This window comes from Insolitispirillum peregrinum (assembly GCF_900156605.1).
Taxonomy (GTDB): domain Bacteria; phylum Pseudomonadota; class Alphaproteobacteria; order Rhodospirillales; family Rhodospirillaceae; genus Insolitispirillum; species Insolitispirillum peregrinum.
Map to the genome: position 1 here is coordinate 634,386 of NZ_FTOA01000001.1, position 57,671 is coordinate 692,056.

General features: G+C 61.4%; 44 protein-coding genes (2 of these 44 cut by a window edge). 25 read left to right on the forward strand and 19 right to left on the reverse strand.

Annotation, left to right across the window (positions count from 1 at the left end):
• On the forward strand, positions 1-1,012 hold the 3' portion of the coding sequence (locus BW995_RS02650) for a helix-turn-helix domain-containing protein (RefSeq protein WP_076398597.1). 416 nt of this gene lie to the left of the window's left edge; 1,012 of the gene's 1,428 nt are visible here — the last part of the coding sequence; its start codon lies off the left edge, out of view; the stop codon is at positions 1,010-1,012.
• Between the two features lie 6 nt (positions 1,013-1,018).
• On the opposite strand, the gene BW995_RS02655 is transcribed toward BW995_RS02650, so the two are convergent.
• Complete coding sequence (locus BW995_RS02655; protein WP_076398599.1) at positions 1,019-1,816, reverse strand: hypothetical protein; 798 nt, start codon at positions 1,814-1,816, stop codon at positions 1,019-1,021.
• Positions 1,817-1,925: 109 nt separating this feature from the next.
• Positions 1,926-2,339: a cyclic nucleotide-binding domain-containing protein gene (locus BW995_RS02660; RefSeq protein ID WP_076398601.1), complete on the reverse strand. Its 414-nt coding sequence runs from the start codon at positions 2,337-2,339 to the stop codon at positions 1,926-1,928.
• Between the two features lie 292 nt (positions 2,340-2,631).
• On the opposite strand from BW995_RS02660, the gene BW995_RS02665 reads away from it, so the two are divergent.
• Positions 2,632-3,333 carry a Crp/Fnr family transcriptional regulator gene (locus BW995_RS02665; RefSeq protein WP_245821226.1) on the forward strand — a complete coding sequence of 234 codons (702 nt, stop codon included), beginning with the start codon at positions 2,632-2,634 and terminating at the stop codon, positions 3,331-3,333.
• Positions 3,334-3,538: 205 nt separating this feature from the next.
• On the opposite strand, the gene BW995_RS02670 is transcribed toward BW995_RS02665, so the two are convergent.
• The 3 genes from BW995_RS02670 to rplM all read right to left on the reverse strand — a co-directional run bounded on the left by BW995_RS02670 (position 3,539) and on the right by rplM (position 5,245).
• Positions 3,539-4,222, reverse strand: a complete 684-nt coding sequence (locus BW995_RS02670; protein ID WP_076398605.1) for a hypothetical protein — start codon at positions 4,220-4,222, stop codon at positions 3,539-3,541.
• A 96-nt stretch (positions 4,223-4,318) separates the two neighbouring features.
• Positions 4,319-4,777, reverse strand: a complete 459-nt coding sequence (gene rpsI / locus BW995_RS02675) for a 30S ribosomal protein S9 (RefSeq protein ID WP_076398606.1) — start codon at positions 4,775-4,777, stop codon at positions 4,319-4,321.
• Positions 4,778-4,780: 3 nt separating this feature from the next.
• The gene (gene rplM, locus BW995_RS02680) at positions 4,781-5,245 is read right to left on the reverse strand and encodes a 50S ribosomal protein L13 (RefSeq protein WP_076398608.1); all 465 of its coding nucleotides are present in this window, start codon (positions 5,243-5,245) and stop codon (positions 4,781-4,783) included.
• A 430-nt stretch (positions 5,246-5,675) separates the two neighbouring features.
• Here rplM and BW995_RS02685 point away from each other — a divergent pair, with 430 nt between their 5' ends.
• Positions 5,676-5,915 carry a hypothetical protein gene (locus BW995_RS02685; protein ID WP_076398609.1) on the forward strand — a complete coding sequence of 80 codons (240 nt, stop codon included), beginning with the start codon at positions 5,676-5,678 and terminating at the stop codon, positions 5,913-5,915.
• Between the two features lie 41 nt (positions 5,916-5,956).
• Positions 5,957-7,801, forward strand: coding sequence for a potassium/proton antiporter (locus BW995_RS02690; protein ID WP_076398610.1), 1,845 nt, complete (start codon positions 5,957-5,959; stop codon positions 7,799-7,801).
• A gap of 70 nt (positions 7,802-7,871) precedes the next feature.
• Here the strand turns inward: BW995_RS02690 and BW995_RS02695 are convergent, their stop codons facing one another.
• Positions 7,872-8,660 carry an enoyl-CoA hydratase gene (locus tag BW995_RS02695; RefSeq protein ID WP_076398612.1) on the reverse strand — a complete coding sequence of 263 codons (789 nt, stop codon included), beginning with the start codon at positions 8,658-8,660 and terminating at the stop codon, positions 7,872-7,874.
• A gap of 355 nt (positions 8,661-9,015) precedes the next feature.
• Here BW995_RS02695 and BW995_RS02700 point away from each other — a divergent pair, with 355 nt between their 5' ends.
• Positions 9,016-9,438, forward strand: a complete 423-nt coding sequence (locus BW995_RS02700) for a PaaI family thioesterase (protein ID WP_076398614.1) — start codon at positions 9,016-9,018, stop codon at positions 9,436-9,438.
• Positions 9,439-9,773: 335 nt separating this feature from the next.
• On the opposite strand, the gene BW995_RS02705 is transcribed toward BW995_RS02700, so the two are convergent.
• The 3 genes from BW995_RS02705 to glgA form a co-directional block, all read right to left on the reverse strand.
• Positions 9,774-9,968 carry a hypothetical protein gene (locus BW995_RS02705; RefSeq protein ID WP_076398616.1) on the reverse strand — a complete coding sequence of 65 codons (195 nt, stop codon included), beginning with the start codon at positions 9,966-9,968 and terminating at the stop codon, positions 9,774-9,776.
• Between the two features lie 248 nt (positions 9,969-10,216).
• Positions 10,217-12,694 (reverse strand): glycogen/starch/alpha-glucan phosphorylase, encoded by a 2,478-nt coding sequence (locus tag BW995_RS02710; protein WP_076398907.1) that lies wholly within the window; start codon positions 12,692-12,694, stop codon positions 10,217-10,219.
• 76 nt (positions 12,695-12,770) lie between these two features.
• Entirely contained in the window at positions 12,771-14,231 is a 1,461-nt protein-coding gene (gene glgA / locus BW995_RS02715; RefSeq protein WP_076398617.1) for a glycogen synthase GlgA, read from the reverse strand.
• 300 nt (positions 14,232-14,531) lie between these two features.
• On the opposite strand from glgA, the gene glgC reads away from it, so the two are divergent.
• Positions 14,532-15,800, forward strand: a complete 1,269-nt coding sequence (gene glgC / locus BW995_RS02720; protein WP_076398619.1) for a glucose-1-phosphate adenylyltransferase — start codon at positions 14,532-14,534, stop codon at positions 15,798-15,800.
• 84 nt (positions 15,801-15,884) lie between these two features.
• On the opposite strand, the gene cysG is transcribed toward glgC, so the two are convergent.
• The 4 genes from cysG to nirB are packed head-to-tail and all read right to left on the reverse strand — an operon-like array spanning position 15,885 to position 22,815.
• Entirely contained in the window at positions 15,885-17,357 is a 1,473-nt protein-coding gene (gene cysG / locus BW995_RS02725) for a siroheme synthase CysG (RefSeq protein ID WP_076398620.1), read from the reverse strand.
• Positions 17,332-20,001 (reverse strand): nitrate reductase, encoded by a 2,670-nt coding sequence (locus BW995_RS02730; protein ID WP_076398622.1) that lies wholly within the window; start codon positions 19,999-20,001, stop codon positions 17,332-17,334. Before BW995_RS02730 ends, cysG begins: the two co-directional genes overlap by 26 nt.
• Positions 19,994-20,341, reverse strand: coding sequence for a nitrite reductase small subunit NirD (gene nirD / locus BW995_RS02735; protein ID WP_076398623.1), 348 nt, complete (start codon positions 20,339-20,341; stop codon positions 19,994-19,996). The genes BW995_RS02730 and nirD overlap by 8 nt, the downstream gene beginning before the upstream one ends.
• A gap of 5 nt (positions 20,342-20,346) precedes the next feature.
• Positions 20,347-22,815, reverse strand: a complete 2,469-nt coding sequence (gene nirB, locus BW995_RS02740; RefSeq protein WP_076398625.1) for a nitrite reductase large subunit NirB — start codon at positions 22,813-22,815, stop codon at positions 20,347-20,349.
• A gap of 715 nt (positions 22,816-23,530) precedes the next feature.
• Here nirB and BW995_RS02745 point away from each other — a divergent pair.
• From BW995_RS02745 to BW995_RS02775, 7 genes are all read left to right on the forward strand, one after another.
• Complete coding sequence (locus BW995_RS02745) at positions 23,531-24,934, forward strand: CmpA/NrtA family ABC transporter substrate-binding protein (protein ID WP_076398626.1); 1,404 nt, start codon at positions 23,531-23,533, stop codon at positions 24,932-24,934.
• A 26-nt stretch (positions 24,935-24,960) separates the two neighbouring features.
• Positions 24,961-26,052, forward strand: coding sequence for an ABC transporter permease (locus tag BW995_RS02750; RefSeq protein ID WP_076398627.1), 1,092 nt, complete (start codon positions 24,961-24,963; stop codon positions 26,050-26,052).
• Between the two features lie 27 nt (positions 26,053-26,079).
• Positions 26,080-27,762 carry an ABC transporter ATP-binding protein gene (locus tag BW995_RS02755; protein ID WP_076398628.1) on the forward strand — a complete coding sequence of 561 codons (1,683 nt, stop codon included), beginning with the start codon at positions 26,080-26,082 and terminating at the stop codon, positions 27,760-27,762.
• Positions 27,763-27,879: 117 nt separating this feature from the next.
• Entirely contained in the window at positions 27,880-28,464 is a 585-nt protein-coding gene (locus BW995_RS02760) for an ANTAR domain-containing response regulator (RefSeq protein WP_076398630.1), read from the forward strand.
• Positions 28,465-28,480: 16 nt separating this feature from the next.
• Positions 28,481-29,704 (forward strand): CmpA/NrtA family ABC transporter substrate-binding protein, encoded by a 1,224-nt coding sequence (locus BW995_RS02765; RefSeq protein ID WP_076398632.1) that lies wholly within the window; start codon positions 28,481-28,483, stop codon positions 29,702-29,704.
• A gap of 232 nt (positions 29,705-29,936) precedes the next feature.
• The gene (locus tag BW995_RS02770; RefSeq protein WP_076398633.1) at positions 29,937-31,058 is read left to right on the forward strand and encodes a M14 family metallopeptidase; all 1,122 of its coding nucleotides are present in this window, start codon (positions 29,937-29,939) and stop codon (positions 31,056-31,058) included.
• A 14-nt stretch (positions 31,059-31,072) separates the two neighbouring features.
• Positions 31,073-31,318 (forward strand): hypothetical protein, encoded by a 246-nt coding sequence (locus tag BW995_RS02775; protein ID WP_139332723.1) that lies wholly within the window; start codon positions 31,073-31,075, stop codon positions 31,316-31,318.
• A gap of 74 nt (positions 31,319-31,392) precedes the next feature.
• Here the strand turns inward: BW995_RS02775 and BW995_RS02780 are convergent, their stop codons facing one another.
• Positions 31,393-32,418 carry a hypothetical protein gene (locus BW995_RS02780; RefSeq protein ID WP_076398636.1) on the reverse strand — a complete coding sequence of 342 codons (1,026 nt, stop codon included), beginning with the start codon at positions 32,416-32,418 and terminating at the stop codon, positions 31,393-31,395.
• 368 nt (positions 32,419-32,786) lie between these two features.
• Here BW995_RS02780 and nifB point away from each other — a divergent pair, with 368 nt between their 5' ends.
• The 7 genes from nifB (at position 32,787) to BW995_RS02815 (ending at position 42,094) form a co-directional block, all read left to right on the forward strand.
• Positions 32,787-34,325 (forward strand): nitrogenase cofactor biosynthesis protein NifB, encoded by a 1,539-nt coding sequence (gene nifB, locus BW995_RS02785; RefSeq protein WP_076398638.1) that lies wholly within the window; start codon positions 32,787-32,789, stop codon positions 34,323-34,325.
• Positions 34,326-34,397: 72 nt separating this feature from the next.
• On the forward strand, positions 34,398-34,586 hold the full coding sequence (locus BW995_RS02790; RefSeq protein ID WP_076398640.1) for a 4Fe-4S binding protein: 189 nt from the start codon (positions 34,398-34,400) through the stop codon (positions 34,584-34,586).
• A 110-nt stretch (positions 34,587-34,696) separates the two neighbouring features.
• On the forward strand, positions 34,697-35,575 hold the full coding sequence (locus BW995_RS02795; RefSeq protein ID WP_076398641.1) for a 4Fe4S-binding leucine-rich repeat protein: 879 nt from the start codon (positions 34,697-34,699) through the stop codon (positions 35,573-35,575).
• A gap of 3 nt (positions 35,576-35,578) precedes the next feature.
• Positions 35,579-36,070 (forward strand): putative nitrogen fixation protein NifT, encoded by a 492-nt coding sequence (gene nifT / locus BW995_RS21275; protein ID WP_076398642.1) that lies wholly within the window; start codon positions 35,579-35,581, stop codon positions 36,068-36,070.
• A gap of 56 nt (positions 36,071-36,126) precedes the next feature.
• Complete coding sequence (locus tag BW995_RS02805; RefSeq protein WP_076398643.1) at positions 36,127-36,999, forward strand: SIR2 family NAD-dependent protein deacylase; 873 nt, start codon at positions 36,127-36,129, stop codon at positions 36,997-36,999.
• A gap of 379 nt (positions 37,000-37,378) precedes the next feature.
• Complete coding sequence (locus BW995_RS02810; RefSeq protein ID WP_076398644.1) at positions 37,379-38,590, forward strand: 6-phosphofructokinase; 1,212 nt, start codon at positions 37,379-37,381, stop codon at positions 38,588-38,590.
• Positions 38,591-38,983: 393 nt separating this feature from the next.
• Complete coding sequence (locus BW995_RS02815; RefSeq protein WP_139332724.1) at positions 38,984-42,094, forward strand: DEAD/DEAH box helicase; 3,111 nt, start codon at positions 38,984-38,986, stop codon at positions 42,092-42,094.
• Positions 42,095-42,132: 38 nt separating this feature from the next.
• On the opposite strand, the gene BW995_RS02820 is transcribed toward BW995_RS02815, so the two are convergent.
• The 5 genes from BW995_RS02820 to BW995_RS02840 form a co-directional block, all read right to left on the reverse strand.
• Complete coding sequence (locus tag BW995_RS02820; RefSeq protein ID WP_076398646.1) at positions 42,133-44,148, reverse strand: response regulator; 2,016 nt, start codon at positions 44,146-44,148, stop codon at positions 42,133-42,135.
• 6 nt (positions 44,149-44,154) lie between these two features.
• Positions 44,155-46,440 carry a PAS-domain containing protein gene (locus tag BW995_RS02825; protein WP_076398647.1) on the reverse strand — a complete coding sequence of 762 codons (2,286 nt, stop codon included), beginning with the start codon at positions 46,438-46,440 and terminating at the stop codon, positions 44,155-44,157.
• A gap of 245 nt (positions 46,441-46,685) precedes the next feature.
• Entirely contained in the window at positions 46,686-47,678 is a 993-nt protein-coding gene (gene meaB, locus BW995_RS02830; RefSeq protein ID WP_076398648.1) for a methylmalonyl Co-A mutase-associated GTPase MeaB, read from the reverse strand.
• Between the two features lie 96 nt (positions 47,679-47,774).
• Positions 47,775-49,970 carry a methylmalonyl-CoA mutase gene (gene scpA / locus BW995_RS02835; protein WP_076398649.1) on the reverse strand — a complete coding sequence of 732 codons (2,196 nt, stop codon included), beginning with the start codon at positions 49,968-49,970 and terminating at the stop codon, positions 47,775-47,777.
• Positions 49,970-52,012, reverse strand: coding sequence for a methylmalonyl-CoA mutase family protein (locus BW995_RS02840; protein ID WP_076398650.1), 2,043 nt, complete (start codon positions 52,010-52,012; stop codon positions 49,970-49,972). The genes scpA and BW995_RS02840 overlap by 1 nt, the downstream gene beginning before the upstream one ends.
• A gap of 472 nt (positions 52,013-52,484) precedes the next feature.
• Between BW995_RS02840 and BW995_RS02845 the strand changes: the two genes are divergently transcribed.
• The 5 genes from BW995_RS02845 to BW995_RS02865 form a co-directional block, all read left to right on the forward strand.
• On the forward strand, positions 52,485-54,068 hold the full coding sequence (locus BW995_RS02845) for an ABC transporter ATP-binding protein (protein ID WP_076398651.1): 1,584 nt from the start codon (positions 52,485-52,487) through the stop codon (positions 54,066-54,068).
• Positions 54,058-55,137 (forward strand): ABC transporter permease, encoded by a 1,080-nt coding sequence (locus tag BW995_RS02850; RefSeq protein ID WP_076398652.1) that lies wholly within the window; start codon positions 54,058-54,060, stop codon positions 55,135-55,137. The genes BW995_RS02845 and BW995_RS02850 overlap by 11 nt, the downstream gene beginning before the upstream one ends.
• Positions 55,137-56,072 (forward strand): ABC transporter permease, encoded by a 936-nt coding sequence (locus BW995_RS02855; RefSeq protein WP_076398653.1) that lies wholly within the window; start codon positions 55,137-55,139, stop codon positions 56,070-56,072. The genes BW995_RS02850 and BW995_RS02855 overlap by 1 nt, the downstream gene beginning before the upstream one ends.
• A gap of 52 nt (positions 56,073-56,124) precedes the next feature.
• On the forward strand, positions 56,125-57,234 hold the full coding sequence (locus BW995_RS02860) for a BMP family ABC transporter substrate-binding protein (RefSeq protein WP_076398908.1): 1,110 nt from the start codon (positions 56,125-56,127) through the stop codon (positions 57,232-57,234).
• Between the two features lie 136 nt (positions 57,235-57,370).
• On the forward strand, positions 57,371-57,671 hold the 5' portion of the coding sequence (locus tag BW995_RS02865) for a DUF805 domain-containing protein (protein ID WP_076398654.1). The gene runs 206 nt beyond the window's last position; 301 of the gene's 507 nt are visible here — the first part of the coding sequence; the start codon lies at positions 57,371-57,373; the stop codon falls past the right edge of the window.

Genomic DNA, 57,671 nt, shown 5'->3' on the forward strand with positions numbered 1-57,671 from the left:
GGCAGAGCGCGATGACCGCTTTCCAATCGAGGAGGTGCGCGATTATTTCCACGCCCACAGCAATTTCATTGCTGAACTGGACACCGAGGCCGAAAGCCTGTCCGGGCGGCTGAATGATCCCGATGACCTGTTTGCCAGCCTGCGGGCGTATTTGCGCGACCGCCACGGCATTCGGGTGACGGTGCTGCCTCTGCATGCCATGCCGGATATGTTGCGGCGGTTTGACCGCCACCAGCGGCGGCTGTTCCTGTCAGAAGTGTTGCCGATGCCCAGCCGGATTTTTCAGGCGGCGGTGCAGGTGGCACTGGAAGACCATGCCGGGTTGCTGGATCGCCTGAGCGCCGAAGCCGGTCTGAACACCGATGATGCCCGCAAGCTGTGCCGGATCGGATTGGCCAATCATTTCGCCGGAGCGGTGATGATGCCCTATGGTGCCTTTCTGGAGGCGGCAGGCCGGGTGCGCTATGACATGACCCTGTTGGCCAGCCGCTTTGGGGCCAGCATCGAACAGGTGGCGCACCGGTTGACCACCCTGCAAAAACCCGGTCGCCGGGGAGTGCCGTTCTTTTTGCTGCGGCTGGACAACGCGGGCAACATCTCCAAGCGGTTTTCTGCCGGAGGCTTCCACTTTGCCCGCTTTGGCGGTACCTGTCCGCGCTGGCGGGTCCACGATGCCTTTGCCCAGCCGGGGCAGACACTGGTGCAGCCGGTCGAGTTGCCGGACGGCACCGTCTATCTGACCGTCTCGCGCACCGTTGACAGTGTGCCGACCCCCTATCCGGGGGTGGCGCGCAAGCTGGCGATCAGTTTGGGGTGCGAGGCATCTCACCGGGCGCAGGTGGTCTATGGTGATGGCCTTGACCTTGATGCTCCGGCAGCGGTCACGCCGATTGGTGTAACCTGCCGGTTGTGCGAACGCCCCAACTGTCCAGCCCGTGCCTTTCCGCCGGTAACGCGACCGCTGACCATTGACGCCGGTCAGAAAAACATGTCGGCGTTCCAGTTCGGGTAGGGAGGCTTATTTCGCCACCGGCAACGGGATCGGCTGGTTGCGGATGGTCTGGCCGATGGCCTTGACCAGCGCCGGGGTCATCAGGCGGGCGCTGGCGACCGCTCCCTGTTGGGCGATCGGGCCATTGGCCCAGCCATCCCACAGGCGTTTACCGTTGGTGGTGTCATTGATGGAAATCTGATAGCGCACGCTGGGGCCACCATTGGCGACGGTGGCGCTCTGCTCGGCAGATTTGCCTTCGCCGGTGACCAGACTGCTCTGGGTCGAGGAAAAGACGTTCAGGTGGGCGCGATAGCGCTGGTTGGCCTTGTCGGTCCCATCGACCTCCAGCACCGACGAGCCGCCGGGGGTGACGCCATCGGCCTGCCCGCTCATTTCAAAGCTGAGGCTGAGCGGGGCCTTGCCGTCGGTGACCTGATAGCCAGCGGCCAGCAGGGCCTCCTTTAACTGGGCGGCGATGGCAAGGCTGTCGTCAGAGTCCTCGTACAGCTGAATCTGGATCGGGCGGGCGAACGAGGCGTTCTGATAGGACACCGCGTTCAGCATCAGCCCGCTGTCGTTGACCTGCTGGTTGGCAGAGGCGGCAGTGGTGCTGCCTTCGCGGGCGATGGCGTCGCGGATTTCGGCTGCCGAGGCGGCAGGCGGCGGCGGGGCGTCGTGGCCCGGGCTGAACGGCGCAGAGACCGGCGGTTCATCCAGCGCGGCTGCCATCACTCCGGCAGAGATGCCAACCGTAGCGGTTAAGCCAAGGACCGAGGCCAGCAGCAGGCGCGGCAGGGACGGGGCGGCAGCAAATGACGGCATGAGAGCAACCTTATCTTGCAGTTCGGAACGCAGATGCTTTGCAGGTATGCAGTACATCGCGCCGGACAGGCGAAATGTCCAGCCCCTTTTCTGGACTTTCTGCGTCCGCCTATCGTACGCCCAGAGTCTGCCGGACGATCGTATCAGTCAGGGTACGGATAATGTGGGCCATCCGGGTCAGCAATGTGCCAAGGGCCGGATCGGCGGAGGCCAGCAGTTGATCAAATTCGGCCTGAGGCAAGCGGCGCAAAACCGTTGGTTTCAGGGCGCGGGCGGTGGCGCTGCGTGGCATGTGCTCGATCAGGGCCATTTCGCCGATAATTTCGCCGCTGCCACAGGTGGATAGCAGAATTTCGGCGGTGCCGACCCGGCGACTGATTTCCATCAGCCCGTCGAGGATGACATAGGCATCGCTGCCCTGTTCGCCCTCGTGGAACAGGATGTCGCCAGCAGCAAGACTCAGGTCGTCTGCCGCCGGGATGGCAGGAACGGAGGGGGGAATACTGGCAGGCGATGAGGTCATGGGACGCCCTTTACTGTGGAGGTTTCAACATATGTGAACGTATATTTGGGGGTGAATGGACTTGCAAAGCATAGCAAAAATTAGGGATATCTTTGTGATCATTCTCCCATAATTTGGTGGATCAGCCATTTTATCGTCAAGCTGTATTGCTATGGTTGATTTGCTCTGTTGACTGTGCGAGTAACTGTAAGCGGGAATGATGGCGCATTTCTGGTGCATATGGTCCTGATGGCAAACACAGGGACTGACGTGCCCGAGAATGGCCTGAGGGATGAGGCGAGGGAACGTGACCGTGGACGATACCAGTAGCTTGTCGCTTGATCGGATTGAACCTTTGGCCGTTCTGTCGCCCGAGGTGCGGGCGGACATCGCCCGTTTGTGCAGCTGGAAGCGGTTTGGCCCGCACGAGCAGATTATTGACCGCCAGAGCGATACCCGCGACCTGCTGTTTCTGGTGCGTGGCAGCGTGCGGGTGGTGATTTATTCCGTTAGTGGGCGTGAACTGACGCTGGATGATCTGAAAGAAGGCGCGTTTCTGGGGGAACTGTCTGCCATTGATGGCCATCCGCGCTCTGCCAGCGTGATGTCGCTGACCGAAACGGTGATCGCCTCGTTGTCGGCCGAGCATTTCCGCCGCTTGTTGGCCCAGCATAGCGACTTTGCGATGATGGTGATGAAACGGCTGGCGTCGATGGTGCGCGCCTCGACCGACCGGATTATCGACCTGTCGACGCTGGGGGCCAATAACCGCGTTCATGCCGAGCTGCTGCGGCAGGCCCGGCTGGCGGGAGAGCGGGATGATGGCAGCGCCATCCTGAAGCCGATCCCGGTCCATGGCGATATGGCCAGCCGTGTCAGTACGACGCGGGAAACGGTGGCGCGGGTGCTGAACGATCTGGCTCGTCAGGGGCTGGTGCGGCGCGAGCGTGACGCGCTGGTGATCGTCGATCTTGCCCGTCTGGAAGAAATGGTGGAAGAGGTGAGGGGGGAGTAAATCTCCCTCTTTGGTTTGTCGCCGTGATTTTGCGCAAGACCGCAACAAGACCGTGGAGCGCTGCTCCACACCTCGCCGGGGCCTTGAGGCCCCGGACCCCGTTAATTTGATAGTGAAAGAAAAAATGGGGGTTTGGGGGAATTGTCCCCCAAACGGTTCAGGCAGGCAGCCTGCACTGGTTCCTTTTGGGGATCATAGTCAAGGCTCACGGCTGTGATGCCGTTTTGATGGCGATCAGCGATTTTGTCAGGCCGAAGACTTTTTCCCGGTGAATATGCGCGTCGGGGAACAGGGCCTGCAGGGTTCGGGCACTGAGCAGTGTGCAGCTTTCGGCAATCATCCGGGAGTCCAGCAGATCGCGCCCTCGCCGCATATGGCCCAACTGGACGCGCCGGATCAGTGCCGTCTGCGCCCAGCGCGGCAGCCAGTGAAATCCAACCGTCAGAAAATGCGGTTCCAGCGGAAACCAGAACGATGGTGTCTGGATGAAGTACGATGGAGCCGCCCTGAGAACCGCGTCGCGGAATTGCATCTGGTCGCGGGTGCCGCCGACATGCTCGATACAGGAATTGGAAAAGCACAGATCATAGCGCTGTGACGGGATGAACTGGCGAACGTCAGCCTGAATCGCACTGAACAGATCGGTCTGTCTGAGTGTTTGCGGGCGGGTGTTCACCAGCGTGATGTGGATGCCGTTGTCCCGTAGATAGTCATAGCCGACCGAAGCCCAGAAATCTTCTGTGCCGCCAAAATCCACGATGCGGACGCCCTGTCCGTTGGGGGCACACTGTTGCAGGGTTTGCTTCAGGATTTCCGCACGGCGCCTGCGGGCCTTGAACGCCATGCTGTCGCTGTTCCGGTAATCGGTCAGGATCGTTCTCAGGGACACGGCGGTTCTTCCCTTTCTTTGGCGTAGGCAACAAAAAAGGGCCCGTACTGGACGGACCCTTTCTTTGTATCCTGGAAACCCGGAGAGCCGGAGCTCTTAGCGCTTCGAGAACTGGAAGGAACGGCGGGCCTTGGCCTTACCGTACTTCTTACGTTCAACGGCACGCGGGTCACGGGTCAGGAAGCCGGCAGCCTTCAGGGCCGGGCGCAGGCCGGGCTCGTAGTAGGTCAGGGCGCGGCTCAGGCCGTGGCGGATGGCGCCAGCCTGACCGGACAGACCACCACCGGTGACGGTGCACATCACGTCCCACTGATCAACAGCGTTGATGGTGGAGAACGGCTGGTTGATCATCATGCGCAGAACCGGACGCGGGAAATAGTTTTCCAGGGTACGGCCATTGACAATGAACTTGCCGGTGCCGGGTTTGATCCACACGCGGGCGATAGCGTTCTTGCGGCGACCGGTGGCGTAAGAGCGACCAAACTGGTCACGCTTCGGTTCGACCTTGGCAACGTCAGCCGAAGTCACGGCGTCCTTGAGATCGTCGAGGGCCATGGCTTAGGCGCTCCTTTTGTTCTTCGGGTTCCGGGCGGCGAAGTCCAGGACTTCAGGCTGCTGGGCATCATGCGGATGCTCGGTACCAGCATAAACGCGCAGCTTTTTCAGCTGGGCGCGACCCAGAGGCCCACGGGGAACCATGCGTTCCACGGCCTTTTCGATCACGCGCTCGGGGTAGTTGCCACCGAGGATCTGACCGATGGTGCGTTCCTTGATACCGCCCGGGTGGCCGGTGTGCCAAAAGAACTTCTTGTCGGTCAGCTTGCGGCCGGTCAGCTTGACCTTGTCCGCATTGATCACCACGACATGGTCGCCGGTGTCGATGTGCGGGGTGTAGGTCGGCTTGTGCTTGCCGCGCAGGATGTTGGCGATGGTTGATGCCAGACGGCCGAGAACGACACCGTTGGCGTCGATCACGTACCACTTCCGATCAACCTCGCTCGGCTTGGCGGAGTAGGTCTTCATAGCTCTCACTTCGTCAATTCGCGGGGGGGGAGCGTCGGGACTGTCCCGGCGCTGATCCCCGGAGGTCCGCTATCGGAAGCCGTCAGGGCAGCTTCGTCAGCGGTGAATTCCAGAGGCGCGGAGTATGCCACGGTTCCGGGTGAAGTCAACAGGGAAAGTGCACGAAGGTATCGGTAATTGTCTTTATAAAACAATGGGTTATAGATGTAGTATTATGGTACCTGCATTTTTTCCGGCAGGCTTTGCCCTTTATATTCCCCCTTTATCGGCAAAACACGATATAACAAAACATAAATGTGTATGGCTGGTTGCTGTTTTCGGGATACGCCGGTCTGCACAGCCAAAATATCGGAGCATCCTGCAGGCGGGCTGTGCGATGCTCTGGGGGAACGTCTCGTTTTGCGTGTCACCAGTAATGTGGGAGTTCTGAATGACGACGGTTGCGGCTATTTCCTTTCACGATAACCACTCGATCAGCATGGATGTCGAAGGCATCCAGGAAATCGTTCTGGGGCGTCCGATGCAAGTCACTGATGATCAATGGTTTTGTGAATTGGTGATTCATACGGAAAACGGTAAGCTGTCCTTGCAGTTGCTGGCAGATGATGCTGGCAAGTTCAAGGTGGACAGCAAGGCGGACGGCGAAGCGGACGATTTCGCTTCGGCGTAGGCAGACAGGGCCCAAAACAGGCGGGCGAAAAGAGGTGGGGCGTGAGTGGAGCAGACCACATAATCCTGTTGTCCGGCGGGTTGCTGCTGGTCAGCATTCTGGCCGGGCTGGTTTCATCGCGCGTCGGTGCTCCCCTGCTGCTGGTCTTCCTCGGATTGGGGATGCTGGCAGGGGAAGACGGTCTGGGGGGAATCGTTTTTAACGATTTCCAGGGCACCTATACTCTGGCCAGCATCGCGCTGGCGATCATCCTGTTCGATGGCGGGTTGCGCACGCCGCTGCGCACGGTGCGGGCGGCGTGGGCACCATCTCTGGCGTTGGCCACCATCGGGGTGTTGATCACGGCCGGGCTGACCGGGCTGGCGGCCCGTTATGCCTTTCATGCCGACTGGCCAACGGCCCTGCTGATGGGAACCGTGGTGGCATCGACCGATGCCGCCGCCGTGTTCCTGTTGCTGCACCAGCACAGTCTTGATATCCGCCGTCGGGTCGCGGCCACTCTGGAAGTCGAATCCGGGGCCAACGACCCGATGGCCATCTTTCTGACCCTGACGCTGGTCGAACTGATTGCCCATGGCGGCAGCAAGGGCCTGAACCTTGATGCCGATCTGTCGGTGTTGGCAATGGAGCTGGGTTACCGCTTTTTGCTGGCGTTCGGGGTGGGGGCGTCGTTCGGGATTTTGGGAGGGATGCTGCTCGGGCGGTTGGTCAACCGTCTGGAGCTGGCGCCGGGGCTGTATCCGGTGTTCGTCGTTGCCGGGGCGCTGACCCTGTTCGGGGCGACGCAGGTTTTGCATGGCAGCGGCTTTCTTGCCGTTTATCTGGCGGGTATTGCGGCGGGGAACCAGCGCCTGCGCGCCAATACCCTGATCCGGCGGTTCCATGACGGGATCGCCTGGATCAGTCAGATCGTTTTGCTGATCATTCTGGGGTTGCTGGTGACGCCTCATACGCTGGGGCCGTATTTGCTCCCCGGTGCAGCGGTGGCAATTGCGCTGGTGCTGGTCGCCCGTCCGGCGGCGGTGTTCCTGTGCCTGACGTTCACCTCCTTCCGGCTGGAAGAGCGTCTGTTCATCGCGTTTGTCGGTTTGCGCGGTGCGGTGCCGATTTATCTGGCGATGATCCCGGTCCTTGAACGTCTGGAGGCCTCGCAGCAGATTTTTGCCGCTACCTTTGTGGTGGTGCTGGTGTCACTGATCATTCAGGGCTGGAGCGTGCCGTGGGTTGCACGCTGGCTGGACGTGCAAATTCCGCCAGCCCCCGAGCCGACCAACCGTCTGGATGTCAATCTGCCGTCACAGATGGACCGCGAAGTGGTCGGCTATACCATCAAGGATGGCAGTGGGGCGCTGGGCAAAACATTGGCCGAGATGAAACTGCCGCCGGGAACCCGGCTGTTGGCAGTGCTGCGGGAGAATTATGTGGTACCGGATCGGGCGCTGGCCGATTTCAAGGCCGATGACTATGTCCTGCTGATTTCACCGCCCGAGCACACCATGACGCTGGACCGGAAATTCCTGCCCAAACGCCGCTCGGAACGCGAAAAAGAAATGACCATGGTCGATTTCAGCTTTCCGGCTGCGGCACCCTATGCGGCAGTGGCGGCCGCCTATGAACTGCCGATGGCCCCCGAAGATCAGGGGCGCTCTTTGGCCGATGTCATTCTGGCCCGGCTGAAGGTGGCCCCGGTGCGCGGCGAGCGGGTGCGGATCGGGGAAGCCGAGCTGGTGGTGATGGAAATGGATGGGGTGAACCCCTCGGCCATCGGTCTGCGGCTGGAACCGCCGCCGCCACCGCAGGCGGTGACCCGTTTGCGGTCTTCGCTGCTGTGGGCGCACCGGCGGCTGGGGCTGGGACGCCTGCGGCTTCGCAGGCGCCGGGCATAGACCAGCATGCACGGCACGCTGGTCTGGCTTCAGTGATGGCGCGCAAACTGCTCTGGCAACAGGGCAAGGGTTAACGGCCACACCACTGCGGCGGCCGTTTCCCCAGAAAGGCGTCGATCCCTTCGGCAGCGTCAGCGGCGGCCATGTTGCGCGCCATGACCTCGCTGGCGTAGTCATAGGCATCGGCCAGCGGCATTTCGACCTGCCGATAAAAGGCTTCCTTGCCGATCGCCAGCGTCAGCGGGCTTTTGCTGGCGATGGCCCGGGCCATGCCGTAAACGGCACCGTCAAGCTCTTCGGCGGCCACGGCCTCGTTGATCAGGCCAAAGGCAGCAGCACGGCTGGCCGGTATCGGCTTGCCGGACAGCAACATCTCCATGGCAATCTTGCGCGGCACGTTGCGCGACAACGCCACCATCGGCGTCGAGCAGAACAGGCCAATGTTGACCCCCGGCGTGGCAAACTGGGCGCTGTCCGCCGCATAGGCCAGATCGCAACTGGCGACCAACTGGCAGCCTGCGGCGGTTGCCATGGCGTGCACGCGGGCAATCACCGGCTTGGGCAGGGTGACAATCGACATCATCATGCGGGAGCATTGCTGAAACAGCGCCAGATGCTGCTCATTGTGCAGACTCTGGACTTCCTTCAGGTCATGTCCGGCGCAAAAGGCCGGACCATTGGCGGCCAGCACCACCACCGTCACCGAGGCATCATCGCGCAAGGCGTCCAGTTGCTGCTGGAGGGCCGCCATTAACGGACGGGACAGGGCATTGCGTGCCTGCGGGCGGTTCAGGGTCAGGGTGCAGATACCGTCACGATCATCACGCAGCAGAATATCATCGGGGGCTGTCTGGCTCATGGGGTTTCCTCTGGATTTTTGGGGAGCTGCCGTTACGACAGTCTTTTATGCCTGCCGGTACACCGGTAAGCTCAAGCCCACTATAACCAGCCGTCGCGGTATTTCAAACCGCGCAAAACGAGAGCATTGTGCGAAAAGTGGGGACCGGTTTTCGCAGAAACAATGCGACAGAACAAAATACTAGAGTAGCGTGCCCGCGTCCGGTTTAACGCACGCTGCTCTAGAGCATTGTGCGAAAAGTGGGGACCGGTTTTCGCAGAAACAATGCGACAGAACAAAATATTAGAGCAGCGTGCCCGCGTCCGGTTTAACGCACGCTGCTCCAGGGACGAAACACCCAATGTCGGAGACGCCAATGTCAAAAATCACTCTGGCTGAAATTCAGGAAATCCTCGACGCCGAGCTGCCGCTGGTCGATGTGCTCGGCATTCAGATGGAAGACGTCAAGGCAGGCGAATGCCGGGTGCGGATGGCCTTCAAGCCCGACCTGATCCGCCCCGGCGGGACCATTGCCGGGCCTGCGATGATGGCGCTGGCCGATCTGGCGATGTACGGGGTGGTGCTGAGTCTGGTCGGGCGCATTGAGCTGGCGGTAACCACCAACCTCAACATCAACTTCCTGCGCAAACCGGCGCAGGCCGACATGCTGGCGGTCGGGCGACTGCTGAAAGGCGGCAAGCGGCTGGTGGTGGTCGAGGTCGATTTGTATTCCGAGGCTGAGCCGGACCAGTTGGTGGCCCATGTGACCGGAACCTACTCGGTCCCCCCGCAAGGCTGAAAAAAGAGCCTCCCGGGCTGGAAACTGTCCGGTCCGGGAGCGGATTACAGAGCAGTGTGCGAAAAGCGGGAACCGGTTTCCGAAAAAAACAATGCGGCAATACAAAAGGTTAGAGCAGCGTGCCTGCGTCATGTCACAGTACACGACAGTTGGTGGGATCAGTGTGGGCTACCGCCCAAGCCCGTTTGGTGGCCATGCCCCCAAGCCCCCATTTTTTCTTTTATGATCAAAGGAGTGGGGTCTGGGGCCTCAAGGCCCCAGCGAGGTGTGGAGCAGCGCTCCACGGTACTGTCGTGTACTGTGGCATCATGTTTAACGCACGCTGATCCAGGCGGTCAATTCATGCGCTTGACCAAAGCGCGAACGCCACGGCCCTCGGTGAACTCGTGCATGATCAGTTCGACATCAATCACCCGATAGACGCGATCCCCCCGCATGTGGAACGTGTGCCCAATGCGCGGGGCAATGTCGGCATCAAAGAACTTGTTGATTTCTCTGGGATCGGGGGAGTCGATGATCACATAGCGCATGGCAAGGCTCCTGTTGAAATCCCGGCATTCCGGAATGGCCGCAAGTCCGCCTTCTGTCGAACAGGCTCGACGATGAGATTCCGGTTCAGGAGATCTCAATCTGGATGCTTTCAGTCTAGGTGTTGGCGCGACCGGATCGCAACAGAAACTATTTTAGTCGTATTTTTATCAATATTTTCATGAACGCCCTGTAATGGAAAAAGGGAGCCCTCAAGGCTCCCTTTTCCTTTATCTGATACTGGAATAAATCAGGTCAGACTGCTGATATTCCAAATCTTCTTTGCATAGTCATGAATCGAGCGGTCCGACGAGAATGTGCCCATGTTGGCGACGTTCAGGATCGCCTTGCGCACCCATGTCCCCTGATCTCGGTAGGCCTTGTCAACCTGATCCTGCACGGCAGCATAGGAGTCAAAGTCGGCCATCAGGAAATAATGATCGCCGTGTGACAGCAAGGTGTCATAAATCGCCTGATAGCGGTGCGGATCGTCGGGGGTAAAGAAGCCGCTGGCGATCATGTCCACCGCCCGCTTCAGGGCCGGGTTGTTGTGATAGAAATCCCACGGGCGATAGCCATGGGCGCGCATTTCGGCGACGCCTTCGGCGGTCATGCCGCAAATGAAGATGTTCTCTTCGCCGACCGCATCGCGGATTTCGATGTTGGCACCATCCAGCGTCCCGATGGTCAGGGCGCCGTTCAGGGCAAACTTCATGTTGCCGGTCCCCGAGGCTTCGGTGCCTGCGGTCGAAATCTGTTCCGACAGGTCGGTGCCGGGAATGACGATTTCCGCCGTCGAGACATTATAGTTCGGCACAAAGGCCAGCCCCAGACGCCCACGGGTGCGCGGGTCGTTGTTGATCACCTGTGCCACGTCGTTGATCAGGTGAATGATCTGTTTGGCGAGGAAATAGCCGGGGGCCGACTTGCCGGCGATGATCACGTTGCGCGGATGAATGTCGTCGTCACCGTCACACAGGCGGTTGTACAGGGTGATGACATGCAGCAGGTTCAGCAGTTGCCGCTTGTACTCGTGGATGCGCTTGACCTGGCTGTCAAACAGGCTGTCGGGGGAGAAGCGGACGCCGCAGCGGGTTTCGACCAGAGCGGCCAGGCGAACCTTGTTGGCGCGTTTGACGGCGGCAAAGCGGTCGCGGAAGCCGGTATCATCGGCAAACTTTTCCAGCTCCTTGATCGCCAACAGGTCGGTCCGCCAGCGGTCGCCGATGGCTTCGGTGATCAGCGACGACAGGCCCGGATTGGACTGCAACAACCAGCGGCGCTGGGTCACGCCATTGGTAACGTTGATGAATTTTTCCGGGGTCAGGCGGTTGAAGTCGGCAAAGACATTGATGCGCATCAGGTCGGTGTGCAGGGCGGCGACGCCGTTGACATGCGACGAGCCGACAACGCACAGGTGCGCCATGCGGATGCGACGGTGGGAGTCATCGACCAGGCTCAGGCGTGACAGGATGTCGGGCTGGCCGGGGAAATGGATCTTCACCTGTTGCAGGAAGGCAAAGTTGATCTTGTAGATCAGGTCAAGGTGGCGCGGCAGCAGGGCTTCGAGCATGGCAATCGGCCAGGTCTCCAGCGCCTCGGGCAGCAGGGTGTGGTTGGTGTAGTTGAAGGTGTGGCTGGTGATGTCCCACGCCTTTTCATAAGAATAGCCGTACTGGTCGATCAACAGGCGCATCAGCTCGGGGATCGCCAGCGACGGGTGGGTGTCGTTGAGCTGGATGCAGACCTTTTCCGGCAGCTTGTCCAGGCTGTGGCCGCTGCGGTTGTGGCGGGCCAGAATGTCCTGCAACGACGCCGAGACAAAGAAATACTCCTGCATCAGGCGCAGTTCCTGCCCCATCAGGGTGGTGTCGGCAGGGTACAGAACCTTGGACAGGTTTTCGGAAATGGTCTTGTCCTTCACCGCGTCGATGTAGTTGCCCTGATTGAAATACTTCAGGTCAAAATCACGGGTGGCGCGGGCCGACCACAGGCGCAGCTTGGTGACCACGCCGGAGTCATGCCCGGAAACCGGCACGTCATAGGCCATGGCAATCACGTCTTCGGTATCGACCCACTGGCGGACATCCTGCCCGCGGTCATCCTTGTAGGACGCGATACGGCCCCGGAAGCGGACCGGATAGATGATGTTCGGGCGTTCAAATTCCCACGGATTGCCATAGCGCAGCCAGGTTTCCGGGTGTTCGACCTGCTCGCCGTTTTCGATCCGCTGGGTGAACATACCGAATTCATAGCGGATGCCATAGCCAAAGCCGGGGTAGGAATGGGTGGCGAGGCTGTCGAGGAAGCACGCCGCCAGACGGCCCAGACCGCCGTTGCCGAGGGCGGCATCATATTCGAACTCGCTGACCGCTTCGATATCCTGCCCCAGTTCGGCCAGAGCCTGCCGCACCTTTTCATAGAGGCCGGTGTCGAGCAGGTTCTTGATCAGCGAACGGCCGGTCAGATATTCCAGCGACAGGTAATAGACCCGGCGGACATCCTGTTCCCGCTCGCGCAGGGCGGTGTTCATGTACTGCTCGGACAACAGGCCGCGCACCACCCCGGCGGCGGCATAGAGCCAGTCGCGCTGCGAGGCATAGCTGGGAGAAACCCCGACGTTATGGACCAGATAGCTTTTGAGCTGGCGCTTGATGTCGTCAATGGTGTCGAGGGCAATCAGGTCCCCCTCATCACCAGACGTGGCGGGCTGAATATCCTGATCCATCGGAACGGTCTGGTCCGTCATGGGCTTATCCCTTGTTGCTGATGATATGACTGCTGGGTGATCTGAACGACCGGTGTTAGGGGGCGGCGAGGGCGTCGTCAAACAGGCTCATGTACGCCTCGGCGGCGCGCTGCCAGCCAAAATCCTGCTCCATCGCCCGGCGCTGGGCGGCTTGCCAGGCGTCGGGGTGATTATAGACGCTCAGGGCGCGGAAGAACGCCCCTTGCAGGCCTTCGAGGGTCGGAGACTCGAACACAAAGCCGGTGCCATGATGCGCGTCGGCGGTGGGAATGTCATGCACGGTGTCGGCCAGCCCGCCAGTGCGGCGCACCAGCGGCAGGGCACCATAGCGCAGGGCGTACAGTTGGGTCAGGCCGCACGGCTCAAAGCGCGAGGGGACCAGGAACAGGTCACTGGAGGCCTGCACCAGATGGGCCAGCGGTTCGTTGTAGCCAATGTCCACCCCGACCGAACCGGGGAAGCGGTGCGGCAGGCTGGTAACCGTGCGCTCGAGGGCGGCGTCGCCGCTGCCGACCAGCACCACCTGCGCCCCGGCGGCCACCATCGCCGGAATGGCACTGGCAACCAGATCGACACCCTTTTGATCGGAAAAGCGGCTGACCAGCCCCAGCAACGGCGCATCAGGGCGCGGATCAAGGCCGAGGCGCTGTTGCAGGACCGCTTTGTTCTGTGCCTTGCCCTGCACAAAGCTGGTGCTGTCATAGCTGGCGGGGATCAGGTGATCGCAGGACGGGTCCCACAGCTGGTAATCGACACCGTTCAGGATGCCGCGCAGGTGCCCGGCGCGGGCGCGTCCGGCCAGCAGGCCATCCAGCCCCCGGCCACCTTCGGGGGTGGTGATTTCCCATGCGTAGGTGGGGGAGACGGTGGTCAGGCGGTCGGCATAGTACAGCCCGGCTTTCAGGAAGCTGACCTTGCCGTTGAATTCCAGCCCGAAGATCGAAAAGCTTTCCGGCGGCAGGCCGATTTCCGGCAGGATGTCGCGTGCGAAAATGCCCTGAAAATGCAGGTTATGGATGGTAAAGACCGTGCGCGGGCGGTGGCCGCTGGTGGTCAGGCGGACATAGGCCGGAACCAGCCCGGTCTGCCAGTCATTGGCGTGGATCACATCGGCCGCCCAGCCGTGGATGACCTCACCGCTGCCGATCATCGCCGCGACCTTTGACAACAGGGCAAAGCGGCGGAAATTGTCGTCATGGTCCCAGCCGTCGGGGCGCTGATAGGGGCCGCCATCACGGTCATACAGGGCCGGATTGTCCACGAACCACACCGGTACACCGCTGTCGGGCATGCGGGCGGGGATCAGGTATGTGTCTCCAAAGCCCAGCACATTGCCCAGCCACAGCGACGGACCGTGGTCCACGGCCTTGGCAACCACCGAGCGGTAAGCCGGCAGCAGGATACGGGCATCCACGCCGCAGTGCACCAATGCCTGGGGCAGGGCGCCGGCCACATCGGCAAGGCCACCGGTCTTGATCAGCGGGTAGACTTCAGAGGAGACAAGCAGAACGCGCATGGTATTTCCTGACCAGTCACCGGCGCGGCCACGGGAAGCGTCGGCAGGGAACGCCCTGATTTGGGCTGAGAAAAGTCCGTTGCTGACAATTCACGCGATTTCCCGGAGGGGTGCAATATCCTTTTGGAGCATGTCTCCCATGTTTTTCACATTTAACCATTTTCTTTCACGCAGTTGTCATTGAAAGCCCCTGACAGGCGTGTCAGATTTGAGACCATAGACGTTCGCGGCGCGAAAGACGAACGGGCGTTCTGTTGCACTGCCACCGGCCATAGGGCCGGCCATAGGGGAGGAACTAGGATGGATTCGACGGGTGCTCTGGCTGACCTCAACCGGGCCTTGCGCGGTACGCTGGCTCTGGTGCTGGCGGGAGGGCGCGGCTCGCGGCTGCGCAACCTGACCGATGACGAGGCAAAGCCTGCCGTTCCTTTCGGGGGCAAGTTCCGCATCGTCGATTTTCCGCTGTCGAACTGCGTGAATTCCGGCATCCGGCGCATTGCGGTGCCGACGCAGTACAAGGCCCATACCCTGATTCAGCATGTCCAGCGGGGCTGGGGCTTTTTCCGCGCTGAAATCAACGAATTTGTCGAGCTGTGGCCCGCCCAGCAGCAGACCAGCGAAGAAAGCTGGTATCGCGGCACCGCCGATGCGGTGTTCCAGAACCTTGATCTGGTCCGCCGCCATGACCCGGACTACATTCTGGTGCTGGCTGGCGATCACGTTTACCGGCAGGACTATTCCAAGCTGCTGGCCTATCACATCGACAAAAAAGCCGACCTGACCGTTTCCTGCGTCGAGGTTCCGCTGGATCAGGCGAAAGAGTTTGGCGTGGTCGGCGTTGATGAAACCGACACCATCGTCGATTTTCTGGAAAAGCCATCTGATCCGCCGCATGTGCCGGGCAAGCCGGAGGTGGCCTTTGCCAGCATGGGGATTTACGTCTTCAATGCCCGCTTCCTGATGGAACTGCTGGAAAAAGACGCCATCGATCCCAACTCGTCGCATGACTTCGGCAAGGACATCATTCCGGCGCTGATCAAAAGCAACCGGGTGGTGGCTCACCGCTTTGGGGATTCCTGCGTGCTGACGCCGGGGGCGGTCGAGCCTTACTGGCGCGATGTCGGAACGGTCGATGCCTATTGGGAAGCCAACCTCGACCTGACCACCATCACCCCGGAACTGGACCTGTACGACGAAAACTGGCCGATCTGGACCTATCAGCTGCAAAAGCCCGCCGCCAAGTTTGTCTTTGACAGCGATGACCGGCGCGGGATGGCGGTTGACTCGGTGGTGTCGGCGGGCTGTATCGTGTCCGGGGCAGTGGTGCGCCGCTCGCTGCTGTTCAGCTGCGTCCGGGTCAATTCCTATGCACTGGTCGAAGATACGGTGGTGCTGCCCGAGGCTGATATTGGCCGTCATTGCCGCATTCACAAGGCAATCATCGGGGCCGGGTGCAAGGTGCCCGAAGGTCTGGTGGTTGGCGAAGACCCGGTTGAGGATGCCAGACGGTTCCATGTGACCGACAAGGGCGTGACGCTGGTAACCCGACAGATGCTTGAGGCTTTGTAACAGGCAAGTCCATAACAGGCACAAGCCGTTTTTCGGCGGGCGCGCAACAGAAAGGGCAGCATCCATCGGTGCTGCCCGTCTGCGTTATCGAGCAATCTGGCTGATCATCGTCCCGGTGAGCGGAGTGGCCCCGTAACCGGGGGCATGGGCCACCGCCCGCCCAACCAAAATCAGCACCGGCCCGCCCGAGGGCGCGGTCGCCATCGGGGTACGGCCCAGATCGGTCAGCGTACAGAACTCTGTCCGCATGTCCGGGTGGGTGCCGTTTTCAATCAGGGCCACCGGCGTGTCTGCGGGCAGGCCACCATTGAGCAGTCCGCGCCGGATGATGGCGGCCTGCCGATGGCCCATGTAGATGGCCAGCGTACAGCCAGGATCACTGAAGGCCGACCAGTCGAGGGCAAGGGTTTCGATCTCACTGCGGCAACTGGCGGTCATCAGGCGCAACGAGCGGGCTTCGCCGCGATGGGTCAGCGGAATGCCCAGCGATGCGGCGACACCGATGGCGGCGCTGATGCCCGGAATGACATGAACCGGGATGTCCTGTTGCCGCAAGTATGCGGCTTCTTCGCCACCCCGGCCAAAGATGAACGGGTCACCGCCCTTCAGGCGCACAACGGTCTGGCCGCGCTGGGCGAGTGAGGCGAGGGTACGGTTGGTAAAGCTCTGGCTGACCGACGGCTGGCCTGCGCGCTTGCCGACCGGGATCAGGCGGGCTTCGCGACGGGCCAGTGCGAGGATTTCGGACGAGACGAGGGCGTCGTAAAGAATAACGTCGGCGGTCTCGATGGCGCGCACGGCGTGCAGGGTCAGCAGGCCGGGATCACCGGGACCGGCACCGACCAGCGTCACCGACCCTTGCGGCGCGCTGTCTTGTTGTTGCGCCAGTTCGTGCAGGGCAGCGCGCAGGGTGGCGATGCCTTGCTGTTCGTCCTGCTCGATGATGCGCTGGGCCAGCGGGCCGTTAAACACCTGATCCCACACCCTGACGCGGGCCTGCACCGAAGAAAAACTCTCGCGCACCTGCTGCTGGCAGGCGGCGGCGGCCATGGCGAGGCGTTCAAAGCCTTGCGGAATGGCCTTTTCCAGCCGCTGGCGAACGGTGCGCGCCAAGGCCGGAGCGGTACCGCCGGTGGACATCGCCACCACCAGCGGGCCACGGTCAAAGATGGCCGGAACGGTGAAATCGGAATGGTGGGGCCGGTCCACCGCGTTGAACAGGATGCCGTTTTCCCGGCATATCTGCTGTGCCTGAACGGTCAGCTCCTGCTGGTCGTCGGCATCAATGACCAGCAGGGCACCGTCCAGCAGCGCGGCCAGCCCGGCAACCGAGGCCGGAGGCTGTTGCCAGCCTGCGACCAGACCATCGCGCACCAGTTGCGCCACATCCGGGCCGAGATGATCGGCAATCACCAGCACGGCGGCGGCGGAGCGCAGCAGCAGGCGGATTTTGGCGGCGGCCATTTCGCCGCCCCCCAGCACCACCGCCTTGCGTCCTGCGATGGTCAGAAACAGCGGAAAGGCAGGGGCATCAGGCGGCAACGGCGGGTTTCGCATGGCGGATGATCTCCTTGATTTCGGAGACACAGGAGCCGCAGCCGGTCCCTGCTCCCAACAGTTTTCCAATCTCTTCGGCGGTGGCGGCGCGGCCCTCGGTGACGGCGGCCTGAATGGCCTTCAGCCCCACCGACAGACAGGCACACACCAGCGGCCCCTGATCCTCCCCGCTGCGGGGAGCCTGTCCGGCCAGCAGGGCCACCCGGTCTTCGGGGGCGAGCGGGTCCGTACTGGCAAACAGGGTGCTCATCCAGCCCCGGGCGACGGTCGGGCGGTCTTTGGCGATGAACAGGCTGCCTTGCAGGCGACCATCACGCAGCCAGGCAAGGCGAACGCTGGAACGGGCCTGATCCTGATACTGCAGATAATCATGCCCGGGGGCGGATTGCAGGGCGTGATGCAGGTCATTCCACTGTTCTGGCTGATCTCCGGCCAGTTCGATCACCGAGGCTCCGGTGCCGCTATGGCGACACCAATAGGGGATGGTGGCTAGTGCCGGGGGAGGCTCCGCATCGGCGGGCAAAAATAGCAGGCCGCTCCAGCGGGTGGCAAAGGGGGCGACGCTGACCGGCATGTGCTTGCTTTCCGGCTGACCGGAAAACGGATCGGCATGGGCGCTGATCAGGCGGCTGACCACCGCCTTGGCGCTGTTGCTGTCGCTCCAGTGGATGGGCAGAAAAACGTCACCCTGCCGCTGGCTGTCGCTGTGCTGGATGCGGACCAGCAGTTCCCCGTGGCGGCTGTGGACCTGTGCCAGTTGGCCGTCTTCCAGGCCATGCCGTGCGGCATCGGCGGGGTGAATCTCCAGCAATGGCTCGGGGCGGTGGGCCGACAGGCGGGGCGACAGGCCGGTGCGGGTCATGGTGTGCCACTGGTCACGATAGCGGCCAGTGTTCAGAATCAGCGGGAAATCAGCCGAGGCCTGTTCTTTCGGCAGAGCGGCGGCGACGGCCAGCATGCGGGCCTTGCCATTGGGATGAGTGAACAGGCCATCGCCATACAGGCGCGCCGTCCCGGCGGGATCGGCGGCAGTCACTGGCCACTGGATGGGGGGCATCTGGTGATAGGCGGTGGTGCTGATGGTGGCCAGTCCGCTGATATCAAAGGCCCGGCGGCCATCATTCTCAAAGCCGGACAGCCGCGCGTGCTCGCGGAAAATGTCTGCCGGGCCGTGGTAGTCAAAGGCGGCGCCATGGCCCAGCGCCGTGCCGACCGCGCTGATGATCCACCAGTCGGGGCGGGCTTCGCCGGGCAGGGGCAGAAACGGGCGCTGGCGCGAGATGCGGCGCTCGGAATTGGTGACGGTGCCGTCCTTTTCCCCCCATGCCGCGGCGGGCAGGGTGATATGGGCATGGCGCAGGGTATCGGTGCTGTCGATCACATCGGAAACCACCACCGTCGGGCAACGGGCGAGGGCGTCGCGCACCATATCGGACTCTGGCAGGCTGACGGCGGGGTTGGTGGCCATCACCCACAGGAATTTGATGCGGCCATCGTGGATGGCGCGAAACATGTCGATGGCTTTCAGACCTTCCCCGACCCTCAGCGCCGGAGCCTGCCAAAACCGGCCCAGACGCTCGACGTCTGCCGGGTCGTTGGGGTTCATGTGGGCGGCCAGTTGATTGGCGAGGCCGCCGACTTCGCGCCCCCCCATGGCATTGGGCTGGCCGGTGACGGAAAACGGCGTGCTGCCGGGCTTGCCCACCCGCCCGGTAGCCAGATGGCAGTTCAGGATGGCGTTGACCTTGTCGCTGCCCTGACTGGACTGGTTGACCCCCTGCGAAAAGACCGTCACCGTCCGTGCGGTGGTGGCAAAGGCTTGATAGAACGCCAGAACGGCCTCGACGGAAAGCTGGCAGTGGCGGGCAACGGTGGCAATGTCACCCGCTTCGGTCCGGGCGGTGGCAAAGGCCTGTTCAGCGCCGTCAACGTGGGCGGTCAGATAGTCGGGGGAGATGGCGTTCTGCTGTTCCAGATAGGCGAGCAGGCCATTGAACAGCATCACGTCACTGCCGGGGGCGAGCGGCAAATGCAGGTCGGCGGTATCGCACGACGCACTCCGGCGCGGATCAATGACAATCAGCCGGGTGCCGCGCTGGCGTTGGGCGTGCAGCAGGCGTTGATGCAGCACCGGATGGCACCACGCGAGGTTGGAGCCGACCAGCAGCACCAGCTCGGCCAGTTCAATGTCTTCGTAGGAGCCGGGGACAACATCGGCCCCAAAAGCGCGCTTGTGGCCGACCACCGTCGAGGCCATACACAGGCGGGAATTGGTGTCGATATGCGGACTGCCGACAAAGCCCTTCAGCAGCTTGTTGGCGACATAATAGTCTTCGGTCAGCAACTGGCCCGAGACGTAAAAGGCAACGGCAGAAGGGCCATACTGGTCCAGCGTCTCCTGCAACCGGCTGGCAACGGCCTCAACAGCTTCCGACCACGGTCGGCGCTGGCCGTCAACGGTCGGGTACAACAGGCGGCCTTCGGGACGCAGGGTTTCGGTCAGGGCGCTGCCCTTGGAACACAGGCGGCCAAGGTTGGCCGGATGCGAGGCGTCGCCGCCGACGCTCCAGCCGGTGCGGCCCTCGGTCACGACCACACCGCACCCGACGCCGCAATAGGGGCAGGTGGTGCAGGTCTCAGTCATGCGTACAGCCTCCGGCAGAGGGCGTGTAGCCGATGAAAACCTGCCCGCCGTCCAGCCGCAGCGGGATATGCCCGGCACAGCCCTCGTCCGGACCCTGAGCCTCGCCCGAGGCCAGATCAATCACCCATGAATGCAGCGGGCAGGTCACCCGCCGACCATGGACGATCCCCTGCGACAGCGGCCCGTGCTTGTGCGGACAGCGGTCAACCAGCGCGAACACCTCGTCATGGATGGTGCGGAACAGGGCAATCGGGGTGTCGCCCAGTGTCAGCGTGCGGGAGCCTTGCTGCGGAATGGCGTCGATGGTGCCAACGTTGATCCAGGTCATTGCAATGGTCATCGGATTTACTCCGCAGCAAGGGGATGCGAGGGGGACAGGGGAGCGAATTCATGGGCATCAACCCGGCCCTCGGCGCGGGCCTGCCACGGATCATCCTGCGAGACGCTTTGCGAGTGCAGGAAGCGCTGGTACAGGGCGGCACGGTTTTCGGCGTCCTCGACAATTGCCTGCCGGACCGGCTCCAGACCGATGCGCTCGATCCATGGCGCGGTGCGCTCCAGATAACGGGCCTGCTCGCGGTACATCTGCACAAAAGCCCCGCAGTATTCCTTGACCTCGTCGGTGGTGGACACCTTGCACAGCAGATCGGTGGCGCGGACGTGAATGCCGCCGTTGCCGCCGACGTGCAGTTCCCAGCCGCTATCGACCGCCACCACCCCAAAGTCCTTGATGGTGGCTTCGGCGCAGTTGCGCGGGCAGCCGGAGACGGCCATCTTGAACTTGTGCGGCATCCACGAGCCCCAGGTCATTTTTTCCAGCTCGACGCCCATGTCCATCGACCGCTGGGTGCCAAAGCGGCACCATTCGGCCCCGACGCAGGTCTTGACCGTGCGCAGCGACTTGCCATAGGCGTGACCAGAGACCATCCCGGCGGCGTTCAGGTCAGCCCAGACGGCGGGCAGGTCTTCCTTGCGGACTCCCAGCAGGTCGATGCGCTGGCCGCCGGTAACCTTGACGGTCGGGATGCTGAACTTTTCGGCCACATCGGCAATGGCCCGCAACTCGGCGGGATTCGTCAGGCCACCCCACATGCGCGGGATCACCGAATAGGTGCCGTCCTTCTGGATGTTGGCGTGGACGCGCTCGTTGATGAAGCGGCTGGGGCCGTGATCCTGATACTCGGTCGGCCAGGCGCACAGCAGGTAATAGTTCAGCGCCGGGCGGCAGACGTGACAGCCGTCGGGGGTGCTCCATTCCAGTGCCTGCATCACGGCGGCCTGTGACTTCAGGCCACGGGCGACGATTTCCCGCCGAACGTGGTCGTGATCGTGCGAGGTACAGCCGCACAGGGGTTTACGGTCGGCGGCCTGATAGCCATCGCCCAGCGTTGCCACCAGAATGCTTTCCACCAGCCCCGCGCACGACCCGCACGAGGCCGAGGCCTTGGTGTGGGCCTTGACTTCATCAAGGGTGGTCAGGCCCTTTTCGGTGATCGCCGAAACAATGGTGCCCTTGCACACGCCGTTGCAGCCGCAGATTTCCGCATCATCGGACAGGGCGGCAACGGCCTGCTTAGGGTTTCCGCTGGTGTCTCCGGCAAAGGCCGGGCCAAAGATCAGGGTGTCGCGGTGGGCGGTCACGTCTTCGCCCGCGCGCAGCAACTGGAAATACCAGCCGCCATCGGCGGTATCGCCGTACAGGACTGCGCCCTTGATGGTATTGCCGTGCAGGACGATCCGCTTGTACACGCCGCGCCCGGCATCGCGGAACACGATGTCTTCGGTGCCGTCGCCACCGGAAAAATCACCGGCTGAAAACACGTCGATCCCGGTGACTTTCAGCTTGGTCGAGGTGGCGGCGGGCTGGTAGCCCGCGGTATCCCGTCCCGCCAGACGGTCGGCCAGAACCTTCGCCATCTCATACAGCGGGGCGACCAGCCCGTGGCACTGACCGCGGTGCTCGACGCATTCGCCGACCGCCGAAATGGCCGGGTCCGAGGTGCTCATCAGGTCATCGACCACAATGCCCCGGTTGACGGTCAGGCCACAGTCTTTGGCCAGCGTGGTTTGCGGCCGGATGCCCACGGCCATCACCACCAGATCGGCGGGCAGTTCGCGCCCGTCGTGCAGGCGGACGGCGGTAACGTGGCTGTCGCCGACGATTTCGGCGGTGTTGGCTTCGGTCAGAACGGTCAGGCCGCGCTGTTGCAGGGCAGAGGACAGCAGATAGCCCGCCGACGGGTCGAGTTGCCGTTCCATCAGGTGCCCGGCGAGGTGAATGATCGTCACCTGCATGCCACGCCCTTGCAGGCCGGCAGCGGCTTCCAGACCCAGCAGGCCGCCGCCGATCACCACCGCATGGCCGCCCTTGCTGGCCGCAGCCAGCATCGCCTCCACGTCTTCGACATCGCGGAAACCGACCACCCCCGGCAGGGTGTGGCCCGGAACAGGAATAACGATCGGCTGCGAGCCGGTTGCCAGCAGCAGGTGGTCATAGGAAACGGTTTTGCCATCGCGGCTGGTAACGGTCTTTTGGACGCGGTCGATGGCAACCACCGGGTCGCCACTGATCAGGGTGATGTCGTTGTCCCGGTACCATTCGGCAGTATTGATGACGATCTCATCAAAGCATTTTTCGCCCGCCAGCAGCGGCGACAGCATGATGCGGTTATAGTTCACGCGCGGCTCGGCGCCAAAGACGGTGATCTGATACTGACCGGGGGCACGGTTCAGCAGGTCTTCGACGGTGCGCATGCCAGCCATGCCGTTTCCGACGACAACGAGATGCGGGCGTTGTGAAGAGGGCTGGGACATCTGTTTTGTCTCCTGCGGGCTGTTCCGGCATCGCGGCTCGGTGGACAGCGACCAAAAACAAAAAAGCGCCCGACACGGTTTCTCTGTCAGGGACAGAAAAACAGGGTCGGACGCCATCATCCGGGAGAGGCCCCGTCATTGGGACCTGCTGTATGAAAAAGATGAGCAACGCTGCTCTGCGGTTATCTAAGCATATTTCATGCCAGAGCGATTATGGTATTGATAATATTGGATAGTGAAGCGTAGGAGGGCCTGCGGAGGGTGGGGCGATGCTGTTTTTTGACTATTTATCAGGCTTTGTTGCCATGAGAGACCATTAAATGGGCATCTCAGTTTATCATTCTGATAAATAAAGTATTTTTTTTGGTTTCGTGTGCGTTGCCGCATCGCACGCCTGCTAGAAATGATTAAAAAATAGTCTTACTGCATGCATGTCCATTTTATGGGCTTTATGCGTCCGGCGGTGATCGGCCCTATGGAAAACCCTGTATTCCCAAGGAGATAAAATTTTTCCGGGGCTGTGGTGCATCTTCTGGCATAAGGCATGCATTGAGAACCGCACTGCACCGATGAAGGTGCTCCGTAATTTCTGGCCCGCAGATGGGCCGTTTGGCAAAGCCGCCAGTGATAAGGGAAGCCGTTCCGCTTTCCTGTTCGCTGGCGGCTTTTTTGTCTTCTGCGTCCGTTCCGGACGGCATCATGGAGCGAACAGATCATGCGCGATATTTCCCGTTCTTCTGCGCTGGCACGTCGTCAGGTTCTGCGGCTGGCGGCGGCGGCACTGGTGGCGGCGGCCTGCGGCCTGAGCCCGCTGGCTGCCGCAGCCGAGGCCCTGAAGCTGGAAAAGGATGAGCTGAAGTTCGGCTTCATCAAGCTGACTGACATGGCTCCGCTGGCCGTGGCCTATGAAAAGGGCTATTTCGAAGACGAAGGGCTGTCCGTCACCCTCGAGCCACAGGCCAACTGGAAAGTGCTGCTCGACCGGGTGATTTCCGGTGAACTGGACGGGGCGCACATGCTGGCCGGTCAGCCGCTAGGCGCGGCGGTGGGCATCGGGACGCAGGCCGACATCATCACCGCTTTTTCGATGGACCTGAACGGCAACGGCATCACCGTGTCGAACGAGGTGTGGGAGCTGATGAAGCCGCATCTGCCCAAGGGGCCGGACGGCAAGGTTCTGCACCCGATCAAGGCCGATGCCCTGAAGCCGGTGATCGAAAAGTTCCGGGCTGAAGGCAAGACCTTCACCATGGGGATGGTGTTCCCGGTCTCGACTCACAACTATGAGCTGCGCTATTGGCTGGCGGCTGGTGGCATCAACCCCGGCCTGTACTCGCCGACCGATGTGTCGGGCCAGATTCAGGCCGACGCCCTGCTGTCGGTGACGCCGCCGCCGCAGATGCCGGCCACGATGGAAGCCGGGACGATCTCGGGCTATTGCGTCGGCGAGCCGTGGAACCAGCAGGCGGTGGTCAAGGGCATCGGCGTGCCGGTGGTGACCGACTATGAAATCTGGAAGAACAATCCGGAAAAAGTGTTCGGCGTGACCGCCAAGTGGGCCGAGCAGAACCCGAACACCCATCTGGCGGTGGTCAAGGCCCTGATCCGGGCGGCGATGTGGCTGGATGCCGACAACAACGCCAACCGCAAGGAAGCGGTCTCGATCCTCGCCAAGTCGCAGTATGTCGGTGCCGATGCGGCGGTGATCGCCAATTCGATGACCGGCACCTTTGAATACGAAAAAGGCGACAAGCGCGAGGTGCCTGATTTCAACGTGTTCTTCCGCCACTTTGCCAACTACCCCTACTATTCCGATGCGGTCTGGTACCTGACCCAGATGCGCCGTTGGGGCCAGATTGCCGACGCCAAACCCGATAGCTGGTATCTGGATGCGGCCAGAAAGGTCTATCGCCCGGAAATCTTCCTGAAGGCCGCAAAGATGCTGGTGGCCGAGGGTAAGGCCAAGGCCGAAGATTTCCCGATGGACAGCGATGGCTTCCGCGCCCCGACCTCGGATTTCATCGACGGCAAAACCTATGATGGCCGCAAGCCGAATGCCTACATCGACAGCCTGAACATCGGCCTGAAGGGGTCGCAGACCGTTCAGGCGGCGAAATAACAGCCGGTATGCGAGGGAGAGGGATCATGAACAGCGCATCGAAAACCGTTGATACGTCTCAGTCCACCGAACAGGCCGCACGCGAGCAGCGCAAGGCGCGCAGGGCGGCAACGCTGAACCGGGTGGGGAAAGGGCTGTCGATGGTCGGCCTTGGGTGGATCGAGCCGATCCTGAAAATTGCCGCCGGAGACAACCCGCAGGAGCAGGTGAAAAGCCTGTGGCAACAGCTAGGCATTCCGCTGGCAGCCATTGGCCTGTTCCTGATGCTGTGGAGCATGACCGCACCGCTGGTCAACACCAGCCTGGGAACCATTCCCGGCCCGTCGGCGATGTGGGAACAGGTGACGGTTCTCTATGCCGACCATCAGGCGCAGCGGGCGAAGGAAACCGCCTTTGATCTGCGGCAGGCCGAGAAAAAGGCCGACGCCGTCAGCAAGGGCGAAGAGTACAAAACGCACCAGTATACCGGCAAGCCGACCTATCTCGACCAGATTGCCACCAGCCTGAAAACGGTGTTCATGGGCTTTGTGCTGGCCAGTGTGGTTGCCATTCCGCTGGGGGTGTTCTGTGGTCTGTCGCCGACGGTCAATGCGGCGCTGAACCCGCTGATCCAGATTTTCAAGCCGGTCTCTCCGCTGGCCTGGCTGCCGATTGTGACCATGGTGGTCAGTGCGCTGTATGTGTCGGCTGATCCGATGTTCGAGAAGTCCTTTGTGACCTCGGCTGTCACCGTCACCCTCTGTTCGTTGTGGCCGACGCTGATCAACACCGCTGTCGGGGTGGCCTCGATCGACAAGGACCTGATGAACGTTGGCCGGGTCCTGCAACTGAAATGGTCGACCAAGATCACCAAACTGGTTCTGCCGTCCTCGCTACCCTACATCTTTACCGGCCTGCGCCTGTCGCTGGGGGTGGGCTGGATGGTGCTGATTGCCGCTGAAATGCTGGCGCAGAACCCGGGGCTGGGGAAATTTGTCTGGGACGAGTTCCAGAACGGCTCTTCGGCCTCGCTGGCGCGGATCATGGTGGCAGTGTTCACCATTGGCATCATCGGCTTCCTGCTCGACCGGGTGATGTACGCCCTGCAAAGCACCTTTACCCGCTCGGCGACCCGCTAACAAGTGTATTTGACCGGAGGCTGTTCCATGTCGTTTCTCGAGCTTCAGAATGTTTCCAAGTCCTATGGCCGCGGGTCGGCGCGCAGCGATGTGCTGAGCGGGATTTCCCTGTCAATCGAACAGGGCGAGTTCGTGGCCATTGTCGGTTTTTCCGGCTCGGGCAAAACGACGCTGATGTCGTTGATTGCCGGGCTGATCATGCCGGATACCGGGACGATCACCGTCAACGGCCAGCCGGTCAAGGGGCCGGGACCAGATCGCGGGCTGGTGTTCCAGAGCTATTCCCTGATGCCGTGGCTGACGGTGCGCGGCAATATTGCGCTGGCGGTCGATGCGGTGTTCCCGTCGTGGAGCAAGCCGCAGCGGGCCGCACATGTTGACAAGTACATTGCGATGGTCAGCCTGTCGCACGCCGCCGAACGCTATCCTGCCGAGCTGTCGGGCGGGATGCGCCAGCGCGTATCGGTGGCGCGGGCTCTGGCGATGAGCCCCGATATCCTGTTGCTGGATGAACCGCTGTCGGCGCTGGATGCGCTGACCCGCTCGAAATTGCAGGACGAGATCGAGGATATCTGGCGGACGGAAAAAAAGACGGTGATCCTGATCACCAACGATGTGGACGAGGCCATTTTGCTGGCCGACCGCATTATCCCGCTCAATCCGGGGCCAAAGGCTACGCTGGGGCCGTCGTTCCCGGTCAAGCTCGACCGTCCGCGCGACCGGACCGCGATGAACAGCGATGATGATTTCAAGGCGCTGCGGCGCGATGTGACCTCGTACCTGCTGCAAGCCGGGGCGCAGGCCGCCCGCACAGACAGCAGCGGCCTGCAACTGCCCGACCTGTCGCCGATCCTGCCGTCTGAACAAGGGGTTGCCGGGGTGCCCAGGGCGACCAAACCCAGCCAGGTGCTGGACGGCTTTGTCGAATTTACGCGGGTGAAAAAGATTTATGCCACCCCCAAGGGACCGTTGACGGTGGTCGATGGTTTCGACCTGAAGATGAAGCGCGGCGAGTTCATTTCGCTGATTGGTCATTCCGGCTGCGGCAAATCGACTGTGCTGTCGATGGTGGCCGGGCTGTCGGATATTTCCTCGGGCGGGATCATTCTCGATGGCAAGGAAGTGATCGACGCCGGGCCGGATCGGGCGGTGGTGTTCCAGTCGCCCAGCCTGTTCCCGTGGCTGTCGGCGCTGGAAAACGTCATGCTGGGGGTGGAGCGGGTGTTCCCCCACGGGTCGGCCCGCGAGCGCGAAGACATTTCCCGCTATTACCTGTCGCGGGTTGGTCTGGAAGACGCGATGGACAAAAAGGCCGCCGACATGTCGAACGGCATGCGGCAGCGGGTCGGCATTGCCCGTGCCTTTGCCCTGAAGCCCAAGCTGCTGTTGCTGGATGAACCGTTCGGTATGCTGGACTCGCTGACCCGCTGGGAATTGCAGGACGTGCTGATGGATGTCTGGTCGAAAACGCAGGTGACGGCCATTTGCGTCACCCACGATGTTGACGAAGCCATCTTGCTGGCCGACCGGGTGGTGATGATGACCAACGGCCCGCATGCCCGGATCGGCAAGATCATGGATGTCAGGCTGCCCCGACCCCGGACGCGCAAGGGGCTGTTGGAGCACGACAGCTATTACAGCTATCGCGAAGAGCTGCTGTCGTTCCTCGAAGAGTACGAAAAGGGCGGAAAGCACCACAAGGTTGCCTGAGGGGTGCTCTGTGGACGATGGCCGGGTGGTCTTTCTGTTCGGGCTTGGGTACAGTACTGAAATTACAGGGAGGACAGGCCCTTTCTCTCCTGTCCCAAGCCATGGCTGATCGGAATAATGGATCAAAATCTCTCTATTCTGGTGATTGATGAAGACCCGGACCGCGCCGCCATCGTCGAGCGGGGGCTGGTTGAGTCCGGCTATACCCGGGTGGCCAAAATCGGCACCACCCTTAATCTGGTCAGCCGCATTCAGGCGTTGGCCCCTGACGTGATCATCATTGATCTGGAAAACCCCGACCGTGATACGCTGGAACAGATGTTTCAGGTGTCCCGCGCCATTCAGCGGCCGATTGCGATGTTTGTCGGCCAGAGTGACGGTGACATGATCAGGGCCTCGGTTGAGGCCGGGGTCAGTGCCTATGTGGTTGACGGCTTGCGGTCGGAACGGATCAAGCCGATTGTCGAAATGGCAATCAGCCGCTTTGAGGCCTTTGACGCCCTGCGGCGCGAGCGGGATGAAGCTCAGGCCAAGCTCGCTGACCGCAAGACCATTGAAAAGGCAAAAGGCCTGCTGATGAAGACCAAGGGACTGGACGAAGAGCAAGCCTATGCCGCCCTGCGGCGAACCGCGATGCAGCAAAACCGGCGACTGGTCGATATTGCGCACAGTGTGATTATCGCATTCCAGATGGATATCTGAGGAAAGGTTGATCCCGATGACCTCCGCCGCTTTGACCCCCGTCCGGTGTGGCTTTGTTCCCCTGATTGACTGCGCCCTGCCGGTGATTGCGCACGAGCAGGGCTTTGCCGAGCAGCAGGGGCTGGCGCTGGAGCTGGTCCGTGAAGCCTCGTGGGCGGCCATCCGTGACAAGGTGGCCTTTGGCGTGCTGGATGCGGCGCATTTGCTGGCCGGTATTCCGCTGGCCTGTGCGGTCGGGGCGGCGCGAGCGCCGCAGGTCGGAATGCTGGCCCTGATGGCGTTAGGGCGGGGCGGCAACAGCATTACGGTGTCCAGCGCGTTGTACCAGCGGATGGTCGAAGCCGATCCGGTCGCCATGGCTGGTCCACGGGCGCAATCGGCGCAGGCGCTGCGCAAGGTGATCGACGCCGACCGGGCGGCAGGGCATCCGCCGCTGTCGTTTGCGACGGTGTTTCCGGTCTCCAGCCATAATTTCGAGCTGCGCTACTGGCTGGCATCGGCAGGGATTGACCCTGACCTTGACCTGAATCTAGGCATCATTGCACCGCCCCGGATGGTGGAAAGTCTGGCGTTGGGTCATATCGACGGCTATTGCGTCGGGGAACCGTGGGGGCAACGGGCGGTTGCCAAGGGGGTCGGGGCCATCATTGCCACCAAAAGCGACCTGTTTCCGGCGGCCCCGGAAAAGGTGCTGGGGGTGCGCACGGCATGGGCCGAGCAACAGGGCGACGTCGCCGAAAAGCTGATCCGTGCCTTTGTCCTGGCAGCGCAATGGGCCGATGATCCTGACAACCGGGAAACTCTGGCGGCATTGCTGGCGCGCGAGGACTATCTGGGGCAATCGGATGCGGCCATTCTGGCGTCCTTGCGCGGCGAGGTCATTTTACGGGCTGGCGAACCTGCGACGGTGCTTCCCGGCCCACACGTCTTTTATCACTGGCAGGCGACGTTTCCCTGGCTGTCGCACGGGCACTGGCTGATGGCCCAGATGCAGCGATGGGGTTTGTGGAGCGGTGATCTGGCCGAGCGGGCACGGATCGTGTCGTCGGTCTATCGACCGGACCTCTATCGGCGGGCTGTGGCTCCGTTGGGCATTCCGCTGCCGGTGGAGGACATGCGGGTGGAGGGCGGTCATTTACAACCATTCCAGAGTCCTGCCGAGGGTGGCGGAATGATTGATCTCGGCCCGGATACCTTCATGGATGGTCGTCTGTTCGACCCGGCCCGTTCCCCCGTCTGATCCTGCCCTATCCGGTGGGGTGAGGGCTGGCGGACCCTGCCATGCGTTTTCTGCGCCCACCCATGCGCCGGGCGCAGTTGCGGCAGGCGCGGGGGGCCTATGCGCAATTTCTGCGTTCCTTTCCCGACCATTTCAGGTCAAATGTCAGGGCTTGCAAAAGCTGCAGGACGGGCGGACCATTTCCCTACCTGATGGGGTGGGTTGCGTCGGTGGCTCCAGGGCGGGAGAAGTTATGGAACTGGCACGCTGCGACTTTCTGAATTTGGCGTCGGCACGGAGCGTCTTTTGCGAGGATTACGCAGAAGCCCGACGGGCGTTTCTGGCTGCTGCTGACGGGGCCGGGCTGACGGTTGACAGTCGGGCGCATCCCAAACGCGGACCGCATGGCGAGGCGCTGGCGTGCGATGTGGTGTGGATTGGCCCTCGTGCAGCCCGGCGGGTGCTGGTGCTGATGGCCGGGACCCATGGCGTCGAAGGCTTTTGCGGCTCGGCCATTCTGACCGACTGGGTGATGGGCGGTGGTGCCGACCGTCTGCCCGACGGGGTGGCGGTGCTGTTGATCCATGCGATCAATCCGCACGGCTTTGCCTGGCTGCGCCGCGTCACCGAGGACGGGGTGGACCTGAACCGCAACTTCATCGATTTTTCCGAACCCTTGCCCGCCGATGAAGGCTATGGCGATCTGGCCGAGGCATTGATTGCCGAAGCCCAGACCAGCCCCGACTGGCAGGCCTTGCAACAGTATCAGCTTCAGCGCGGGCGGATGGGGCTGGAAAATGCCATCACCTCGGGACAGTATTCTCATCCCGACGGCCTGTTTTATGGTGGCAAGGCTCCCACCTGGTCGCGGCGGACGCTGGAATCCGTCAGTGCCGACTATGGGCTGGCCGATCGGTCCGGGCTGTGCGTGATTGATTTGCACACCGGCCTTGGTCCCTATGGTTATGGGGAACTTATTTGTGACCATCCCCCCGCCAGCAAGCCGGTCAGCTATGCCCGCCAGTGGTTCGGCGACAGTGTGACCGAGCCGCTGTGCGGCACCTCGACCTCTGGCCCCAAGCGCGGCCTGACCGATTATTTCTGGCATCAACTGGTCGAAGATCGCGGCTGTATGCTGACGCTGGAGTTTGGCACCTATCCGTTTGACGAAATCCTGACCGCCCTGTGCGCTGACCACTGGCTGCATGCACAAGGCGGGATCGACTGGTCGGCCCCGCACGCGCGCGCGATCAAGACCCGCCTGCGCCATGCGTTCTATCCGGCGCAGGCCGACTGGCAGGAAATGGTGCTGTTCCGGGGGCGGCAAGTGGTCCGCCACGCGCTGGCCGGTCTGGCCTCGCTGGTGTCGTGGTAACAGGGAAGGATCGGATGATGAGTGACAGGCAGCCTCAAAGCGTCTTTCAGGCCTATGAACGGGCCGGGTTTGGCGCTGAAAGTGGTCTGGCGGCGTTGCACCGGGCCTCGACCGGCTGGCAGGAGGTGCCGTTTGCGCCGTCCCTGCGCCTGCCGGGGATGGCGCACGACGAGGCAGCCGCAGCGGCTCTGATCCGTCGGCGTCCGGCCGGGCGTCTGCGGCGGGCGCTGGGCTGGTTGCTGCGGCGAGCGCGGCGATAGGGCAATGAGGAAGCCGTGGGGGCAGCTTCCTCATTGCCTTGAATGCGAAAGACACAGGGTTTTCTGACGGATTGTCAAAGCTTTGGTTTTATCGGGTATACAAGTTTCTTGTCGCTGTTGAGGGCAATCGGTGAGTTGTATTCTTTCGGGTCGTTCTTTTTCCAGTCGAGTAGGAAAATACCTTCCTGCATGGCCCAATAAAAATGCGTGAGTGTCCCCTTGTTATTGATAATAACAGATTCCATGTAGCTTTTCATATTATCAATAATTATTTTTAATTCTGATAGAGATCCATGATCGCATTTTGCAAAAATTTCTGAATTGATGATTCTTTCCATCATGCATACAGAATTTGTGACGCAGTTGAATATTTTTATGTTATCCATACCATACCATGCATACATGGGTTTTTGGTTTATTTCTGTAATAATATTGCTTCTCAGCTCCATTACCTTCTGGTGGGCTATCTGATATTGTCCTTCTGAAATCCGGACACTGATGACGCGGCGTGTCGGGTCAGAAAACATCAGCGCATCATCCCACCATTTACCAGGTAACGTTCCCTTGGCTTTGAGATGGGTGCTTTTGGTAAAGCTGCCCAAAAGATTTTCGGGATTGAAACCTGCGACGACCCTTTCAATTGAGGCGGGATCAAGAGTCCGTCGTTCGTTCTGTCCTCCGGGGTCGGAAACGATAACTTTTTGCCTTGATACAAACATGGAAAAATGACCTGCATAGCAGGCGGCAATCGATTGCACCAAGGCACGCACTGATAGCCGACGGAGGAACGTTACCCCTTGCCCAAGGCTTTTCGCGTAATCCAGTACGTTCATGTAGCCGGATTTTCCGGATTTGTGGTAATCCCTTAGAAAATTCTTGATGAGAAGATCATTTGCAATCCAGTTGGACATGAACATTGATCTTGGTGACAATAGATTTATGCCAATTTTCTGGCTTTGAACTGCGATGAATCCTATTTCGTATATATATTCTATTTTTTCTCTGTCATTGCTGTATGGGCTTGCGCCTAGCTGCCTTGCCAGCATCTGTAGCCGCGTTGCGGCGGTGTGATTTGTGGTCTGCTGTGGTGTTATACCCATTTCTTATCCTGTCACTCAAGAGATCGGTGCCTGAGATTTTTGTTGTATAAGAAAATGCGTCGCTGCAGATGACTTCACCTGCCCGGGATTTCCTCTTGGCATCCATAGAATGTATTTATTTTTCTGTTAATCCTTAGGTTTTATCTCCGAGGTGGCTGCCTGGACACAGGCCGCGCAGAGTCCTTGGTGAAACCTGATCGGATGAAAGGGGTAAACAGTCGGATCGCTGTGTCAGATTTCCAACATTGTGTCCTGTTGTTCGGTGGTGTTGTGTTGCCCTGTGTCGTGTGTCGGACACGGATTTTTTACGTCGAAAAAACATAACTATCTGAAAATAATGACTTTATGAAACTGGCATCATCCTTGCTATGACACCGGCAACGAACGTCATCGCAAGGAGACCAGCCGTGAGCCAGATCATTTCCCTGGACAGCATCTCCCCTCTCGGAAGCCCTGTCACTGTGGCCGACATGCGGGCCGAGATGGACAAGGGCGGGTGCTCGTCGTCGAGCTGCGGCTCGTCGGATGCGCAGGGTGATCTTCCCGACCACATCTGGGACAAGATCAAGGACCACCCCTGCTATAGCGAAGAAGCCCACCACTATTTCGCCCGTATGCATGTGGCGGTGGCTCCGGCGTGCAACATCCAGTGTAACTACTGTAACCGCAAGTACGACTGCGCCAACGAAAGCCGCCCCGGTGTGGTTTCCGAACGGCTGACCCCCGAAGACGCCGCCCGCAAGGTGATTGCGGTGGCCAACGAAGTGCCGCAATTGTCGGTGCTGGGGGTGGCTGGTCCGGGCGATGCGGTTTATGACTGGCGCAAGACGGCCAAAACCTTTGAACTGGTTGAGAAAAAACTGCCGGACATCAAGTTCTGCATCTCGACCAACGGTCTGGCCTTGCCGGACTATGTCGATGACATTGCCCAGCACAACATCGACCATGTGACGATCACCTTCAATGCGCTCGATCCCGAAATCGGGGCGCAGATCTATCCGTGGATCTATTATCAGGGCAAGCGCTGGACCGGCCGCGATGCGGCGCAAATCCTGCTGGAACGCCAGCTTGAAGGTCTGGATGCGCTGGTGAAGAAGGGCATTCTGGTCAAGATCAACTCGGTGATGATCCCGGGCGTCAATGACCAGCATCTGGCCGAGGTGAACGCCGAAGTCAAAAAGCGCGGTGCCTTCCTGCACAACATCATGCCGCTGATTTCCGACGCGGCGCACGGAACGCATTTCGGGCTGATCGGTCAGCGTGGCCCGAGCGCCGCCGAGTTGAAGAGCCTGCAGGACAAGGTGTCGGACGGCACCAAGCTGATGAAGCATTGCCGCCAGTGCCGGGCCGATGCCGTGGGCCTGCTGGGCGAAGATCGTGGCCAGGAATTCACCATGGACAAGATCGCTGCCGACATCGACTACAACCCGGAAAAGCGCGACCTCTACCGTCAGGTGGTGGAAAAGGAACGCGAAGACCGGCGGCGGGCGACGGCGGAAATGGAAGCCCAACTGGCGGTGAACTCGGTCAGCACTGTTGCCGAACAGCCGATGCTGGTGGCGATTGCCACCAAGGGCGGCGGGCGCGTCAACCAGCACTTCGGCCATGCCACCGAATTCCAGATTTACGAAGTCGATAGCCATGGCGTGCGTTTCAGCGGCCACCGGCGGGCAGACAACTACTGCGTCGGCGGCTACGGCGAGGACGACCGGCTGGACATCATCATCAAGGCTCTGGAAGGCGTCAGCGCCGTTCTGTGTGCCAAGGTCGGTGACTGCCCGAAAGACACGCTGGCACAGGCCGGTATCCCGGTCCTTGACGACTACGCCTTTGAATACATCGAGACCTCCGTCGGTGCGTGGTACGCCGCACAGATGGCCTGCGGTCAGGAAAAGGCGACGGCGTGACCGTTGCTCCCCTGAAACCGCCTTTTTCCAAGAAAAAAAGCCTCTCTAATCTGGATCACAGGAGACCTTGTCATGGCTTACAAAATCATCGCTTCCCAGTGCACCGCCTGCGGCGCTTGCGAATTCGAATGCCCGAATGCCGCCATCCGCATGAAGGGTGAAAGCTACATCATCGACCCCGCCAAGTGCAGCGAATGCGACGGTGAACCGGCCCGTTGCGCTGGCGTGTGCCCGGTTGACAACACCTGCGTTCCGGCCTGATCGGGACGTAGACAGGCGGAGGGAGCGTATCCGCTGCGCTCCTTCCGTTCTCTCCGGCTGCCGGGTCCGCTGTGCGCCCATGGGTGCACCGATCTTACAGGAGACCTGCCATGAGTCCGCATACCACTGCTGATACGGCTGTTCCTCTGGATTGGCAGGGGTGCCTTGTGGACTGTGCGGGCTGTGCCCATGCCGGTTTGCAGGCGACGGGGGGGTGTGCGCCCCGGGTTGCCTGTGTGCAGGATCGCTATACCCGCCGGATTTTCACGTTCTTTGAACGCAATCCCGAGCAGGCGGATCATTATCTCGACCATCCCTATTTTGAAGTGCGCGCTCTGGCGGCCCGCCATGTCAGTGTGTTCCGCTTGCACGCCCTGCTGAATGACCCGGAACCCGATGTGCGGGTGGCGGCGGTGCAGCGCCTGCCAGTTCCCAGGATTTTGCCGCTGCGCAAAGACCCGGAACGCAAGGTTCGGGCAGCGGTGGCCCAGCGGTTGACCGGTGCCGATCTGGTGCCGTTGACCGCTGATGAGGATTACTATGTGCGGGTGGTGGTCGCCCGGCGGCTGCCATCCGACATTCTGCCGATGATGATGTACGACCGGGATGCCGATGTGCGGCGGGCGGTGGCGCGGCGGATTGGCGATGAGTGGCTGATGGCGATGGCGTGGGATCTCGAGGCCGAGGTCCGCTTGCAGGTTGCTGTCCGCCTGTCTCCCGAGCAACTGGTGGCGTTGGTGGCCGATGAGGACTGGCGCATCCGCCATGTGGTGGCCAGCCGGGCACCGTTGCACCGGATCATCGCGCTGGCGACCGACCCGGACGACGATGTCCGCGCCCGCTTTGCCCTGCGCAAAGCCAGTGAAGAGCTGCCGTTGCTGGTGATGGCGGCGCGCATCAAGGCGGCTCCGGTGCTGTCGCTGGAACCGGCATCGATCAGCGGGATCTCGCTGGGAGTGATGGCCTCTGGTGTCCGCAAAGGAGACTGACCGATGAGCGAAGATGATGAAGTCGAGGTCTATGATGACCCGATTTACAATTATGGCGACAAGGTTGTCTCGACCAAGAACATCCGCAATGACGGCACCTATCCAGGGGCCGAGATTGGCGAAATTCTGGTGCGGAAAGGGGACGTGGGATACGTCAACTCGATCGGGACCTTTTTGCAGCGCTATTACATTTATGGCGTGGATTTCTATCAAACCGGCCGTCTGGTCGGCATGCGCAAGCGTGAATTGAAGACGATGGAGGAACAGGACATGAAAATCACCATTCGCAAGAGCGTGGCCGGAGACTGGGAAGCCTATATCGCCAAAAAGGATCTGGAAGCGAAGATCGTGGCGATGGAAAATCCCGGCTGCTGGGGGGGCGTGATCACGCTGGATAACGGATGGCGTTTCCAGATGCCCGAAATGGCTGCCGATACCCGCCTGCCGCTGACCGTCGAAGCGCGCAAGCTGGCCGAAGAGGCCGAAGACGCCTGATCAGGTCATCTGGTACAGGCGGCAGGCTGACAACAGCGGTAGGGGATCCACCGGACATGAACGCGATAAACAACGAAACCAAAGCCATGCTGGCCTCGATTGGTCAGGGGGTCGCCGCCGGTCAGATCATCCCCTTTCTGGGGCCCGGAGTGCTGGAAATGGGCGATGCCGCCTGTCCGGTGCCGACCAGCCCGCGCGAGCTGTGCGGGCGGCTGACCAGCAAGGTCGGCGTGCCGGGGCGCATCCGCCATAACCTGTGGAGTTCGGCCCAGTACATCGAAAGCAACCGCCATCGCCGGACGCTGGAAACCCTGCTGAACGAAGCCTTTGGGCCGATCCCCACACCGGGGCCGATCCACACCTGGCTGGCGTCGCTGGAAACCTGCCCGCTGATCGTCGATACCTGGTATGACGGGACGATGGCGGCGGCGTTGCAGGCCTCTGGCCGGACGGCGTGGGGGCAGGTGCAGGGCGTGACCCGCAACGGCGAATGGCGGGATATCTGGTACAAGTTCTTCCACGGCATGACCGGCAACGAGGCCGAAGCATGGGAAGCCGGGGACTGGCTGACCATGCTGTACAAGCCGCACGGCTCGGTGGTTCCGGCGAAAAACTACCTGCTGTCCGACAGCGATTACGTCGAGGTTTTGACCGAAATCGACATCCAGACCCCGATCCCCGATCTGGTAAAGGACATGCGGACCACCCGTGGCTTTGTGTTCCTCGGTTGCCGGTTCTATGACCAGATGCTGCGGACCTATGCCCGCCAGATCAGCAAGCGGTCCGCCGGGCCGTTCTATGTCCTGCTGGACCCGGATGCCGATCTGACCCGCAACGAAGAGCGGTTCCTGACCGATTACAACGTGACTGTCCTGCGCGTGACCCTTGACGAAGCCGCGCCCGTCCTGAGCGGGCAGTCGGGGGCATAACCAGACACAGCTTTCCCCTCTGCAAAGAGGGGAAAAAGGGGGCGGCCACCCATAGGGGGAGCGGTGGCCGTTTTCCCTTCCTTTTCCCGCCGCCCGGAAATCTGCCATACGATCGCTGTCGCTGGGGGAGCCGCAGCGATCAGGGGGGAGAGATCCGGGAGGCAAAAGACAGCGATCCATGGCGGTGGGTCGCTGTTCTTTTTTGTCTGGATGCTTGCTGTTGGCGGTCTGTTGTTGGTGTGGTTATTATTTGCATGGCAGTTCTGCTGTTCTTTTGCGGCAAACTGCGACAAGGGAGTTGCGCTGTCCGCCTGATCTGCTATTCATCCGGCGTTTTTAATGTTCTCAAGGCCAAGGAGGCTGTGCCGTGAGCGGGTCAATGAGCGGGAAAGTCCTTGTTGCGCAGGGTGGCGGTCCGACCGCTGTGATCAACCAGTCGATGGTTGGGGCAGTGCTGGAATCGCGCAAGTTCCGCAATGTGGAAAAAGTTTATGGCGCCTTCCATGGCGTGCGCGGGATTGTCGATGAAGATTTCCTGGATCTGACCCAGGAAACCACCCATAACCTCGAGATGGTGGCCCAGACCCCGTCTTCGGCGCTGGGCTCCACCCGCGACAAGCCGGACCTGAAGTATTGCCAGGAAGTCTTCAAGGTTCTGAAGGCGCACGAGATCAGCTATTTCTTCTACATCGGCGGCAATGACAGCTCGGACACCGTGCGCATTGTGTCCGAACAAGCCAGCTCGGCTGGCTATCCGTTGCGCTGTATCCATATCCCGAAAACCATCGACAACGATCTGATGGTCACCGACCATTGCCCCGGCTATCCGTCGGCGGCCCGTTTTGTGGCGCAGTCGTTCATGGGGGCCAACCTTGATAACTGGGCGTTGCCCGGGGTCTATGTCGGGGTGGTGATGGGGCGCCACGCCGGTTTCCTGACCGCCGCCGCCGCGCTGGGCAAGAAGTTCCCGGACGACGGCCCGCACCTGATCTACATGCCGGAACGGACGTTCGTTATTGATAACTTCCTCGCCGACGTCAAGGCGACGATGGAAAAATATGGTCGCTGCGTGATCGCCGTCTCCGAAGGCATCCATGACGAAGCCGGTGTACCGATTGCCCTGAAGCTGGCCAAGGAAGTCGAACGCGACGCCCATGGCAATGTGCAGCTGTCGGGCACTGGCGCTCTGGCTGACCTGCTGTGCGACGAAATCAAGAGCAAGCTGGGCATCAAGCGCGTGCGCGGGGATACCTTCGGCTACCTGCAACGCTCGTTCGTTGGCTGCGTCTCGGACGTTGACCAGCGCGAAGCGCGGGAAGTGGGCGAAAAGGCCGTGCAGTATGCCATGTGGGGCGACCGCGACGGCTCGGTGACCATTCACCGTACCGGCTTCTATTCGGTGGACTATCACCTGACCCCGCTGATCGACATCGCGGGCAAAACCAAGGTGATGCCGGACGAGTTCATCGCCGACAGCGGTACCGACGTGACCGATGCCTTCCGCATGTATCTGCGCCCGCTGCTGGGCTCGAAGATGCCGGATGCCTATCGTCTGCGCCAGAACCGCGTGCCGAAGATTTTGGGGGTGTGATTTTTCTCTGCGGTACACGGCAGGTGAACAGGCCGCGTACTGCACAGACAGGCAATCCCGGGCTGGGGCGTATGTCCTTGCCCGGGATATTTTTATGCTGATGCCTTTCATTGCAGGCTGTGCTTTTATGGCCATGTCACGATGGAGCGGGGCCTAAAGGCGATGATAAGCATAACAGCTGATCTTATCCGATTCTCGTTTCCGTCCCAGACGTTCAGCAGGGGGCGCGAGTATCAACGGAAAGGGGCTGTTTTTCTGGAATATCTATCCCCCGATCATTCCGTTGTCGAAGGTCTGGTTCAGGGGACAGGTCGCAAACCTTACAGCGTGTCAGTGGAACTCACGGCGCAGCGGGGCGGCAACGTCCGAATTTCCGGGCGTTGTTCCTGTCCGATGACGTTTAACTGCAAGCATGTGGTGGCGTTGCTGCTGCAGGCCGGGCAGATGACGCCCGCCCCCGCCCCCGCCCCCGCCCCCGCCCCAGAGCCTGCCCCCGTCTCCTTCGCGCCATCCCCGGCTGAGCCGGTTCTATCGGCGTCCGTCGAAGGCTGGCTGGCGCATATGGAGAAGGTCGGGCAGCTCAGTACTCGTGAGGACTACCCGCCCACGGTGCGCCGTCGGCTGATCTATGTTCTGTCTCTCTCGCTGGACCGGAACGGCTCTGCCTGGGCGACACTCTGCACGATGTCCGTGCCGTTGCTCAAGGACGGCTCCTTTTCGTCCAAGGCCAGGGTGTTTCAACCGTCCAGCGCCTTTGGCGGCGCACCCGCCCAATTCCTGCGCTCTTCCGATGTCAGCATCCTGAGGCATATGGCCTTTACCAGTGGTGAGATGCGTCTGGAAGGCGAAGGGGGCGCGGAACTGCTGGAGAAAGTACTGGCAACGGGCCGCTGCCATTGGGAGACGGTGGCCGGGCCGGTGCTCCAGCGCGGGGACGCGCGGGCTGCCAGCGTGCGCTGGACCGGTATCGCAGATGGCCGTCAGCGCCCACAGATCGAGGTGACAGGCGGGGGGCGCGCCGTTCCCTTGACGCCGCCGTGGTACGTGGACAGCGCCAACCAGCTCTGTGGGCCGGTAGAGCTGTCGATGCCGCCCCGACTGGCGAAGGTGTTGCTGGAGGCTCCGCCGGTTGATGTGGCCGAGCTGGATGAAGTCCGCCGTCGCCTGTCCGCCATCCTCCCTGAGGCCGAGGCGTATTTGCCCCCCGAACTGGCACCGGCAACAAAGCTGGTTGTCTCACCGGTCCCCCGGCTGCTGCTGCATCACCAGACCGTGCAGGAGGCGGGTTATTTTTATGGCCGGGATACCTTTGTTGACATGCCATTGGCCCGGCTGTCGTTTTTGTATGGGGATCACGAGATTTCCTCCGCCTCTATGCGGGCAACCCTGACGCTGATCGCTGGCAACACGGTGACGGAAATCGTGCGCTCGGCCTCGGAAGAGCAGACAGCGGTCCGGCGTTTGCACCGTTTGGGGTTTATGCTGGCGTCGGAGCAGAAATCGTGGCGGGTTCCGGCAGAGTGCGGCCATGATTTCATGCTGGAACCGGGGACTGACGAGGCGGCATGGGTGGATTTTCTGGTCCATGAGGTGCCCGAACTGACGGCTGCGGGCTGGCATGTCTCGATTGCCGATGATTTTCCCGTCCGTGTGGTGTACTCCGAAGGTACCATCGAAGCCGAGGTGCAGGAAAAGGACGGCATCGACTGGTTTGACCTGCATCTGGGGGTGCTGGTCAACGGTGAGCGGATTGACATCCTGCCGATGCTGTTGACGGTGCTGCGGAAAATTCCCGGCGACGAGCTTCTGGAGTTTCTTGAGGATAGCGAGATCGATAACCGGATGCTGCACCTGCGTCTGGACGATGGTCGCATCCTGCCGTTGCCGTTCAGCCAGGTCCGTCCGATTTTGCGGGCGCTGGCCGCGCTGTTTTCCTCCGAAGAGGGGGGTATCCGCCTGACCCGGGCTGATGCCCCCGATGTGGCTGCCTTTGCCGAGGCCCTTCCCAACCTTGTCTGGCGCGGTGGAGAGAAGCTGCGCGAACTGGGACGGCGGCTCCGCGATCATTCCGGCATTCCGGCGGTGGTTTTGCCCGACCTGTTTCACGGAACCTTGCGAGCCTATCAGCAGGCAGGTGTTGAATGGATGCAGTTGCTGCGCGACGTCGGGCTGGGCGGTATTCTGGCCGATGACATGGGGCTGGGCAAAACGGTGCAGACCCTGGCTCATGTGGCGGTTGAAAAGGCCGCCGGGCGTCTGGATCGCCCCTGTCTGGTGGTCGCCCCGACCAGCCTGATGGCCAACTGGCAGGCCGAGGCAGAAATCTTCACGCCGTCGCTGCGCACGCTGGTTCTGCAAGGCCCAGAGCGCAAGACACTGTTTCCGCTGATTGACAGCAGTGACATCGTCTTTAGCACCTATCCACTGCTGGCCCGCGATGCTGATGAACTGACCGCCCGCCCGTGGCACATGGTCATTCTGGACGAGGCGCAATACGTCAAGAACCCGGTCACCTCGACGGCCAAGGCATTGCGGATGCTGGAGGCGCGCCATCGTCTGGCGCTGTCGGGGACACCGCTGGAAAACCATCTGGGGGAATTGTGGGCGCTGTTTGACTTTGTTTCGCCGGGCTTTCTGGGGGACCGTGCAGCGTTCACCCGTCAGTGGCGGACACCGATCGAAAAAAAAGGCGACGCCGAGCGCCGGGCGGCTCTGGCGCGGCGGGTCAAGCCGTTCCTGCTGCGGCGAACCAAGGCACAGGTGGTGGCCGATCTGCCACCCAAAACGGAAATCATTGAACATGTCGACCTGACCGACAGCCAGCGCGCCCTGTATGAGGGTGTCCGGCTGACCATGCATAAAAAGGTGCGGGAGGCGATTGCCGCCAAGGGGCTGAAGCGCAGCCGTATCGAGCTGCTGGATGCCTTGCTGAAATTGCGTCAGGCCTGTTGTGATCCGCGTCTGGTCAAGGCTGCGGGCGGCAAGGCCCGTGTTGAGTCAGCCAAACTGATCCGGCTGATGGAAATGATCCCGGAGATGATCCGGGAGGGGCGCCGCATCTTGCTGTTCTCGCAATTCACCTCGATGCTGGCATTGGTCGAGGCCGAGCTACAGGCGGCAGACGTTCCCTATGTCCTGCTGACCGGGGACACAAAGGACCGGGCAACGCCGGTGCGGCGGTTCCAGAGCGGTGAGGTCCCGTTATTCCTGATCAGTCTGAAGGCTGGCGGCACTGGCCTGAACCTGACGGCGGCCGACACAGTCATTCACTATGACCCGTGGTGGAATCCGGCGGTCGAGGCTCAGGCCACCGACCGGGCGCACCGTATCGGCCAGGACAAGCCGGTCTTTGTCTACAAGCTGGTGGCCGGTGACAGTATCGAGGTCAAGATGTCCGAGCTGAAGGCCCGCAAGCAGGCACTGGCCGATGGCCTGTTCGATCCCGAGGCGGGCAGTGCCATCGACATCGGGGAAGATGACGTTGAATTCCTGCTGGGAGGCTGAGTCAGGCTGTTCCACTCGCCTGGAACAGCCCACGGGCCTTATTTCCGTTCTGGCACATTGCCCCCGGCAGCGGCCAACAGTTCTTCACTGACTTCTTCCGGGCTGGCGCGGTTGAGCAGCAGCAGAACCTTTTCTTCCAGCTGTTCGGGCGGGAACGGTTTGGCGATGTAGGCGGTAACCTCGTGCGCCATCGCTTCCTTGACGTTTTCCAGCGTGGCGAGGGCCGTGACCATCAGGAATGGCAGCTTGGGCTTGACGCTGCGGACCTGTTTCAGGAAATCGATCCCGGTCATGTGCGGCATTTTCCAGTCGCAGATGATCAGGTCGATGCCATCCTCAAAGTCGCTGAACACCTTCAGGGCCGCCCGGCCATCGGGGGCGGTCATCACCGTGCCGATCCCCATATCGCGCAGGACCATTTCGATGTAGTGGCGGGCACTCTCTTCGTCTTCGACCACCAGCAGGGTCATACCGGACAGATCACGGAATTCGACCCCGGCCCGGGCCATGCGCAAGCCCAGTTCGCGCAGGCGGTCTCCAACTGGCGGCAAGGGAGTTTCTGGTGCCGTCGCCGCAGAGTCATGGCGGATGATATCCTTGCCTGCCAGGTATTTCCGCACAAAATCGCGATGGCGGATATGGCGCCGGATCAGCTCGCGGGCTTCGGTCAGGCACTTGCCATGGGTGAACACGCCATCACCGGCCATGTCTACCACGCGCAGGATGGCGGCGATGGGCGGTTTGGCGTCCTTGCGCAGGGTCGAAAACAGGGTGGTGGTTTTTAATTGATCGTGCTGGGCGCGGTCCAGCATGGTGGCAAGCCGTTTGCGGATCGCAGCCGGGAACGTTGACCCCAGGACCAGCATCTGCAATTCGGAAAAAGCACGCAGGCGGGCATCGCTGTCTTCGATGGCGTCACACAGGCGCCCGACAAAATCGCGGTTTTCCAACAGGGAGATCAGATAGTCATCAACCCCTTTGACGGCGGCAGCCCCTGCCATTGCCTGTTGCAAGGCAAACAGCTGGCGCAGCTTTTCAAGAATGGACCGGCCCCGCAACAGTTCCTGCAGCTTGTCGGCGGACAGCATCAGGGACAGGCGGCGGTCGAGAATGTCATAGGTCGCCTGTCCGCCGATGAACCCGTCCGGCAGGCGCAGGGCACTCATCAGGTCGGCGGCGGCCATCACTTCGGCGATGGCCAGTTTGGTCCCCATCGGATCATCGGGGACGCTGGTGATCAGGCGGTCAGAGCTTTGCAGGACTGTTTGCAGGACCGTAATCAGGCTGTCGCGGATCTGGGGGAACGGGCCGGAGCGCAACAGGGTTTGCAGGCGGCGCACGCTGGGCGGGGTGGTGGCTGGCGAGGCGAGGTCGTTGTTCAGGTAAAGCGCAATGATATCGACCAGCATGTCGTTCGGGTTGGCTGTCTTTTGCCACAAGACAGAGGCAACCCCGCGCAAGGCAAGGTGATCGGCCAGCAAGGTATCGAGATAAACCAGCGCGCTGGGGTCATCCTCCAGCCGTTCGATGAACCCCATCAGCAGGTCCATCTTGGCAGCCCGGTCCCGGCAGCTGTGCAGGGTCTGGGTCAGGGTGGCATAGACGTAAAAGTCGGCCTCTACCGGAGAGGGCAGGCGACCGGCGGCGGTGACCACTTTTGGCAGATCAACGGCTGAAATGATTTCCGGGGCATGCTGCTTCAGTCGATGGGAAACGGTGCTGCCGAGGGTTTTGACCAGTGCAAACAGATCGGTCAGGCGATTGTGAACGCTTTGCTGACAGGCCGAAGCCTGCCGGTCTGCCAGGGCTTCGAGCACCGCCCGGAACAGCGGGTGGCTCTCGGCGGTGTTGAGCAGGCGCAGGGAGTGGAGTGTCTCCAGCGGGCTGGTCTGGTGCTCGTCAAAAAACGGTGCAAAATGCCTGCGGGCCAGATAACGGGCGGCAGGGGCATAAAAATCCTCTGGGGTGCGGCACAGGACCGTTGCGGCGGCGGCAGACTGTGCCTCGGCGGCGGGGGACGGCGTAGACGACGCTGAAGACGGATTCGAAGACATAGCGTTTCACTCCACGCGGTTCACAAGCGTTTGCACGGCAGCCAGCAACTGGTCTGGGACCACCGGTTTTCGTAGGAATGTCCGACCGCAGCCTTCGGTGAGGGCTTTCCAGTCGTCCGTTGCACTGTATCCAGACATCAGAATGACCTTCAGGTCGGGATTGAGGTCCAGAAGGCGACGGGTCAAGGCAGGGCCATCAAGGCCGGGCATAACCACATCTGAAATCAGGATATCAATAGCATCCTGATCTTGCTCGAATATTTTTTCGGCTTCGTGGCCATTTTCGGCCGTTAACACGGTACAACCGGCGTCTTCGAGGGTCATGGTGATCAGGCGGCGGACAGAGTCCTCGTCTTCTGCCAGCAGAATGGTGAAGTCTTCTCCGTTGAAATCGCTCTGCCGGGAAACTCTCTTTGATGGTTCAGTCTTTTCTGGTTCGCACAAAGGTAGCAGAATGGTGAACACCGAGCCAACACACACTTCTGATTCCACATCAATGATGCCGCCCATATGTTCCGCCACCGAATAGACCATCGGCAAGCCCAGACCGGTTCCTTTGCCTTGTTCCTTGGTGGTGAAAAATGGCTCGAAAATGCGGGGCAGCAAGGCCGGGTCAATGCCGGTGCCGGTATCCCGCACGCGCAGGGCGGCATAGGCACGGTTTGCCGACAGCAAGGGATGACGCTCGAACAGGCGGCGACTGGCTTCAGAGTGTTCATGGGTGAGCCGGGACAGGCTCAGCTGAATTTCGCCGCCCTCTGGCATGGCATCACGGGCATTGATGCACAGGTTGACAATGGCCTGATGCAGCTTGACCGGGTCGCCTGAAACGATCAGGTCCGGGTCGCTGATCTGCACATCGACATCAACCCGGACACCCAGCAAGGGACGCAGGAAGTTGGTCAGGTCGCGCAGCATGTCTTTCAGACGGATTGGCCGCTGTTCTTCGCTCAGGCTCCGGCGCGAGAAGTTCAGCAGCTGGCTGGTCAGCGAAGCCGCCCTGTCGGCAGCCTTGGTGACCTCTTCCAGGCACATCACCACCCGTTCACTGTCTTCGGGGCTGCGCAGGGCCATGCGGGCAAAGCCCCCGATGGAGGTCAACATGTTGTTGAATTCATGAGCAATACCCCCCGCCAGCTGGCCGATGGCATCCATCTTTTGTGAATGCTGCAGGGCGGCTTCGGTCTGCTTGCGGGTGGTGATGTCGCTGTACATCACCACCAGCCCGCCGCGCGGCATCGGGCTGGTGTGGACATCAACATGGCGACCATCGGGCAGCTCGACTTCGGACAGCAGGGTGTCGGTGTCATCGTGCGGGCTGAACGGGTCAGGCATGTTGTCGACCGGATGGGGGGCAGGCAGTTTCTTGACTCCGCGCTGAAAGTCAAAGTCCCGGAAGGCCTGCAGCGCCGTTCCCGGCTGCAACAGGTGGGCCGGATAATCCATCACCGGTGCCAGATGGTCGTTCCAGGTCAGCAGGGTCAGGTCGGTGTCAAAAACGGCAATACCCTGAGCCATGGCGTCAAAGGTGCCTTCGAGCACTTTGCTTTTGCTGGCCAGTTCCTGCTCGTGCTGTTTGGCCATGGTGATGTCGGCCAGAACCTTGACGATCCCGCCGGTCCGTGTCGGGCGTTCCGAAATACGGTACCAGCGGCCATCGGTCAACTGGCATTCCTGTGGTTGCGGGGCGCTGAGATGGCGGCGCATCCGGTCTTCGACCCATTGTCGCAGATCCTGCGGGCCATGGTCTCCGGCCACACCCAGCCGCTGGGCGGCGGTGGCCAGGATGGTGGAAAAGGATGCGCCGGGAACCAGCAGGTCGGCAATGGTCGGATAGGCCCGCCGATAGCGTTCGTTACACACCACCAGAGTGTTGGTGTCGTCAAACAGGACAAAGCCTTCATCGACGCTGTTGACCGCATCAACCAGCAGGCGTTGCAGGCGATCGGTTTCATGGGCGGCCTGTGCCAGTTGCTGTTCGATGGCGGACAGTTGGTAGGCACTGTCCCGCAGACGCTGATGGATGGCTTGCAGGCGTCGCCAGCCAAAACTGCCAAACAGGCACAGCAGGACAAGAATGGCAGTGGTGATGGTGATGATTTCGATGATCGAAAGATGGTCGTAAACCGCCGCATAGATGATGCTGATCGCCCCGATGCAGGTGATCAGCCCGGCGAGCATCACCATGCGGGATGGTCTGAGGGGGGTGGTCAGTTCGGACAGGGTGGCCTGAATGGCCTCTGTCGAAGGGGCCGGGGTGATGTCGCTGTCTTGTGCTGGCGGTTCGGCCATTGCGCCTGTTCTCCCCCGATACCCTGCGGACCACGGCGTGTGGTTTGTAGACTGATGTCGTCCACGGTCTGTTTATAGCGGGTAGAGGAGGGTACAGACAACTCTGCCTTTCGCCCTATGGGCAGAAGGGGAAAGGTATTTTTCTGGATATTATTGTTTGTATAGAGGTGTTGCTCAGAGAGCGTTCATGCCTCGGAGGGACGCCCGTTCATCATGCAGTCTGAACGAGCGTCCATGCCGGGATGTCAGCCGTCAAGGTCCAGCCCAAAGGCCCGCAACAGGGTTTCCGCGCCAACGGTGGCGGTCATGGTACCGGCGGCAACGTCGTGCTCAATCGACGGAATGCGTTCGGCAACCGCCGGGTCGCGTTCCAGCGCCAGCACCAGTCGTTCTTTCAGCATCGACCACATCCAGGTGATTTGCTGCTCGCGGCGTTTGGCGGGCAGCTCGCCACTGTCGGTCAGGATCTTGCGGTGATCCTGGATTTTCTCCCACAGCGTGTCGATGCCATAGTTGTTCAGGCCGGAAATGGTCACCACTGGTGGTTTCCAGTTCGGGCTGGCCGGGGTCATGATGTTCAGGGCATTCTTGTATTCGACGCGGGCAGCCAGAGCACGGCGGTCGTTGTCGCCCTCGCACTTGTTGACGGCGATCATGTCGGCCAGTTCGAGGATGCCCTTTTTGATCCCCTGCAACTCGTCGCCCGCCCCCGGCAGCATCAGCACCAGATAGAAGTCAACCATGTCGGCGACCAGCGTTTCCGACTGTCCGGTCCCGACGGTTTCCACCAGCACCACGTCAAAGCCAGCCGCTTCGAGCACGATCATCGTTTCGCGTGTTGCTCGCGCCACGCCCCCCAGATAGCCGCCGGTGGGCGAGGGGCGGATAAAGGCGTTCTCGTCGGTTGACAGTTTCGCCATCCGGGTCTTGTCGCCCAGAATGGAGCCGCCCGTGCGCGACGAGGTCGGGTCAACCGCCAGCACCGCCACCTTGTGGCCCGCGCCGGTCAGGTTGGTGCCGAATGTCTCAATGAAGGTGGACTTCCCCACCCCCGGAACCCCGGAAATGCCGATGCGATGAGCTTTGCCGGAATGGGGGACCAGCCGCATCAGCACCTCTTTGGCCAGCGCGCGGTGTCGTTCGGCCCGGCTTTCGATCAGGGTGATGGCTCGGCCAATGATCGCACGGTTGCCCGCAAGCACACCGTTTACATAATCGTCTGCGGTTTTGGGCAGCATGGGACGCCTTGAAGAAAGGAAGCGGGAAACACGAAGGGAAGACAGCAAAAAGCGGGGACCGGACAGTCCCCGCTTTCTGGCAGGCCAAGGCAGAGCTTACGCAGCTTCGCTGGCATAGCCAAGCTGGCTGTTCAGCTTGGCAATCAGGTCCTGCGCCGCCACGCTGATCTTGGTGCCGGGCGGGAAAATAGCCGCCGCGCCGGACTGGTACAGCTCGTCCCAATCCTGCGGCGGGATCACCCCGCCAACCACGATCAGAATGTCTTCGCGGCCCAGTTTTTTCAGTTCGTTGCGCAGTTCCGGCACCAGCGTCAGGTGGCCAGCGGCCAGCGACGACACGCCGACGACGTGGACGTCGTTTTCCACCGCCTGACGGGCGGTTTCTGCCGGGGTCTGGAACAGCGGCCCGATATCAACGTCAAAGCCGATATCGGCGAAGGCGGTGGCGATCACCTTCTGGCCCCGGTCGTGGCCGTCCTGGCCCATCTTGGCGATCAGCACGCGCGGGCGGCGACCGTCGTTCTTTTCAAAGTCATCGACCAGTTTGCGCACTTTGGCAAAGCTGTCATCCATCGCACCAACCTCGTTGGAATAGACGCCAGAGATGGCCCGGATGGTCGCCTGATGGCGGCCATAGACCTTTTCCAGCGCGTCAGAGATTTCACCGACGGTGCACTTGGCGCGGGCCGCATCGACGGCCAGAGCCAGCAGGTTGCCTTCACCGCTGGCGGCGGCGTTGGTCAGGGCGGTCAGCCTGGACTCGACTTCGGCGGCGCTGCGCTCGGCGCGCAGGCGTTGCAGCTTTTCGATCTGCTGGGCGCGGACCGACGAGTTGTCGACCTTCAGCACGTCCAGCTTTTCTTCTTCGTCCAGCACGTACTTGTTGACACCCACCACCGTCTGACGGCCCGCATCAATGCGCGCCTGCGTGCGGGCGGCGGCTTCTTCGATGCGCATCTTGGGGATGCCGGCTTCGATGGCCTTGGCCATGCCGCCTTCGGCTTCGACTTCCTGAATATGGGCCCAGGCGCGTTCGGCCAGATCGCGGGTCAGGCGTTCGACATAGTACGAGCCGCCCCACGGGTCGATCACCCGGCAGGTGCCGCTTTCCTGCTGGATGAACAGCTGGGTGTTGCGGGCAATGCGGGCCGAGAAGTCGGTCGGCAGGGCGAGGGCTTCGTCCAGCGCGTTGGTGTGCAGCGACTGGGTGTGGCCCTGGGTGGAGGCCATCGCTTCGACGCAGGTGCGGGTGACGTTGTTGAATACGTCCTGCGCGGTCAGCGACCAGCCCGAAGTCTGCGAGTGGGTGCGCAACGACAGCGACTTGTCGCTCTTGGGGTCGAACTGCTTGATCAGTTTGGCCCACAGCATGCGGGCGGCGCGCATTTTGGCGACTTCCATGAAGAAGTTCATGCCGATCGCCCAGAAGAACGACAGACGCGGGGCAAACTTGTCGATATCAAGCCCGGCCGCCATCCCGGCGCGGGCGTATTCCACGCCGTCGGCCAGAGTGTAGGCCAGTTCGAGGTCGGCGGTGGCCCCGGCTTCCTGCATGTGATAGCCGGAAATCGAGATCGAGTTGAATTTCGGCATGTTTTGCGAGGTGAAGGCAAAAATGTCCGAAATGATCCGCATCGACGGGGTCGGCGGATAGATGTAGGTGTTGCGGACCATGAACTCTTTCAGAATGTCATTCTGAACGGTCCCGGACAGCAGGGCAGGGGCGACGCCCTGTTCTTCGGCAGCGACAATGTACAGGGCCATCACCGGCAGGATGGCGCCGTTCATGGTCATCGACACGCTCATCTTGTCGAGCGGGATGCTGTCGAACAGCTGGCGCATGTCATAGATGCTGTCGATGGCCACCCCGGCCATGCCGACGTCACCGGCCACGCGCGGATGGTCCGAGTCATAGCCACGGTGGGTGGCGAGGTCAAAGGCCACCGACAGGCCCTTTTGGCCCGCCGCCAGATTGCGACGGTAAAAGGCGTTGGATTCTTCGGCGGTCGAGAACCCGGCGTACTGGCGGATGGTCCACGGCTGTTGCACGTACATGGTCGGATAGGGACCACGCAGGAACGGCGGCAGGCCGGGCAGGGTGTTCAGGTGGTCCAGCCCGTTCAGGTCAGCGGCGCTGTACAGCGGCTTGACCAGCAGCTTTTCCGGGGTTTCCCACGTCAGGGCGCTGGCCGGGTTGCCGATGGCGGCTTCCAGGCTCTGCTGCCAGTCGTTCAGGCTGCCGCTGGTGTTGGCGGCGAAGGGAACTTTGGTGAAATCAGGAATGCTGGCCATTATTCGGTGACTCCCAGATGAGTCTGGGCGGCACGCAGGAGTTCCAGCGCGTCGCAGCCCATGAAAATGTACTCGTCAACACCGGCAGCGGTAAAGGCCGCACGGGCTTCGTCGTCGGCGGGCTTGCCAGCCATGTAGACCCGGCTGGCGCCGGTGGCCTTCAGGGCGCTGGCAAACGACGCTGCGAGCTCGCCATATTGCTCGTCGCTGCCACACAGGACGGCAATGCGGGCACCGCTGTCCTTGAAGGCAGCGGTCAGGGCGTCGGTGTTGGCAAAGCCGTCGTTGCTGATGCCGGCGATGCCGCCCGCTTCAAAGAAGTTGCGGGCAAAGGTGGCGCGGGCGGTGTGCTGGGCAACGCGGCCGATGTTGGCGAGGAACACCAGCGGACGGACGCCGTTGTTCAGCACCATGTAGACGTCGGAATTGTCGCGCAGCTCTTCCCAGTCTTCGGCCAGACGGTGGGTATCCATCGGCTCGATACGGGCGGCGTCGCCCTTGCGGGTGCGGCTGCCGATGGTCGGAGCCTTGGCGGCGCGGGCCATCTTCAGGCGGTTGGCGGCACCCTTGCGCAGGACTTCGAGGTCCGGCAGCTTGATGTCCACCGGCGCTTCGGCCAGATTGGGGAACTCGTTGATGCCGGTCAGCGCGTCCTTGCGGCGGGCAATGGCCTTGCGGCGTTCGGCCCACTCGCCCGCGATCTTGGCTTGCAGCTTGCCGGAATCGAGGGCTTCGGCGATGCCGCCCCACTTTTCGATCTGCTGGAATTCTTCCCACGCCCGTTCGGCAACCTGCCGGGTCAGGCTTTCGACGTACCACGAGCCCCCTGCCGGGTCGATCACCCGGCCCAGACTGGACTCTTCCTGCAGCACGATCTGGGTGTTGCGGGCGATGCGGCGACCAAAGTCGGTCGGCAGGCCAAGCGCGCTGTCAAACGACGGCGCGGACACGCTGTCGGCCTGGGCAATACCGGCCGAGAATACGCCGATGGTGACGCGCAGCATGTTGACCCACGGGTCACGCTGGGTGAGCACGCGGTCCGAGACATCGACGTGCAGGCGCATCCGGCGGGCCGGTTCCGAGGCGCCACAGGCTTCGGTGACACGAGCCCACAGCATGCGGGCGGCGCGCAGCTTGGCAATCGACAGGAACTGGTCGGTGCCAACCGGCAGGCTGAAGGCGATCTGACGGCAGGCGTCATCAACGCCCATCCCGGCCGCGGTCAAGGCCCGCAGATAGGCAACGCCGGTGGCCATCGCACAGCCAAGATCGGTGACGTCGGTGGCACCACCGTTGTAATAGGCGGCGGTGCTGACGCCAACGGCGGTCACGTTCGGGAAGTCGACGGCAGTGGCCTTGGCCATTTCCGCCATTTCGGCCAGAGCCTGCTCCAGCGATTGCGGCAGGGTACCGGCGCTGGCCAGAGTGCCGATCGGGTCAATGTTGTACGCCCCTTGCGCCACCTCACCCTTCACGCCCCGGCTGGTCCACACTTCGGCCAGCAGCGAAGCGGCGGCGACGGCCCCCGCGCCCGCATCGAGCGCCACCGGTGCCAGGTCGAGCATCACGCCCGCCAGCACGGTGTCCAGATCGGCGGCCGACGAAATCATCAGGCCACCGATGCCAGCCTGCTCCCCGGCGGTGTCGGAATCCTGCCCCGCCTGTCCGGCGGCATCCAGCCGCAGCAGCAGGCTGGTCACGCCCCGTTCGAGGTCGGTGAGGATTTCCTTGTTGGCATCGTTCAGGTCCGGGTTGCTGTAGACCTGCCGGATGTCCCACGCGGCCCCGATCGGGTTGGCAGCCGAACCGCTCACGGTGGCGGCGCGGGCCAGCGGCATGGAGCCGGGGAAGCCGGACTGATCGCCTTCGGCGTCCCAGTCTTCGCGGGTATAGATCGGCTTCAGGGTGATGCCGTCATAAAGACGGGTCATCAGCTTCTTTTCGAATGAAGCGCCCTTTAGGGCCTTGTCGACCAGCGCACGCCAGGCCTCTTGGGTGGCGGGCGCAAAATCCTCGGTGAGGTTCAGATCTGCGGTGCTCATGGGATCCCGAACGGTTCCTTGGTTGGCAAAAGAAGTCAGCGGAAGCCCCCCCAGCGGCGACCCCCGATGCCCACATGCAGGTAATGTTCCATACCTCTAGCGCATTTGAGGGGGGCAAGTGAAGGGAAATACCACGGTTCGCTAACGTAACCTTATGTTGCGGTGCACACTTTCCCTAACGTCAAATGAGCGAGTTCCATGGAATAATCATACCTCAAAAGACCATATTCCGCAATTTTATAAGGATATGCCCGCTGTCGCAGTGCGGGAAATTTGTCCTTTTGGTCAGGGTTGATGAAAAACCGTAGACTTTGGCAGGGGGCTTGACCTATCAAGAAACCGTAACATCGTCCCTTGTCCCCGATCGGCCTGTTGCGGGATGCTGTTCTGGTCGAAATCCGGCGGAGCGGCAGAGCGCGAAAGGCTGTTTATTGCCGTTTGCCGATCGCACCCGGAGCCTGTGCCAGTCCCCATGGTCCTTGAACCGTCTTCCTCCCTGTCCCCGCCTGTCGCCCCGCCTCCACGGCTGGAGCTGCGCGCCATCGACAAACGGTTTCCCGGCTGTCATGCCAACCGGGCGGTATCGCTGACCCTGCAGGCGGGGGAAATCCATGCCCTGCTGGGGGAGAACGGCGCCGGGAAATCAACGCTGGTCAAGATTGTTTACGGAATTCAGCGGGCTGATAGTGGAACCATCCTGTGGGATGGTCAGCCGGTGCGCATCCACAGCCCGGCCGAGGCCCGCCGTCTGGGGATCGGGATGGTCTTTCAGCACTTCAGCCTGTTCGACAGCCTGACGGTGGTCGAAAACATCGCGCTGGGGATTGGCTGGAAGAAGCCTCTGGCCGAACTGGCAAGCCGGGTTGAAGAGATTTCCCGCCGCTATGGCCTGCCGCTGGACCCGCTGCGGACGGTCCACGACCTGTCGGTGGGCGAGCGGCAGCGGGTGGAAATCTGCCGCTGCCTGTTGCAGGACCCACGCCTGATCATCATGGACGAGCCGACCAGCGTGCTGACCCCGCAGGAGGTTACAGTGCTGTTTAGCACCCTGCGTCTGTTGCGCGACGAAGGGCGGACCATTCTGTACATTTCCCACAAGCTGGAAGAAATCCGCGCCCTGTGTTCGGCGGCAACCGTCCTGCGGGCTGGTCAGGTGGTCAGCCAGTGCGACCCACGGCAGGAAACGGCGCAAAGTCTGGCCCAGATGATGATCGGCGCCGAGCTGAAGGCCGTGCAGCGGACGCAGGCAAGCTGTGTGGGGGAAGATCGTCTGGTGGTCGATGGCCTGCACCTGTCGCCGTCGCAACCGTTCGGGATCACGCTCGATGGCGTATCGCTGACCGTGCGGGCGGGGGAAATCGTCGGGATTGCCGGGGTGGCCGGGAACGGTCAGAACGAGTTGCTGGCGGCATTGTCCGGCGAGCAACTGTCCCCGCGCGCCGAGGCGGTGCGGATTGATGGTCAGCCGGTCGGCCTGCTGGGAGCGCGGGCGCGCCGTGACCTCGGGATGGCCTTCGTCCCCGAAGAGCGCCTTGGGCGCGGGGCGGTGCCGGACCTGAGCCTTGCGGACAACGCCCTGCTGTCCGGCTATGGCCGACAGGCGCTGGTGCGGCGGGGGTTGATCCACTTTGGGCTGGTCAATGCCTATGCCGACCGCATCATCGACATGTTTTCGGTCATCACCCACGGACGCCGGGCGGAAGCCCGATCCCTGTCCGGGGGGAACCTGCAAAAATTCATCATTGGGCGTGAAATCCTGCAAAAGCCCGGCCTGCTGGTCTGTGCGCAACCAACATGGGGGGTGGATGCCGGGGCAGCCGCTGCCATTCATCAGGCGTTGATCGGACTGCGCGAGCAGGGGGCGGCGGTGCTGGTGGTCAGTCAGGATCTCGACGAACTGTTTACCATTGCCGACCGCATTGCGGTGATCTGTCAGGGGCGTCTGTCTGAAACGCACCCGGTCCATGAAACGACGGTCGAGCAGGTGGGGATGCTGATGGGCGGGCTGTTTGAAACCCCGGAGCAGCCGGAAGGAGTGCATACCCATGGCCTTTAAGCTGGAAGCGCGTGGAGCGTCGTCCCGGCGCTGGGTCTATGGTGCGCCGGTGCTGGCTGTGCTGCTGACGCTGGTGTTTGGCGGTATCCTGTTTGCCCTGCTGGGCTTCGAGCCGCTGGCGGCCCTGTACACCTTTTTCATCTCGCCCCTGAACAGCGCCTATGGTGTTGCCGAGCTGCTGGTCAAGGCGGCTCCGCTGGCGTTGTGCGCCGTCGGGCTGGCGCTGGGCTTTCGCGGTAACGTCTGGAACATCGGGGCCGAAGGGCAGTTGACGATGGGGGCGGTGACCGGCGGTGGTGTGGCGCTGGCGCTGGGGGATAGCGGTGCCGGCTGGTGGGTGTTGCCGCTGGTGATGATGGCCGGGATGGCTGGCGGGATGTTGTGGGGGATGATCCCCGCGTGGCTGAAGACCCGCTTTCATGCCTCGGAAATTCTGGTCAGCCTGATGCTGACCTATGTCGCTGACCTGTTCCTGTCGATGATGGTCCATGGTCCGTGGCGTGATCCCGATGGCTATGGTTTCCCGCAATCGCCGATGTTCGGCGATGCGGCGACATTGCCGATCCTGTGGGCGGGGACCCGTCTGCATCTGGGCGTTCTGCTGGCGTTGCTGGCGGTGGCGGTCGGCTGGTTTGTCATTGCGCGGACTTTTATCGGCTTTCAGATCAAGGTGATGGGCTTGACGCCTGTCGCCGGTGGCTATGCCGGATTTTCCCATAAACGCATCATCTGGATGTCGTTCCTGTTGTCTGGCGCGCTGGCCGGTCTGGCCGGGGTGTGTGAAGTTGCCGGGCCGATCGGGCAATTGCAGCCGGTCATTTCGCCGGGCTATGGCTTTACCGCCATTATCGTGGCCTTTCTGGGCCGGTTGCATCCGGTGGGCATCCTGCTGGCATCGCTGTTGATGGCGCTCAGCTATCTGGGGGGCGAGGCGGTGCAGATTTCCATGCGCCTGCCGCTGGCCGTCACCGGAGTGTTTCAGGGGATGTTGCTGTTTTTCCTGTTGGCGTGTGATGTGTTGATCCGCTATCGCCTGCGGTGGCTGTCGTCGGTGCGGGAGGCCGGATAATGGACGCTGATACTCTCGCCCTGACCGGCGTTGTGATGGCCATGATGCGAGCGGCAACGCCGCTGATCTTTGCCGCGCTGGGGGAAGTGATGACCGAAAAGGCCGGGGTGCTGAACCTTGGCGTTGAAGGCATGATGTTGATGGGGGCAGTGGCGGCCTTTACCGCCGCCGTGACCACCGGCTCGCCGGTATTGGGGCTGGTGGCTGCGATGCTGGCCGGAATGCTGATGGCATTGCTGTTTGCCTTCCTGACCCAGACGCTGATGGCCAATCAGGTGGCCACCGGTCTGGCGCTGACCATTTTTGGCGTCGGGCTGTCGGCGTTTGTGGGCCGCGACATGGTCGGTCAGACGGTCGAGCCGCTGGCCGCCATCCAGTTGGGGGCCTTGAGCCGCATTCCGGTGGTCGGGCCGTTGCTGTTCGGGCATGATCCGCTGGTCTATGTTTCGCTGGCGCTGGCCGCTGCCGTCTGGTGGTTCCTGCGTCGCTCGCGCTCGGGGCTGGTGGTGCGGGCAGTTGGAGAAAATCCGCAGGCGGCCCATGCCATCGGCTATCCGGTGCGGTTGATCCGCTATGCGGCGATCCTGTTCGGTGGCGCAATGAGCGGTCTGGGCGGTGCCTATCTGTCGCTGGTCTATACCCCGATGTGGATCGAAGGCATGACCGCCGGGCGCGGCTGGATCGCACTGGCGCTGGTGGTGTTTGCCTCGTGGCGGGCCGAGCGGGTACTGTTGGGGGCCTATCTGTTTGGCGGCATCACCATTGCCCAGCTGCACCTGCAAAGCAGCGGTGGTCTGGCCGTGCCGTCCCAGATTCTGACGATGCTGCCCTATCTGGCAACCATCCTTGTTCTCGTCCTGATTTCCCGTGATGAAACCCGCATTCGCCTGAATGCGCCGGCCAGTCTCGGCAAGCTGTTTCACCCGGAAGGGTGAGTACCGTCTTATAGTAGTTCGTACAGTCGCAACAGGAGGCTCTCCCATGGCAATGGGTCCGTTCCGTAACGTGTCGCGCCGTCGTTTTACGGCTCTTGGCTCTGCTCTGCTGGCAGGTGCCCTGGCCTGGGGCTCGCTGGCCCCGGTGGCCTCGGCGGCTGATCCGCTGAAGGTTGGCTTTGTCTACGTCGGCCCGGTTGGTGACTTTGGCTGGTCCCACCAGCATGACGAAGGCCGCAAGGCGCTGGAAGCGGCCTTTGGCGACAAGGTCAAGACCGCCTACGTCGAAGACGTGCCGGAAGGTGCCGATGCCGAGCGGGTGATCAACCAGTTCGCCCAGCAGGGCTTTGATCTGGTGTTCACCACCTCGTTCGGTTTCATGAACCCGACCCTGAAAGTCGCCAAGCGCTATCCGAACATCAAGTTCGAGCATGCGACCGGTTACAAGCGGGCCGATAACGTGGCCACCTATGCCGCCCGTTTCTACGAGGGCCGGGCGATCATCGGCACCATGGCCGGGATGATGACCAAGAGCAATGTTTTGGGCTACATCGCCTCGGTGCCGATCCCCGAAGTGGTGCAGGGGATCAATGCCTTCACGCTGGCGGCCCGCAAGGTCAACCCCAAGGTGCAGGTGAAGGTGGTGTGGGTGAATTCCTGGTACGATCCGGGCAAGGAGCGTGAAGCCGCCGAAGCCCTGATCGCGCAGGGAGCCGACGTCCTGTCCCAGCACACTGACAGCCCGGCACCGGTGCAGGCTGCTGAAGAAAAGGGCATTTACGCCTTTGGGCAGGCCTCGGACATGGCCAAGTTCGGTCCGCACGCCCAGTTGACCTCGATCGTTGACAACTGGGGCGACTATTACATCGCCCGCGTCAAGGCAGCGATGGACGGGTCGTGGAAAGCCATTGATACCTGGGATGGCCTGAAGCAGGGCATGGTGCACATGGCCCCCTATGGGGCGGCGGTGCCGGATGCGGTGAAGGCCAAGGCTGACGAAGTCAAGGCCGGTATCATTGCTGGTACGCTGCATCCGTTCACCGGCCCGATCAAGAATCAGGCGGGCGAGCTGGTGGTCAAGGACGGGGAGACCATCCCCGACGGCCAGTTGTTGACGATGAACTGGTTCGTGGAAGGCGTGCAGGGCCAGTTGCCGAAGTAACCTTTGCGCGATGATTGTTGTCGAAATGGCCATCAGGGTTGCTGGTGGCCATTTTTTTCTTGTTATGGTGGGGGCTACCCGTCTTATATTGCAGCTTAATGATTGGTAATCATGATGGTTTTTAAAAGGGACAGTCATGGGTTTTTCTGACGCAGTATCTTCGTTTTTCAATAAATATGCAGTTTTTAAGGGCAGATCATCAAGGTCTGAATATAATTATGCCAGAATTTTTATGTATTTATCATCATTCATTTTATCTATAATAAGTTCAATAGAAAGTTATTATAATATATATTCTCATAATGAGTATGGATTTTACTCACCTTTGTCATCTATTGTTCATATATTATTTATAATTTCTGTGATTATACCTTCTATTTCTTTATTTATACGTAGACTTCATGATTTAAATTTCAGCGGCTGGTGGTTTTGGTTGT

Bases quoted from the DNA above. Each gene is read 5' to 3' on its own strand.
- rpsI (WP_076398606.1), bottom strand. From the start codon at position 4,777: ATGGCCCTCGACGATCTCAAGGACGCCGTGACTTCGGCTGACGTTGCC.
- BW995_RS02845 (WP_076398651.1), top strand. From the start codon at position 52,485: ATGGTCCTTGAACCGTCTTCCTCCCTGTCCCCGCCTGTCGCCCCGCCT.
- BW995_RS02810 (WP_076398644.1), top strand. From the start codon at position 37,379: ATGAGCGGGAAAGTCCTTGTTGCGCAGGGTGGCGGTCCGACCGCTGTG.
- BW995_RS02755 (WP_076398628.1), top strand. From the start codon at position 26,080: ATGTCGTTTCTCGAGCTTCAGAATGTTTCCAAGTCCTATGGCCGCGGG.
- BW995_RS02825 (WP_076398647.1), bottom strand. From the start codon at position 46,440: ATGGCCGAACCGCCAGCACAAGACAGCGACATCACCCCGGCCCCTTCG.
- BW995_RS02710 (WP_076398907.1), bottom strand. From the start codon at position 12,694: ATGGATCAGGATATTCAGCCCGCCACGTCTGGTGATGAGGGGGACCTG.
- nirB (WP_076398625.1), bottom strand. From the start codon at position 22,815: ATGTCCCAGCCCTCTTCACAACGCCCGCATCTCGTTGTCGTCGGAAAC.
- nirD (WP_076398623.1), bottom strand. From the start codon at position 20,341: ATGACCATTGCAATGACCTGGATCAACGTTGGCACCATCGACGCCATT.
- BW995_RS02775 (WP_139332723.1), top strand. From the start codon at position 31,073: ATGATGAGTGACAGGCAGCCTCAAAGCGTCTTTCAGGCCTATGAACGG.
- BW995_RS02745 (WP_076398626.1), top strand. From the start codon at position 23,531: ATGCGCGATATTTCCCGTTCTTCTGCGCTGGCACGTCGTCAGGTTCTG.
- BW995_RS02685 (WP_076398609.1), top strand. From the start codon at position 5,676: ATGACGACGGTTGCGGCTATTTCCTTTCACGATAACCACTCGATCAGC.
- BW995_RS02840 (WP_076398650.1), bottom strand. From the start codon at position 52,012: ATGAGCACCGCAGATCTGAACCTCACCGAGGATTTTGCGCCCGCCACC.
- BW995_RS02855 (WP_076398653.1), top strand. From the start codon at position 55,137: ATGGACGCTGATACTCTCGCCCTGACCGGCGTTGTGATGGCCATGATG.
- rplM (WP_076398608.1), bottom strand. From the start codon at position 5,245: ATGAAGACCTACTCCGCCAAGCCGAGCGAGGTTGATCGGAAGTGGTAC.
- BW995_RS02700 (WP_076398614.1), top strand. From the start codon at position 9,016: ATGTCAAAAATCACTCTGGCTGAAATTCAGGAAATCCTCGACGCCGAG.
- BW995_RS02765 (WP_076398632.1), top strand. From the start codon at position 28,481: ATGACCTCCGCCGCTTTGACCCCCGTCCGGTGTGGCTTTGTTCCCCTG.
- scpA (WP_076398649.1), bottom strand. From the start codon at position 49,970: ATGGCCAGCATTCCTGATTTCACCAAAGTTCCCTTCGCCGCCAACACC.
- BW995_RS02695 (WP_076398612.1), bottom strand. From the start codon at position 8,660: ATGAGCCAGACAGCCCCCGATGATATTCTGCTGCGTGATGATCGTGAC.
- BW995_RS02820 (WP_076398646.1), bottom strand. From the start codon at position 44,148: ATGTCTTCGAATCCGTCTTCAGCGTCGTCTACGCCGTCCCCCGCCGCC.
- BW995_RS02780 (WP_076398636.1), bottom strand. From the start codon at position 32,418: ATGGGTATAACACCACAGCAGACCACAAATCACACCGCCGCAACGCGG.
- meaB (WP_076398648.1), bottom strand. From the start codon at position 47,678: ATGCTGCCCAAAACCGCAGACGATTATGTAAACGGTGTGCTTGCGGGC.
- BW995_RS02770 (WP_076398633.1), top strand. From the start codon at position 29,937: ATGGAACTGGCACGCTGCGACTTTCTGAATTTGGCGTCGGCACGGAGC.
- BW995_RS02815 (WP_139332724.1), top strand. From the start codon at position 38,984: ATGACGTTTAACTGCAAGCATGTGGTGGCGTTGCTGCTGCAGGCCGGG.
- BW995_RS02705 (WP_076398616.1), bottom strand. From the start codon at position 9,968: ATGCGCTATGTGATCATCGACTCCCCCGATCCCAGAGAAATCAACAAG.
- BW995_RS02750 (WP_076398627.1), top strand. From the start codon at position 24,961: ATGAACAGCGCATCGAAAACCGTTGATACGTCTCAGTCCACCGAACAG.
- BW995_RS02795 (WP_076398641.1), top strand. From the start codon at position 34,697: ATGAGTCCGCATACCACTGCTGATACGGCTGTTCCTCTGGATTGGCAG.
- cysG (WP_076398620.1), bottom strand. From the start codon at position 17,357: ATGCGAAACCCGCCGTTGCCGCCTGATGCCCCTGCCTTTCCGCTGTTT.
- BW995_RS02655 (WP_076398599.1), bottom strand. From the start codon at position 1,816: ATGCCGTCATTTGCTGCCGCCCCGTCCCTGCCGCGCCTGCTGCTGGCC.
- BW995_RS02850 (WP_076398652.1), top strand. From the start codon at position 54,058: ATGGCCTTTAAGCTGGAAGCGCGTGGAGCGTCGTCCCGGCGCTGGGTC.
- glgC (WP_076398619.1), top strand. From the start codon at position 14,532: ATGGATTCGACGGGTGCTCTGGCTGACCTCAACCGGGCCTTGCGCGGT.
- BW995_RS02860 (WP_076398908.1), top strand. From the start codon at position 56,125: ATGGGTCCGTTCCGTAACGTGTCGCGCCGTCGTTTTACGGCTCTTGGC.
- BW995_RS02760 (WP_076398630.1), top strand. From the start codon at position 27,880: ATGGATCAAAATCTCTCTATTCTGGTGATTGATGAAGACCCGGACCGC.
- BW995_RS02790 (WP_076398640.1), top strand. From the start codon at position 34,398: ATGGCTTACAAAATCATCGCTTCCCAGTGCACCGCCTGCGGCGCTTGC.
- BW995_RS02805 (WP_076398643.1), top strand. From the start codon at position 36,127: ATGAACGCGATAAACAACGAAACCAAAGCCATGCTGGCCTCGATTGGT.
- nifT (WP_076398642.1), top strand. From the start codon at position 35,579: ATGAGCGAAGATGATGAAGTCGAGGTCTATGATGACCCGATTTACAAT.
- nifB (WP_076398638.1), top strand. From the start codon at position 32,787: ATGACACCGGCAACGAACGTCATCGCAAGGAGACCAGCCGTGAGCCAG.
- BW995_RS02730 (WP_076398622.1), bottom strand. From the start codon at position 20,001: ATGACTGAGACCTGCACCACCTGCCCCTATTGCGGCGTCGGGTGCGGT.
- BW995_RS02660 (WP_076398601.1), bottom strand. From the start codon at position 2,339: ATGACCTCATCGCCTGCCAGTATTCCCCCCTCCGTTCCTGCCATCCCG.
- glgA (WP_076398617.1), bottom strand. From the start codon at position 14,231: ATGCGCGTTCTGCTTGTCTCCTCTGAAGTCTACCCGCTGATCAAGACC.